Origin of the sequence: Haloferula sp. BvORR071 (assembly GCF_000739615.1) — a bacterium.
In the GTDB taxonomy this organism is placed as follows: Bacteria; Verrucomicrobiota; Verrucomicrobiia; order Verrucomicrobiales; family Akkermansiaceae; genus Haloferula.
Map to the genome: position 1 here is coordinate 1 of NZ_BATP01000022.1, position 57,671 is coordinate 57,671.

At 62.6% G+C, this 57,671-nt stretch carries 51 protein-coding genes (1 of these 51 running past the window's edge); 31 read left to right on the forward strand and 20 right to left on the reverse strand.

The window, feature by feature from the left end:
- From BV071_RS10180 to BV071_RS10210, 8 genes are all read left to right on the forward strand, one after another.
- A partial coding sequence (locus tag BV071_RS10180) for an adenylosuccinate synthetase (protein ID WP_035606012.1) occupies nt 1-552 on the forward strand: 552 nt, incomplete at its 5' end.
- A gap of 150 nt (nt 553-702) precedes the next feature.
- A complete protein-coding gene (locus tag BV071_RS10185; protein ID WP_265594297.1) occupies nt 703-1,449 on the forward strand; it encodes an isoprenyl transferase in 747 nt (248 codons plus the stop codon).
- 85 nt (nt 1,450-1,534) lie between these two features.
- Nucleotides 1,535-2,230 (forward strand): hypothetical protein, encoded by a 696-nt coding sequence (locus BV071_RS10190; RefSeq protein WP_265594298.1) that lies wholly within the window; start codon nt 1,535-1,537, stop codon nt 2,228-2,230.
- Between the two features lie 63 nt (nt 2,231-2,293).
- A complete protein-coding gene (locus tag BV071_RS10195) occupies nt 2,294-4,300 on the forward strand; it encodes a sigma-70 family RNA polymerase sigma factor (RefSeq protein ID WP_035606019.1) in 2,007 nt (668 codons plus the stop codon).
- Nucleotides 4,297-5,559, forward strand: coding sequence for a hypothetical protein (locus BV071_RS10200; RefSeq protein WP_035606022.1), 1,263 nt, complete (start codon nt 4,297-4,299; stop codon nt 5,557-5,559). Before BV071_RS10195 ends, BV071_RS10200 begins: the two co-directional genes overlap by 4 nt.
- Before the next feature lie 150 nt (nt 5,560-5,709).
- On the forward strand, nt 5,710-6,957 hold the full coding sequence (locus BV071_RS36065) for a sigma-54 dependent transcriptional regulator (protein WP_305038371.1): 1,248 nt from the start codon (nt 5,710-5,712) through the stop codon (nt 6,955-6,957).
- Nucleotides 6,944-7,123, forward strand: coding sequence for a helix-turn-helix domain-containing protein (locus tag BV071_RS35275; protein ID WP_265594353.1), 180 nt, complete (start codon nt 6,944-6,946; stop codon nt 7,121-7,123). The genes BV071_RS36065 and BV071_RS35275 overlap by 14 nt, the downstream gene beginning before the upstream one ends.
- Before the next feature lie 63 nt (nt 7,124-7,186).
- Nucleotides 7,187-9,799, forward strand: a complete 2,613-nt coding sequence (locus BV071_RS10210; protein ID WP_035606025.1) for a tetratricopeptide repeat protein — start codon at nt 7,187-7,189, stop codon at nt 9,797-9,799.
- 234 nt (nt 9,800-10,033) lie between these two features.
- Here BV071_RS10210 and BV071_RS10215 read toward each other — a convergent pair whose 3' ends face one another.
- Nucleotides 10,034-11,935, reverse strand: coding sequence for a hypothetical protein (locus BV071_RS10215; RefSeq protein ID WP_035606027.1), 1,902 nt, complete (start codon nt 11,933-11,935; stop codon nt 10,034-10,036).
- 256 nt (nt 11,936-12,191) lie between these two features.
- Between BV071_RS10215 and BV071_RS10220 the strand changes: the two genes are divergently transcribed.
- The gene (locus tag BV071_RS10220) at nt 12,192-13,898 is read left to right on the forward strand and encodes a right-handed parallel beta-helix repeat-containing protein (RefSeq protein ID WP_035606030.1); all 1,707 of its coding nucleotides are present in this window, start codon (nt 12,192-12,194) and stop codon (nt 13,896-13,898) included.
- Between the two features lie 51 nt (nt 13,899-13,949).
- On the opposite strand, the gene BV071_RS10225 is transcribed toward BV071_RS10220, so the two are convergent.
- Nucleotides 13,950-14,840, reverse strand: coding sequence for a LysR substrate-binding domain-containing protein (locus BV071_RS10225; protein ID WP_052573129.1), 891 nt, complete (start codon nt 14,838-14,840; stop codon nt 13,950-13,952).
- Nucleotides 14,841-14,972: 132 nt separating this feature from the next.
- On the opposite strand from BV071_RS10225, the gene BV071_RS10230 reads away from it, so the two are divergent.
- From BV071_RS10230 to cimA, 6 genes are all read left to right on the forward strand, one after another.
- Nucleotides 14,973-15,650 (forward strand): isochorismatase family protein, encoded by a 678-nt coding sequence (locus BV071_RS10230; RefSeq protein ID WP_035606033.1) that lies wholly within the window; start codon nt 14,973-14,975, stop codon nt 15,648-15,650.
- A gap of 152 nt (nt 15,651-15,802) precedes the next feature.
- Nucleotides 15,803-16,663 (forward strand): pirin family protein, encoded by an 861-nt coding sequence (locus BV071_RS10235; RefSeq protein WP_035606037.1) that lies wholly within the window; start codon nt 15,803-15,805, stop codon nt 16,661-16,663.
- A 134-nt stretch (nt 16,664-16,797) separates the two neighbouring features.
- Nucleotides 16,798-17,331, forward strand: a complete 534-nt coding sequence (locus BV071_RS10240) for a sigma-70 family RNA polymerase sigma factor (protein WP_035606040.1) — start codon at nt 16,798-16,800, stop codon at nt 17,329-17,331.
- Between the two features lie 59 nt (nt 17,332-17,390).
- The gene (locus tag BV071_RS10245; RefSeq protein WP_265594299.1) at nt 17,391-18,725 is read left to right on the forward strand and encodes a hypothetical protein; all 1,335 of its coding nucleotides are present in this window, start codon (nt 17,391-17,393) and stop codon (nt 18,723-18,725) included.
- A gap of 268 nt (nt 18,726-18,993) precedes the next feature.
- Nucleotides 18,994-19,506, forward strand: a complete 513-nt coding sequence (locus tag BV071_RS10250; RefSeq protein ID WP_265594300.1) for a hypothetical protein — start codon at nt 18,994-18,996, stop codon at nt 19,504-19,506.
- Nucleotides 19,507-19,927: 421 nt separating this feature from the next.
- Nucleotides 19,928-21,505: a citramalate synthase gene (cimA, locus tag BV071_RS10255; RefSeq protein ID WP_035606049.1), complete on the forward strand. Its 1,578-nt coding sequence runs from the start codon at nt 19,928-19,930 to the stop codon at nt 21,503-21,505.
- A gap of 116 nt (nt 21,506-21,621) precedes the next feature.
- On the opposite strand, the gene BV071_RS10260 is transcribed toward cimA, so the two are convergent.
- Nucleotides 21,622-22,947, reverse strand: a complete 1,326-nt coding sequence (locus BV071_RS10260) for a rhamnogalacturonan acetylesterase (protein ID WP_265594301.1) — start codon at nt 22,945-22,947, stop codon at nt 21,622-21,624.
- On the opposite strand from BV071_RS10260, the gene BV071_RS10265 reads away from it, so the two are divergent.
- Nucleotides 22,946-23,764: a rhamnogalacturonan acetylesterase gene (locus BV071_RS10265; RefSeq protein ID WP_265594302.1), complete on the forward strand. Its 819-nt coding sequence runs from the start codon at nt 22,946-22,948 to the stop codon at nt 23,762-23,764. The genes BV071_RS10260 and BV071_RS10265 overlap by 2 nt on opposite strands.
- A 156-nt stretch (nt 23,765-23,920) precedes the next feature.
- Nucleotides 23,921-24,244, forward strand: coding sequence for a hypothetical protein (locus tag BV071_RS10270; protein ID WP_265594303.1), 324 nt, complete (start codon nt 23,921-23,923; stop codon nt 24,242-24,244).
- Nucleotides 24,245-24,266: 22 nt separating this feature from the next.
- Here the strand turns inward: BV071_RS10270 and BV071_RS32780 are convergent, their stop codons facing one another.
- Complete coding sequence (locus BV071_RS32780) at nt 24,267-25,169, reverse strand: DUF6528 family protein (RefSeq protein ID WP_052573131.1); 903 nt, start codon at nt 25,167-25,169, stop codon at nt 24,267-24,269.
- A 121-nt stretch (nt 25,170-25,290) separates the two neighbouring features.
- On the opposite strand from BV071_RS32780, the gene BV071_RS10280 reads away from it, so the two are divergent.
- From BV071_RS10280 to BV071_RS34225, 3 genes are all read left to right on the forward strand, one after another.
- Nucleotides 25,291-25,878, forward strand: a complete 588-nt coding sequence (locus BV071_RS10280; RefSeq protein WP_081885914.1) for a DUF1287 domain-containing protein — start codon at nt 25,291-25,293, stop codon at nt 25,876-25,878.
- Between the two features lie 186 nt (nt 25,879-26,064).
- On the forward strand, nt 26,065-28,842 hold the full coding sequence (locus tag BV071_RS10285) for a hypothetical protein (RefSeq protein WP_035606057.1): 2,778 nt from the start codon (nt 26,065-26,067) through the stop codon (nt 28,840-28,842).
- Between the two features lie 119 nt (nt 28,843-28,961).
- Nucleotides 28,962-29,447, forward strand: coding sequence for a metal-dependent hydrolase (locus BV071_RS34225; protein ID WP_075090880.1), 486 nt, complete (start codon nt 28,962-28,964; stop codon nt 29,445-29,447).
- Here the strand turns inward: BV071_RS34225 and BV071_RS35280 are convergent.
- The 4 genes from BV071_RS35280 to BV071_RS10300 form a co-directional block, all read right to left on the reverse strand.
- On the reverse strand, nt 29,336-29,935 hold the full coding sequence (locus BV071_RS35280) for a hypothetical protein (RefSeq protein ID WP_035606059.1): 600 nt from the start codon (nt 29,933-29,935) through the stop codon (nt 29,336-29,338). The genes BV071_RS34225 and BV071_RS35280 overlap by 112 nt on opposite strands.
- Nucleotides 29,936-30,090: 155 nt before the next feature.
- Entirely contained in the window at nt 30,091-30,411 is a 321-nt protein-coding gene (gene trxA / locus BV071_RS10295) for a thioredoxin (protein WP_035606061.1), read from the reverse strand.
- A gap of 93 nt (nt 30,412-30,504) precedes the next feature.
- On the reverse strand, nt 30,505-30,648 hold the full coding sequence (locus tag BV071_RS35285) for a hypothetical protein (RefSeq protein ID WP_265594304.1): 144 nt from the start codon (nt 30,646-30,648) through the stop codon (nt 30,505-30,507).
- Nucleotides 30,617-31,249: a hypothetical protein gene (locus BV071_RS10300; RefSeq protein ID WP_035606064.1), complete on the reverse strand. Its 633-nt coding sequence runs from the start codon at nt 31,247-31,249 to the stop codon at nt 30,617-30,619. Before BV071_RS10300 ends, BV071_RS35285 begins: the two co-directional genes overlap by 32 nt.
- Nucleotides 31,250-31,542: 293 nt before the next feature.
- On the opposite strand from BV071_RS10300, the gene BV071_RS10305 reads away from it, so the two are divergent.
- From BV071_RS10305 to BV071_RS10325, 5 genes are all read left to right on the forward strand, one after another.
- On the forward strand, nt 31,543-32,901 hold the full coding sequence (locus BV071_RS10305; RefSeq protein ID WP_035606066.1) for an alkaline phosphatase PhoX: 1,359 nt from the start codon (nt 31,543-31,545) through the stop codon (nt 32,899-32,901).
- Between the two features lie 94 nt (nt 32,902-32,995).
- On the forward strand, nt 32,996-33,721 hold the full coding sequence (locus BV071_RS10310; RefSeq protein WP_035606069.1) for a toll/interleukin-1 receptor domain-containing protein: 726 nt from the start codon (nt 32,996-32,998) through the stop codon (nt 33,719-33,721).
- 10 nt (nt 33,722-33,731) lie between these two features.
- The gene (locus BV071_RS32785) at nt 33,732-34,655 is read left to right on the forward strand and encodes a DUF1444 family protein (protein WP_081885915.1); all 924 of its coding nucleotides are present in this window, start codon (nt 33,732-33,734) and stop codon (nt 34,653-34,655) included.
- A 59-nt stretch (nt 34,656-34,714) separates the two neighbouring features.
- Nucleotides 34,715-35,209: a hypothetical protein gene (locus BV071_RS10320; protein WP_035606072.1), complete on the forward strand. Its 495-nt coding sequence runs from the start codon at nt 34,715-34,717 to the stop codon at nt 35,207-35,209.
- Between the two features lie 87 nt (nt 35,210-35,296).
- Complete coding sequence (locus tag BV071_RS10325; RefSeq protein ID WP_035606075.1) at nt 35,297-36,130, forward strand: DUF1444 family protein; 834 nt, start codon at nt 35,297-35,299, stop codon at nt 36,128-36,130.
- Here the strand turns inward: BV071_RS10325 and BV071_RS10330 are convergent.
- Together BV071_RS10330 and ilvD are read right to left on the reverse strand one after the other, a co-directional pair.
- Entirely contained in the window at nt 36,127-37,926 is a 1,800-nt protein-coding gene (locus tag BV071_RS10330) for a chloride channel protein (RefSeq protein ID WP_035606078.1), read from the reverse strand. The two genes, BV071_RS10325 and BV071_RS10330, sit on opposite strands and share 4 nt — an antisense overlap.
- A 154-nt stretch (nt 37,927-38,080) precedes the next feature.
- Nucleotides 38,081-39,760, reverse strand: a complete 1,680-nt coding sequence (gene ilvD, locus BV071_RS10335; RefSeq protein WP_035606790.1) for a dihydroxy-acid dehydratase — start codon at nt 39,758-39,760, stop codon at nt 38,081-38,083.
- 71 nt (nt 39,761-39,831) lie between these two features.
- On the opposite strand from ilvD, the gene BV071_RS10340 reads away from it, so the two are divergent.
- Nucleotides 39,832-40,731 carry a LysR substrate-binding domain-containing protein gene (locus tag BV071_RS10340; protein WP_052573133.1) on the forward strand — a complete coding sequence of 300 codons (900 nt, stop codon included), beginning with the start codon at nt 39,832-39,834 and terminating at the stop codon, nt 40,729-40,731.
- Nucleotides 40,732-40,770: 39 nt separating this feature from the next.
- Nucleotides 40,771-41,814 carry a 3-deoxy-7-phosphoheptulonate synthase gene (locus BV071_RS10345; protein WP_035606081.1) on the forward strand — a complete coding sequence of 348 codons (1,044 nt, stop codon included), beginning with the start codon at nt 40,771-40,773 and terminating at the stop codon, nt 41,812-41,814.
- Nucleotides 41,815-41,875: 61 nt separating this feature from the next.
- On the opposite strand, the gene BV071_RS10350 is transcribed toward BV071_RS10345, so the two are convergent.
- The 5 genes from BV071_RS10350 to BV071_RS10370 all read right to left on the reverse strand — a co-directional run bounded on the left by BV071_RS10350 (nt 41,876) and on the right by BV071_RS10370 (nt 45,179).
- Entirely contained in the window at nt 41,876-42,268 is a 393-nt protein-coding gene (locus tag BV071_RS10350; protein WP_265594305.1) for a hypothetical protein, read from the reverse strand.
- 297 nt (nt 42,269-42,565) lie between these two features.
- Nucleotides 42,566-43,285 carry a hypothetical protein gene (locus BV071_RS10355; protein WP_035606088.1) on the reverse strand — a complete coding sequence of 240 codons (720 nt, stop codon included), beginning with the start codon at nt 43,283-43,285 and terminating at the stop codon, nt 42,566-42,568.
- Nucleotides 43,286-43,379: 94 nt separating this feature from the next.
- Entirely contained in the window at nt 43,380-44,540 is a 1,161-nt protein-coding gene (locus tag BV071_RS10360; protein ID WP_035606091.1) for a hypothetical protein, read from the reverse strand.
- Between the two features lie 115 nt (nt 44,541-44,655).
- Nucleotides 44,656-44,964: a type II toxin-antitoxin system RelE/ParE family toxin gene (locus BV071_RS36125; RefSeq protein ID WP_343123401.1), complete on the reverse strand. Its 309-nt coding sequence runs from the start codon at nt 44,962-44,964 to the stop codon at nt 44,656-44,658.
- Nucleotides 44,961-45,179: an addiction module protein gene (locus BV071_RS10370; RefSeq protein WP_035606094.1), complete on the reverse strand. Its 219-nt coding sequence runs from the start codon at nt 45,177-45,179 to the stop codon at nt 44,961-44,963. The genes BV071_RS36125 and BV071_RS10370 overlap by 4 nt, the downstream gene beginning before the upstream one ends.
- A gap of 144 nt (nt 45,180-45,323) precedes the next feature.
- On the opposite strand from BV071_RS10370, the gene proS reads away from it, so the two are divergent.
- The 3 genes from proS (at nt 45,324) to BV071_RS10385 (ending at nt 49,380) form a co-directional block, all read left to right on the forward strand.
- Entirely contained in the window at nt 45,324-46,841 is a 1,518-nt protein-coding gene (gene proS, locus BV071_RS10375; protein WP_035606097.1) for a proline--tRNA ligase, read from the forward strand.
- Between the two features lie 74 nt (nt 46,842-46,915).
- Entirely contained in the window at nt 46,916-48,043 is a 1,128-nt protein-coding gene (locus BV071_RS10380) for a sulfotransferase (RefSeq protein ID WP_052573134.1), read from the forward strand.
- On the forward strand, nt 48,040-49,380 hold the full coding sequence (locus BV071_RS10385; RefSeq protein ID WP_052573135.1) for a cytochrome P450: 1,341 nt from the start codon (nt 48,040-48,042) through the stop codon (nt 49,378-49,380). The genes BV071_RS10380 and BV071_RS10385 overlap by 4 nt, the downstream gene beginning before the upstream one ends.
- A gap of 10 nt (nt 49,381-49,390) precedes the next feature.
- On the opposite strand, the gene BV071_RS10390 is transcribed toward BV071_RS10385, so the two are convergent.
- The 3 genes from BV071_RS10390 to BV071_RS10400 form a co-directional block, all read right to left on the reverse strand.
- On the reverse strand, nt 49,391-49,609 hold the full coding sequence (locus BV071_RS10390; protein ID WP_035606100.1) for a hypothetical protein: 219 nt from the start codon (nt 49,607-49,609) through the stop codon (nt 49,391-49,393).
- A 163-nt stretch (nt 49,610-49,772) separates the two neighbouring features.
- Nucleotides 49,773-51,119, reverse strand: a complete 1,347-nt coding sequence (locus BV071_RS10395; RefSeq protein WP_035606103.1) for a tetratricopeptide repeat protein — start codon at nt 51,117-51,119, stop codon at nt 49,773-49,775.
- 186 nt (nt 51,120-51,305) lie between these two features.
- Nucleotides 51,306-52,808, reverse strand: a complete 1,503-nt coding sequence (locus tag BV071_RS10400; protein WP_081885917.1) for a DUF4331 domain-containing protein — start codon at nt 52,806-52,808, stop codon at nt 51,306-51,308.
- Between the two features lie 349 nt (nt 52,809-53,157).
- Between BV071_RS10400 and BV071_RS10405 the strand changes: the two genes are divergently transcribed.
- Nucleotides 53,158-54,975 (forward strand): NPCBM/NEW2 domain-containing protein, encoded by a 1,818-nt coding sequence (locus BV071_RS10405; RefSeq protein WP_052573136.1) that lies wholly within the window; start codon nt 53,158-53,160, stop codon nt 54,973-54,975.
- A 280-nt stretch (nt 54,976-55,255) separates the two neighbouring features.
- On the opposite strand, the gene BV071_RS10410 is transcribed toward BV071_RS10405, so the two are convergent.
- Entirely contained in the window at nt 55,256-56,197 is a 942-nt protein-coding gene (locus BV071_RS10410) for a hypothetical protein (protein ID WP_265594306.1), read from the reverse strand.
- Between the two features lie 299 nt (nt 56,198-56,496).
- Nucleotides 56,497-57,671: the 3' portion of a right-handed parallel beta-helix repeat-containing protein gene (locus tag BV071_RS10415; protein ID WP_035606111.1), read on the reverse strand. It continues 748 nt past the right edge of the window; only the last 1,175 of its 1,923 coding nucleotides appear in the window; its start codon lies off the right edge, out of view — the gene reads right to left on this strand; its stop codon occupies nt 56,497-56,499.

Sequence of the window (57,671 nt, forward strand, 5' to 3'; positions counted from 1 at the left end):
TCGAATACCACCTCCGGCGGCTCCTGCACCGGCACCGGCCTGCCGCCGACAGCCATCCAGGAAGTCATCGGCGTCTGCAAGGCCTACACTACCCGTGTTGGCTCAGGCCCCTTCCCCAGCGCGGATGAAGGATTGTCGCAGTATCTGCACGATCTTGGCCGCGAGTTCGGTGCCACCACCGGCCGCCCGCGCGGCTGCGGCTGGCTGGATGCCGTGCTGCTCCGCCACGGCTGCATGGTCAATGGCGCCACCGGCCTGGCCGTGACCAACGTCGACGGGCTCGACAACTACGAGAGTCTTCGTATTTGCACCGGTTACGACATCGACGGCACGATCCACGAGTTGCCGCCCGCCGACCGCCACGCTTGGGACCGCGCCACGGCGGTCTACGAAGAGCTCCCCGGCTGGCAGCAGGACACCACTGCCTGCACCGAATACGCCCAGCTCCCCGCGAATGCGAAGGCCTACCTCCAGCGCCTGAGCGAACTCTGCGGCACGCCGGTGAAATTCGTCGGAGTCGGCCCGGATCGCGCTCAAACTCTCGTCGTTTGATCTCATGGCCATGACAGCGGAGAACGAGACCGCGCATTTTCCCGGAACGGAGGCACCCGCCTCCGTCACGGAAATTTCGCGGAATCCTTCTCCGTTTTCAACGGGCCCTCATTGGAGTTTCATCCCCCCCAAGTTCCATCGGGCCTCAACATGATTCCCTTTCTCTCACCGAAGTCCACGCCGGTCATGTCCCCGTCCTCCGATGTCCCTCGTCACATTGCCATCATCATGGATGGCAATGGCCGCTGGGCCAAGGAGCGCGGCCTGCCCCGCCGTGAGGGCCACCGCGCCGGTGCCGAATCCGTGCGCGAATGCGTCGAAGCCTGCAAGGAACTCGGCGTGAAATACCTCACGCTCTACGCCTTCTCTTCCGAGAACTGGAACCGCCCGGCTGCCGAGGTCACCGCCCTCATGGTCTTGCTCGAGCGCTTTCTGGACGAGAAGGCCGAGGAGATGATGAAGCAGAATGTTCGTCTCACCGCCATCGGTCACCTCGACCGCCTTCCGGAGAAGACCCGCCGTAAATTGGACAAGGCAATCGAGCGCACCTCCGGCAACACCTCGCTCACCCTGGTCCTGGCCCTCTCCTACGGCTCGCGCGAGGAGATCGTCGAAGCAGCGCGCTCGCTGGCTGCCGACGCCGCCGCCGGCAAGCTTGATCCCGCCAAGATCGACTGCGCGACCTTTGCCTCCCGCCTCTACACTGCGGACATTCCGGATCCCGACCTGCTGGTCCGCACCTCCGGCGAACTCCGCATCTCGAACTTCCTCCTCTGGCAGATCAGCTACGCGGAGATCGTGATCTTCAAGAAATTCTGGCCCGACTTCCGCCAGGCCGACCTCTTCGAGGCCGCGCAGGAGTATGCGCGGCGGCACCGCCGCTTCGGTGGGCTGTAGCTAGCCGCTTCCCGCGCAAGGCAGGGCAAGTCGGCGCTTGAAGCCACCTTCTGCATCCACGCAGGATGCTGCGATGAGTTCTCCCTTGTACCGCCAGTGGAGTCTTGGCTTCATCCTGTTCCGGTGGCGGTATCTGTTCTGGGGTCTCCCGCTCGCCGGATTCCTGATCGGGGCGGCGATCGAGTGGCGGAAGCATGAAAGGGCTTTGCGCGCGCGGGCGATTCTCGTACCCAGCCGGGTTTTTCCTCCGGGATACCCCAGCCCGCCCTCCCCTCACTATTTCTTTCCAAACAGAATCGAGGATGAAATCCGTGAGCATGTGAAATCGGATGAAGTTCTGGAGGCCGTCAGCCGCGACACCGGACTAGCGGATATCCGGAAACTGCGGTCCATGCTGGAGTTCAACTCCGTAAGGGGCACCATCACCTCGGAGCTAACCGTAACAGGAAGAAGATCTGCGCAAACCGAAGCGATCCTAAATGCGGCACTGACGCGAACCCAGGAGCGGATGTGGAGAATCTGTGAGCAAGCGGCTCGGGACGCCCAGCTGGGGCATTCAACGACCCCCATGCCGAGGGTCCCCGGATTGACGCGGGTTTTCCTTGGCGCGCCGCCCCCACCTCCGACGGCTTGGGAGCGGATCAAGCAATCGGCGCCGATGATCGCCGGTATGACTGGCACCGGGATGCTCGGGGCGCTGGCAATGGCATATGGTTTGGAGTGCCTCCTCCATGGCTGGCGGGAAAGGTATGATGGGGATGAAGAGGCGATGCCCGGATGAACTCTCCGCAAATAATTGTCCCCTCCTCCCGCTAGCCCGGTGTTCAACTCTGAACACAGCCCCATGCAGGATCAGGACAGTGACGGCCAGCTTCTCCAATCGTTCGCAACGACCCGCGACGAGGAGGCCTTCCGTCGGCTCACACAACGTCACCTCGGCCTCGTCTTCCACACCGCCCTGCGCCGCACCGGCAATCGCGCGCTCTCCGAAGACATCAGCCAGAACGTCTTGCTCGCCCTCGCTCGCAAAGCCGGAGGCTTGGCCAAGGAACCCGAGCGCCTCCCCGGCTGGCTGCACCGCGCCACCCTCTACGAAGCCTCCAAAGCCATGCGTGCGGAATCCTCCTACCAGCGTCGCAAGCAGCAGAGCCAGGAAGAGGCCACCGCTGCCACTGCCGCCAGCGAGATCGATCCAACATGGCACGAGGTCCTGCCGCACCTCGATCTAGCCCTCGACAAGCTCCCCGAGTCCGACCGCCGCGTCCTCCTCCTCCACTACTTCGAAGACCACCCCTTCGCGCAAATCGCGGAGCATCTCGGCAAGAACTCCGCCGCGGTGCGGAAGCAATCGCAGCGCGCCCTCGAAAAGCTCTCCCGCATCCTGCGCACCAAGGGCATCGCCCTCTCCGTCACCGCACTTGGCGCCGGCCTCGCCACCCAGACCGCGAAGGCGGTTCCGGAAGCCCTCATTCACTCGGCCAGCAGCTTTGCCCTCGCCGGCTCCAGCAGCCCTCTTGCTTTCTCCATCAGCGCCATGATCGCCTCGAAACCCAAAGTGGTCATCCCTCTTGCCTTGTTGCTCCTCGTCACGCCACTGGTCCTCCAACAGCTGGCCATTGCCAAGGAGCGGGACCGGATCCAATCGCTGCACGACTCGCTGGCAAGCTCCGCCAAAGCAGACACTATCACCGCCCGTCGCGCCCCCGCGAACGCATCGAACCACACCACCTCAAACAGCATCGACATCATGGTGCTGGCGAAGGAGAAGGCCGATGCCTCGCGGGCCGGCGGCGAAACCCGGCGCCGTTTCGAGGCAAAGCTCGCGGGCCTGGACACCGACACGCTGGCCGACTTGATCCGCAAGGCAGGTGCCGCACCGCTGGGCTTTGACAAGAAAATCGATTTGCTCCGTTCCCTGGTCGACACAATTTCCAAGACCGACCCCGAGCGTGGCCTTACCGCGGCAGTCGAGGGCTTTCCGGAAGGTGCTTCGGTGGGAAGCTTTATCTCCGGCGCAGGTGTGGACACCACCCTGTCCGCATGGGTGGAAAAGGATCCCAAGGCCGCCATGGCCTGGTTCCGCAAAAACAAGGATCTGCCTAAACTCAATGTGAGTTCCCCGCCGACAGGCGACGGGGAATCCCCGCTCACCCAGAGCAAGGGCCTGGAAAGCAATCTCATCTACGGCTTGATCAAATCTTCAAGGCCCGACGCGGCATCCTACCTGACAGGACTTCCCGAAACCGAGCGATTGGAACTCCTCAGCCTGACCATGAATGCGGTGTGGGACGCTGAAATGAGAGGTGATCTTCGGCACGATTGGTTGCCTCCCTTCCTGCAGATCATGCGTGAGACCGTTCCTCCATCCAAACAGGAGGAGATGGTCGCCAAGCTTGCCAGGGGCGCCGATTCCAGGAACCTGCGGCAGGTGCTGGCGGGTGCCGGTGCGACACAGGAGGAAACCGCGGCTCTCGCCCGCGCAGTCGCCCAACAGCATTTCGATGCGGCACACATGAATCGCTGGCAATATGGCGAGGACCTCACCCCCCTCGATCCCGACCTCCTCGAATGCGTGGAGGGACTCTTACCCGGACGCGGGCAGGAAATCCTGCGCGAAGCCGAAGCGGCCACAGAACAAGCCGCCCTTCAAAAGGCCACGAGGATTCTGGCCCAAGTGCGTGCGGGCTCCCTCCTGTCGGACAATCTGACCTTCTCAGCACTCACCAGGAACGATCTATCCAAGCATATCCCCGAGGCTCTCGAACTCACGAGCCGGATCAAGGATCCCGGGCTCCGGCAAAGGGCGGTCGATTTCCTCAACTCCAAAGCCAACACCCCTTCGGCTCCGTGAGAAGCAAGCAGCTCATCCTTCCGCTTGCGGCCATCGCCCTGGTCACCGGCATCGCCATCTATCAGCAGCGGACACTCACCGGGCTGAAAGAGCAAACCCGCTCCTTGGAAAAGTCGCTCGCCAACCCGCCGGCGGCGGCCGCCCCCACGACAGGAACCTCGGCGCTCCTGAGTCCCGAGCAAAGCGAGAGCTTGTTTCCAGAAGCTGAAGCCGCCTTCTTCGCCATCCTTCGCTCCGAGGGTGTTAGCCCCGAGCAGCGGGAGCGGCTTTCCATGGCCCTTCTCCCGATGGACGTCCCCACTCTGATCCGCTTGATGGCAGCACTGAAGGCGCACCCCGAGCTTCCACCGGAGCAGCAGCAAGACTTCGAGCTCCACTTCGCCTACGCGATTGCAGAGGAGCAGCCTGAAAAGGCCTTCGCGATCCTCGCTGACCTGCCTGGGGTGGAGGGATCGAAGCTATACTATTCCCTCCGGCAATGGTCGGCCATCGATCCAGCGGCAGCCGCCGCATGGTTCGAGCAGCAACTGCGAGCAGGCAACCCGGCCACCAATGATCCGGATCTCCGGCGACAGGCACTTGAAGCCCTGTTCCGGGCCGACCCCGATCGAGGACTCCACCTCGCGCTCAACCTGCTGCCCGAAGTTCCAGATGCGATGGAGATCAACAAGCTGGCCGCCGAGACCCTTGAATCCCTGGCCGATGAACGCGAGCACGCCAGCTACCTCGCCGCGCTGCGCCGGGTCGCGGAAAAGTCTCCCGGCAATCTGGTGCTGGAGCAGATCCGCGCGGCCTACCTCAATGAGCTGCCCAGACGGCTCAAGCTCTGGACCTTCGATGAGGTCACCCCCCTGTTAGACGATGAATTGACCGCCGAAGAAAAGCTCGTGACCGCGCGCAACCTCTCGACCTTCTCGGACCTCGATTCTCCGGAACGATGGGCCGGCTGGTTTGCCAAGATCGGCGGCGAGATGGACAAGCAACATCCGCTCCGCAAATACCTCCGTTCTTGGTCGATCGCGGACTACCACGCCGTCGGTCAATGGCTTGACCAGTATCCGGACGGCCCGGTCCACAACGAACTCGTCCTCGAGCACGCCGACCGCATCCGCGATCCACTCTCCCCGAGGAGGCCGCCCGCCGTGCCTTGGCCCTGCCTGCCAGCCCCCAGCGGGAGGAAGTCCTCAAAGCCATCCATAGCTCATGGCAGGCGAAGGACCCCGAAGCCGCCGCGCGCTTCGCCCGGGAAAACGGCTTAGAGCCCTAAGACGGTTTTTCCCCGCATTTTTCTGCTTTTACAGGCGTGAATCCATGAAGCCCCTTCATGGCATGCGCAAATACCCTGACATACCCGCTGCTTGCGCTTGCCGCCCGCGGCACCCATGATTGGCCTTGCCGCAAGCAAACCCATGGCCGACGCCCCGCCGGAGCAAACGATCCTTATCGTCGATCAAGACCACGACTTCCTGGAGTGGGCGACGAAACATTTGACGGCGAATGGTCTCCGGATCCTTCGCTGCGATAATGCCGATAACGCCGTCAAGGTGGTCGAGAAGACCGCCGTCGACGTGGTGGTCGCTGACATCCAGCTCCAGCCCTTTGATGGCTTGGAGCTGCTCTCCCGCATCCGTCAGACTTCGCCCGGCACTCTGGTGATCCTGACCGCAGGTTTCCCCAGTACCGGCCAAGTGATCGAGGCCACCCAACGCGGGGCCCACGACGTGCTGGGCAAGGAGGCCCTGCCCTTCGAGCTGCGCCCGGTGGTGGAAAGCGCGCTCCAGACCGCGGACGACCGCAAGACCGCCCACCAGCCGGCGGCCGAAATGCCCACGCTGGATGGCCGAGTGAAGATCATCGGCATTTCGCGCGCCTTGCAGGATGTTTTCAAGATCGTCGGTCGTGTCGCGCGTTCGGACGCACCTGTTCTCGTCACCGGCGAGAGCGGCACCGGCAAGGAACTCGTCGCCAAGGCAATCCACGAGTATTCGCCACGCCGCCAACAGGAACTGATCGCCATCAACTGCGGCGCAATCCCGGAGAATCTTCTGGAAAGCGAACTCTTCGGCCACGAGAAGGGCTCCTTCACCGGGGCTATCGCTCGCCGCGCCGGCCGCTTCGAGCAGGCAGATGGCGGCACGCTCTTCCTCGATGAGATCGGTGACATGCCCCTCTCCGTGCAGGTCAAGCTGCTGCGCGTGCTGCAGGATGGCACCTTCTCCCGCGTCGGCTCAAATGAGACCCTCAGCGGGGACGTGCGGATCGTCACCGCCACCAACAAGGTCCTTTCCAACGAAGTCGCCGCCGGCCGCTTCCGCGAGGACCTCTACTACCGCTTGAATGTGGTGGAGATCCGTCTGCCCCCTGCGCGAGCGCGCGGAGGACATCCCGCTGCTCGCGGAGTTTTTCCTGCAGCGCATCACCCGCAAGAACGGCATGGCCCGCATCCGCCTCTCTGCAGAGGCCATCGCCGCCCTGCAAGTGCACCGCTGGCCGGGCAATGTCCGCGAGCTGGAAAATACCATCGCCCGCGCCTGCGCGTTGGCCTCCTCCACCGTACTGCTGCCCAGCGATATACCGCTGGCCGCCGCCCCGGGCTCGGAGAAAGGTGCCCTCCGCCAATCGCTTTCGCGGATTCTAGATTCCGTGCCCGCCGGTGAGAATGCCATCCTTTGGCTCACCCGCGAGCTGGCAAATTCCGCCCTCGAACGCCACGACGGCGACGTTAAGGAAGCCGCCTCCGAGCTCGGCGTCGGCCCCGCCGAGCTGAAGCGCATCCTCGCCTCCGGCAGCTCGCCGTCCTTGGCTTCTGCAGGAGAGCTCTGAGGCTTGATCTGCCGGATCGGATTGGAAGATTGATGATTGGCGATTCGGCCTCTACCCTCCCGCATGCCCGCCCGTCGCCCGGTGAACGCGAAACTCCTGCCGCTCCTAGTCGCGCTGGCAGCAAGCGCCACCGCCGCGCCAGACCCTGACAGCATCCCCGCCTACAAGGACGGCCTCGATGCGATGGCCTCCAATCTCTGGGACTTCGCTGCCACTCGCTTCGAAACGGCGCTGCGCACCCCGGATCTCGATGCTGCTGGCCGCCGTACCCTGCTCCTGCGTCTCGCGGAGACTCGCATCCGTGCCGACCAGAGCGAGGCCGCGCTCGCCATTCTCAGCAGCCCTGCCTTGGATGGCGATCCCGAGCTGCCCTTCTGGAGGGCCCAGGCACACGCCGCGGCCGGCCAGTTCGGCCCCGCGCTCGAGTTCCTGGATGAAAAGGCCACCGCTCCCGGCGCACCGCATCGCAGTGAGGCGCTCTTCACCCGTGCCGCCCTCCAGCAGGCACTGGGCGACCCCTCCGGCGCGGGACAAGCGCTGGAGATCCTCGAAAAATCGGAAGATCCCGCCACCGTCCTGCGGGCGAAGATGGAGCAGGCCGAGATCCAGCTCTCCCAAGGCAAGCCCGATGTGGCGCTCAGCAAGCTGCCGCTGTTCAACGACCCGAACATGTCGTCCCAGGACAAGGCCCGCTCCGAAGTCCTGCGTGCCCGGGCCGAGCTCGGCCGCGGGGAAAACGCCGCTGCGATCTCCCTGTTCACCGCGGTCTTGGAAAAGACCGATGATCCGGCCTTCCGCTTCTACCGCCCGGATGCCGCCGCTGGCCTCGCCCGGGCCCAGCTCGCCGCGGGCAATCCCGGCGCCGCCACGGATGGCCTCCTGGCCTTCATCCAGGGGGAGCGCGATGCCCCGAGGTTCGGCGAGATCTTCACCATCCTGCTCGAGTGCCTGCCCAAGTCGCCGCAGGTGGATGACATCATCCTGATCCGCTTGCGCGAATGGTGCCCCATCGCGCCACGTGCCGTGGCACCCAACTACATCGGGGGCGGCTCCGGCACGCCCCTTGCCGATTCCACCAATTCGGCCGCAGAGATCTGGACGCTCGGGCCCTCGAAGGCGAACGAGCTCGGCACCCAGGCACTCTTCCATCTCGCGCTCGGCCTGCGGCGGCTGGAAGATACCCCTGATGCCAAGGCCAGCGCCCGCCGGCTGATGCTGCGCGTGCGCACCGAATATCCCGAGCATCCGCTGGCCAACCGTGCCTTGCTGGAGACGATTCGCTGGGACATCGAGGACAATCGTCGTGATCAGGCGATGGCCGCCTTGACCGCGTTGGAAAGCAGTGGCGCCCTTCCGCCGATGCGCGCCGGTGCAGCATTGGCGGTCGCATCCTCGGCCTTCGCCAGCAAGGACTACGCCCTCGCGAATGAAGAATTGGACAAGGCTGCCAAGCTGCTGGAGGGCGATGCCCTGCGCGCCAATACCGTAAACTCCGCGGTCACCCTGCTCGCCGCAGGGAATCTCCGCAACTTCGACAAGCTGGTAGCCGACCGTGGCAAGGACCCGCGCATCTCCGATGACCTCGCGCTCGAGCGCGCGCTCTTCCTCACTGCCCAGAAAGATCCCGGCGCCCTGGAAGCGCTCGATGCCTTCATCATCGCTCACCCGGAACACCCGCGCCTGCCGGAAGCCCGTCTCGCCGCTGCCCATGCCGCGCTGAATGCCAATCCGCCGGACCTTCGCTTCGCCAAGGCCCTGTTGGAGGACATTCCTGCGGACAAGCTCGCCGGGCTGCCACCCGCAGACCTCGCCCTTGCCAAGATCGGCATCGCCTGCCGCGAGAAGCGCCTGAATGATGCCGTCGCCATCGCCGAGACCTTTCTCAAGGATCACCCCGATGCACCCGGGGCGACTGCGGTAAGCTTCGAACTCGGCAATGCCTGCTGGGATAACAAGGACTACAATCAGGCGCTCCTCACCTACGCCGAACTGGCCAAGAAACACCCGACCGATCCGCAGGCACCCTGGGCGCAGTTCCGGGCCGCCCGCGCTGCGGCGCTCGGTGGCACTAGCAAGTCCCAGGAAGAAAGCCTCACGCTGTTCGACGAGGTGATCGCGGCCAAGAATGATTTCTCCGTAGCCGCCCGACTCGAAAAGGCCCGTGTATTAACCACCCTCAAGCGACTCGATGAGGTGGAGGCCGGGTTGCTGCCATGGTTCCAAAGCATGAAAAAGGATGAGCCGGTGCGCGTCACCGCCGGCCTCCTGTTAGGTGACGCTCTTACCGCCAAGGCTGGCAGCGATGTCGCCAAGCTGCAGCGCACCATCGACCTCTACGAGGAACTCCTCGCCAGCCTCCCGAAGACCAGCGAAAGACGCTTCGAGATCGAATATCGCCGCGGCCTCACCATCGAGCATCTCCCCGCCAGCCCGGAGAACAGCCGCAAGGCCCTGGAGGTTTATTACTCAGTGCTGCAGGCTGCCGCCAAATCGCCGCCCTCCGATTGGCAGTGGGTGGACAAGTGCGGCGTGCGTGCCCGCAACTTGTTAGAGACTCAGCAGGACTGGAAAGGTGCCATCGGCGTTGCCAAGAAACACGCCATGCTCGGCAGCCCCGGTTCCAAGGAAGCGGCCACCCGCGCCGCGAAGCTCCAGCAGGAGCACTGGGAGTGGTGAGGCTAATCGGAAGGCGCGAGGTGCCGGCAGAAAGCATATCGCCGCGCTCTGGAGCCCAATAAGGACGGCTCGGTGTAGCCCTAATGGCGCTCGTTCAACGCCAGGGCAAGCCACGGCAGGGCTGTTTCCGGCAGAGCGCGCTGGCCTCAGCGCGCCGCGAGCGATGCGGATATCATCCGAGAGTTTAGAAAACCGTTGAAGTCCCCGCGGTTAATCACCCCAAACATCCGCCGGTCACTCCGCACTATCTCCCTTCCTCCCGAACAAGCGGAACGGCAACTTGATCCCCTCGACCAGCACCCCGCCGGCGATCTTCCCCGCTTCCTCAATGGTCTCCACCGGGGTCCCAACCGTCCCGGAGACTGTGTTCGAGACCAGCTTCGCCGGCCCCAAGGGCTTGACGCGGATATCATCGTAAGGCCCGCCTACTTCCATCTCCAGCAAGCGCCCAAGCGGCTTCGTCACTAAACCGGGCAGTCCCGTGAGCTTTCCACGCGCCACGCCGTCCACCCGCTCCTTCTTCAAGTCCACCTTGCCCTTTGCGCTCACGTTCAGGCTTCCGCCCGTCGCTTCGAACCGCGGCACTTCCACCACTCCTGGTTCCGCCACGAACACCGCCTCGAACTTTCCGGTCCTCGGCCGCTCCACACCGGGTATTATTGAAAGGAACAGCTGATAGGTCTCATCCAGCAGGGGCACCGAGAACAGAGGCGCGTTCTCCACACGCATCGTCCCCTTGCCCCGCGCAGTCCGCTCCGCGAAATCTAACATGCCATTGAAGCGGAAGGACAGGACTCCCTTGCTGCCGCCGCTATCCTTGCCTGCCGCTTCCTTCACCTCGGCGAGCTTGAGGTCGTCCCCGCTTACCACCGCCTCGCTCAGCCGTTGATCCTGCAGCTTGCCCCGCACCAAGACCTGCCCCCCCAGCAGTCCCCCGCTCGCCTCGCGGATCCGCCACATCTTGCCATCAGACGAAACCTGCCCCTTCACTTCATTCACCACCAGCTCACCGCTCTCCTTCGTCTGCACTCGGACCTTACCCTTCTCAAAGGCCAAACTATTGGCCTTCCACGCTCCTTCCGGCTTCCACACGGCCTCGCGCACGGTGATCTTCGGGAAGGTCTCCCAAGCGAGAGTCTTTTCCTCTGGCATCCGCTTGGCCAGCTCCGGAATATCCCGCGCCAGAGCCCAAAGGTCTGCATCGCCCTCCACCCGCTCGATCGTCCACTGGCGCTCTCCCGGCTGATAGTTGCCCGCGAAGCGATCACTGCGCCTCGGGGCATCGGCCAGCGTGCCGGAGAAATGGAACGGAGCGGCGGCCCAGCCCTCGCGCTCCACCGTGAAGTCCGCAGTCCCACGTGGCAGCACAAGATTTGCCGCAATCTTCGATGATCCCTGGCTCAACTTTGCGCGAGCGCTCGCCCGCTCAAGCGGAACTCCGTGCCAGACCACCGCATCGCTCGCGCCTTCCAGATCTGCAGTCCACCTGGGTTCCCTCTGCCGGGTATCCGCCTGGAACGTGCCAGCCACCCGGAAGGGCTTGCCTTCGCTCTCCATCTTCAAGGCAGCCAAGGTCCCGCGAACGGCCTTGAAGTTCGGCTGCCACTGCCATGGCGCGGGCGGCGCCTCCGTTTTCTTGCCATCTCCCGGCTGGATCAGCACTTCGCCGCTCACCTCGACCAGCAGCCCTTCATGCCGTGCCTTGACGTGCGAGAAGCTCCACCGGTCGCGATGGCTTTCCGCCTCCAGCGACACATCCTCCAGGTGGATCTCGCCGCGCTCATCCCGAAGCACCAAGGCCGAATGACGGGTTTTGAACTGGTTGCCTTCCTCGCCTCTGCCGGTGAGCCTCGCCCACAAGGAAAACTGCACCTCCGCCGCATCCACTTCTACCATGGGCGCTTGTCCACTGTAGCCGAGCTTCACGCCCGTCATCCGCAGGCCCCGCACGAGATCCCACGAAGTGGAAGTTCGCTGCAGTAACAAGCCCCGGGCCGATAGCGCCTCATCAATCTTTTTCTGCGCGAAACCGCTCACCCAAACATTGCCAAAGACCGAGACCAGCGCTGCACCCGTAAGGATCACCAGCAGGACCAAGCAAAGTCCCTTCACCCGGCGCCCCCGCAGCCGCTCCATCAATCCATGCATGGCCTAACAAGCCCGCAGCACCTGTGCCATGCGGGAACCCCGGAATCGCAGCGGTCCCGGCGCTTGGAACATGCAAAAGTCGTCTTCTGGCTAGCCACCCCGTTGCACAACGCGCCCCGTTCCATCTCATCCAGCTTGTCCAGTTTTCGCTGGGGTTCCCGTAACACTTGCGCCCGCTTGCGAGATTCTTCCGGCGGCGGCACGATCGCCGTGCTAGTCCACCCGCATCCCGACATCACTTTCCGTGAAGCCATTCCTTCTCAGCCTTGCGCTCGCTCTCTCCTCCCTCGCACTTGGCGACGAAGCCGCAGACTTCCGGCCGCAGGTCGCAGCTGCCTTGAAGCGGGGTGAGACCAGGATCGTGATTCCTCCCGGCACCTATCGCCTCGCCCCTGTCGGCGGGGACAAGACAGTATGGTCATTGGTGGATCTTCACGATGTGGAGATCGAAGCCGAGGGTGTCACCCTGCTCGCCACCAAGCTCACCCGCGCCCTAGGTCTCCACGCTTGCCGCAATCTGAAGATCCACGGCCTGACTATCGATTACGATCCCCTCCCCTTTACCCAAGGCACCGTCGCCGCCGTGGCTGAAGACAAAAGCTGGATCGAGGTGAAGCTGCACGCCGGCTATCCCCGCCAAGCTTACTCGCGGATCGATGTGGTCGATCCAGCCACGCGTTATCGGAAGAAAGGCATGCCCTTTCTCTGGGGCACGCGCGCGGAGATGAAGGGCGAGGACACCGTGCGGGTCACGCTCAAGGACATCGGCAAGGCAGCATCTGTCGGTGACCTTGCCTCCCTCAACACCGGCCCCGGTGATGGCGGCATTCCCCATGCGGTCGGCATGGACCGTTGCTCAGACATCGAGCTCAATGCCGTGACCGTCCACAGCGCCCCCGGCATGGGCATTCTGGAAGCGGATGGCGAGGGCAAGACCCGCTACATCGGCTGCCGTGTCGTACCAGGGCCTCGTCCCGCCGGGGCGACCGAAGAACGGCTGCTCAGTACTTCATGGGATGCCATGCAAACCAAGACCGTGCGCTACGGACCATGGCTCGAAGGCTGCGAGATCACCGAAGCCGGCGACGACTCGTGGAGCGTGCAGTCCTGCGACTTCATGGTGCTCAAGAAGAGTCCCCTCATCGTTGCCTGCCGTGATGAATACACCATCGGCGTGGAAAAGGGCGATCACCTGACATCGCGACTCGGTGGCCCGCTCGCCACCATCACCGCGCACCGCGAACTTACGCGTGACGCCGCCCAGCTTGCTCCCGAGATTCTCGCCAAGCTCAAAGACGCGCCCGGCTGGTCCGAATGGAAGGTCGGCAACAAGTGCCTCGAACTCGGCATCGAAGGTGAGGTCCCTTTCGAAGTCGGCGATTCCGTCTTCTCGCCCGACCGCATGGGCAATGGCTTCGTGTTCATCAAGAACCGCCTGCACAGCTCCGGCCGACTCCTCATCAAGGCTTCCGGGCGCATTGAGGACAATATCCTCGATACCCCGCACGCCCTCACCGTCTGCCCCGAGCTTCCGGCCAAAGGTGCCGCGGGCATTGATGGCTTGATCATCCGCCGCAACAAGATCCTGCGCGCCGGCTGGTTCTGCCCCGCGCCATGGTCCGCCTCCGCCGGAGCCCTCTCCATCACCGCCAGCGGCGATGCCCAAAAGCTCCGCGGCCCCGGCATCTTCCAGAACCTTGTGATCGAGGACAATACCTTCGAAGACTGCTCCGGCCCGAACCTCGTCATGTCCTCCGTCCGCGGTGCCAACGTGAAGGGCAACCGCTTCGTCCGTGCCCAGCACGACAGCCCGCCTGCCACCGGCGCGAGCTACGGCATCGCCAGTAATTCCGTCATCTGGACCGCCCAATGCGAAGACGTGACCTTGGAAAGCAACGAGATGATCGAGGTTGGCGAATTTGCCAAAGAGACTCAGGTCCAAAAACCCTGACAGATCAAAGCCAGCGAAGCTGAATCCTTATTCGTGTTGATTCGGGTTCATTCATGGTTCCCGACGACCTCCCGTCACCGCTGCCACAAACTCCCGCGTTGTCGCTGCGCCATCATCCTTCCGCCACGCGACCCCGAAGGAAAACGCAGCCGCATCGTCATCCACCGGCCGCAGCACCAAGCGCGCTCCCGCCAGCGTCTCGAAGCCGTCCTGCACCATCGCCACACCACATCCGGATTCGATCGCGGCGATCAAGCTGGTGGAGCCGTCATACTCCGCCGCGATCCGTGGCTGTCGGGTGCCCTTGAAAACCAGCTCCAACCACGTGTGATACTCGGGGTAGTCCGCACGCGAATAGGCCAAGAGCGATTCCTCTGCCAACTCTGCCAAAGGTACTTCCTCCAATGCTGCAAGCCGGTGCCCCATCGGCAGGGCCACGCGCGGACGGAAGCGGAAGATTTCCTCATACGCCATCCCCTCCAGCGCCGCGGCTGAAGGCTTCACCAGCAGCGCCGCGCCCAGCACTCCATCGCGCAAGCCTGCCAGCATGCCCTCCGTGGAAAGATCATGCAGGCGCGCATGCACAGCCGGGCAACGCTCCTGGAAAGTCCGCAAAGCTGCAGGGAGGATCCGCGTCGTCAGCGAAGGAGCAAAGCCCACATGGATCTCGCCGCGGTTGCCATGCGCGAACTCGCGGACTGAACGGATTGCATCCTCGACCTTCGCCATCGCTTCGCGCGCTTCCTTCAAGAAGTGCCGCCCCGCATCGGTGAGCCGCACGGTGCGAGCCGCATGCTCGAACAGCGGCACACCCAGCTCATCCTCCAGGTCGCGGATCTGGCGGCTCAGCGATGGCTGCGCCACATGCAGCCGGGCCGCCGCGCGGGTCACGTTCTCCTCCTCCGCAACGGCGACGAAATACCTCAGGTGACGCAACTCCATGGGGAAGCATCCATACCCGCCAGGCATGGTGAGGGGAACCACGAAGTATTTCCGGCGAGGTCTCCGGCTCGCTATGGTGCAAAACCTCCATCCGAGGATGGAAGCACCAATCCAACCACTAGAACCACGACCATGAAAACGATCCCTTCCACCATGATTGATCCGGACGACGCCGTGATGCTGCTGATCGACCACCAGAGCGGCCTCTTCCAGCTCGTCCGCGATATCGACCAGCCGGTGCTGCGCGCCCACGCCACTGCCCTCGCGAAAGTCGCGCGCCTCGCCAAGGTTCCCACCTTCACCACCGCCTCGGTGCCGGACGGCCCGAATGGCCCACTGATCCCGGATATCCATGAAGCGAATCCGGATGCGGTCTATATCCCCCGCACCGGCCAGATCAACGCTTGGGACAATCCGGCATGGGTCGAGGCCATCGAGAAGACCGGCCGCAAGACCCTGCTCATCGCCGGCACCCTGACCAGCGTCTGCATGGCCTTTCCCACGCTCAGCGCACTGGCAGTGGGCTACAAGGTCTTCTGCATCGTGGATGCTTCCGGCAATTGGTCACAGATGGCCACCGACCTGACCATCGCGCGCATCACCCAAGCGGGCGCCCATCCGATCGATACCTACGCGGTGCTCGCGGAACTGATGGCCACTTGGAACCGCCCCGACGCCTTCGACTTCGCCGATGTCATGGTCGAGCACGTGGTGCCTCCTTACCGCGCGCTGATGGAAAGCTACAACAAAGCCCAAAAGGTCGGGAAGGACGGCCCCGAGACCATTATGGACCAGCAGAAAAAGGCATGAGCCTAACAGACGAATGATCCGCCCAGGGGAGCAGCCGCCATCATGCGTCTGCTCCCTTCTGTCTTTTGCCACCTGGGCCATGCTCCATAGGCATGCTGAGCGGATCAAAGGGGTATTTTTCACCCGCGGCTTTCTCTGCGACGATCACCGTCATGAAGAAATTGAAGTTCATTCACCAGAGCTCCGGAATGCATTGGGTGGGCGATGGTTTCCCCGTCCGCTCGGTCTTCTCCTACGACAATCTCGGCCGCGAGCTCGATCCCTTCCTTTTGCTCGACTATGCCGCGCCGCATGAATTCGCGCCGACCACCCGGCGTCGCGGCGTGGGAGCGCACCCGCACCGCGGCTTCGAGACCGTCACCTTCAGCTTCCAGGGTGAGGTCGAGCACCGCGACTCCAGTGGCGGCGGTGGCAAGATTGGCCCCGGTGACGTGCAGTGGATGACCGCCGCCAGCGGCCTGCTTCATGAGGAGTTCCACTCCGAGGACTTCGCCCGCCGCGGTGGCGTCTTCGAGATGGCCCAGCTCTGGGTGAATCTCCCGGCCCGCGACAAGAGCGCGGCCCCGCGCTACCAGACCCTGCTCAAGCAGGACATCCCGGTGGTCGATCTGCCCGATGGTGCAGGCACCCTGCGCGTGGTCGCCGGTGAGTTCGGTGGCCACAAGGGTCCGGCACAGACCTTCACGCCCATCAACGCCTGGGACCTGCAACTCAAGGTCGGCAAGTTCGCGCAGCTGCTGGTGCCTGAGGGACACACCACCGCGCTGCTGGTGTTGCGCGGCTCGCTGCTGATCGACGGTGACACTGCTGCCAAGGAAGGTGCGCTGGCGGTCTTCGAACGCGAGGGCAAGGACCTTGTCTTCCAAGCTACGGAAGACTCCCACGTCCTGCTCTTGGGCGGCCAGCCCCTGAACGAACCGATCGTCGGCCAAGGCCCCTTCGTAATGAACAGCCAGCAGGAGATCCTTGAGGCCTTCCACGATTTCCAGAAAGGAAAGATGGGAGCGCTTTGAGTGACCGAGAAGGATACTGGCGGTGTTGCCTGCGGGGGCAACGCCGCTTCCTTGTACTGCGACCGTGGATTTTTCCCGGGATTTTCCGTAACGTTCCTGCCGGACCGCGAAATCCCTACGGGAACCCACCAGCCATGCCCGAGATCAACGAATTCGCCGCTGTGGTGCGCGAGCACCATGCGAGCCTGCGCTACTTCATCCGCTCGCTCGGAGTGCAGCAGGCGTGGGTCGATGACATTGCCCAAGAGGCCTTCCTGCTCGCCTACCGGAAGTGGGACGAACTCGACGAGACCGGCAACGCCGGTCTCTGGCTCTGTGCGATCGCGCGCAATCTCGTGATGAATGAACTCAGCAAGAACAGCCGCCGCCAGCGCCTGCTCGATGAGAACATGACGACTCTCCTACTCGCTGCAGAAAGTGGCGAGGACACTCCACCCGGCGGCGCCGCGGATCGCGGGATCCACCACCAAGCTCTACGCGATTGTCTCGCCAAGCTACCCGAGCGCTCCCGCCAAGTAGTGCATGCGCGCTACTTCCAGGATCAGAATTCCAGCGAGATCGGCAGCGAACTGAAACTCAGCACCACTGCGGTCCGGCAAATCCTCTTCCGCTCCCGCAATCTGCTGGCGGAATGCTTGCAGCGCAAAGCCATCCACGAAGCCCCCTGATGCAAGAATCAGGTCCAGAGCCGTTTGAGCAGCTATTCGAGCAGATGCTTGAAGGTGGGATGGACGATGCTGCGCGGGCGGAATTGATCGCGATGCTCAAGGCGGATCCAGTTCTGAGGAAGGAAGCGATCCAGCAGCTCCGGCTGAGTGCGGCACTGGAGCACCTACCCGGCGCTGCTGACGACGAACGATTCGTGCGGGTAGTGACCGAACATGTCTTCCAGTTGGGCAACGAGAAGGAGGACGCATTTGTGGCGAAAGTCATCGCCCAAGTACCAGCACGCCGGAAGAACCACCGCCGGCCTCTGGCGGTAGCGGCGCTGGTGCTTGTATCGGCCGTAGCGGGCCTTTTGATCGCAAAACCGGGCCAAAAAAGCCCGGTTCTGGCCCGGCTCGTGGCCATCGACAACCAAGGCCGCATCATCTCGACCCAAGAGGTCCACCAAGGCTTCAAGCAGGACGCCAAGGAGGGACTCTACCGGCTCGACTTCAATAATGGCGCCGTCGTCGCGATCGAAGGTCCCGCCAAGTTCGAGGTGGTCTCCGCTGCGGTCATGCGGCTGGCGAGTGGCAAGCTGAACGCATGGTGCCCCGAGACCGCCCACGGCTTCCAAGTGCTCACGGCGAATGCCAAGGTCACGGATCTGGGAACTTCCTTCGGCGTCTCGACCAGCGCGGATGGACATACGGACTTTGTCGTACTTGATGGCTTGATCGACGTCAGCCAGGGCAGCGTCACGCGCCGCGTAGCCAAGGGCGAGGCGCTGCGCACTGCTGGCAGCGGACTCCATCCCGTGGCCTTCCAGACGAATACATTCTCGCGGACTTGGCCGCTGGCGTCCGGCATCCTGTCGTCCAGCGGCTCCGTAAAGCCGGCACCGCCGGGCACAGCGGAGCAACTCGCGCTGCTGGAGGACGACAGCTCGGTGCTGGTGATTCCAGAAAGGCGCAGTGTGCCTTTCAAAAAGCCGCTGGAGGTGGAACTGGCAGCCCCGGGGGATATCTCGCTGGAGCACATGCCCCGGCGCCAGACCTTGCCCGCCCAGCCGGGGCTCAGGCTGAGAAGTTTCCTGATCCGCTACAATCCTGTGGGCCGCCCCACCGACGGCTTCCGCCGCTTCGAGGGCGAAGTCACCTTCGATCGCCCGGTCCTGGCGATTTGCGCCAGCGGGGCGGTGCTCGAGGCCAGTGATCCTACCTTTGCCACCGGCCCGTGGAGCCCCGCCGATGGTGAGATCGAATACCGGGGCATCGATCTCGACCAACCCGAAAGCCGCGCCGACCGGGTGACTCTTTCGGAAGACCGCAAAACGGTCAGCATCATCTTCAACGCCGGGGCATCCACGGACGACCTGCGGGTGATCGTGACGGAAGGCGACGGAGCGGCCCTCTGATTGCTGTTTTTTTGAATGCGGGGGTTGCCATTGTCCCCGGGGAGATTTCACAAGGTCGCCACAAGAATAAGACAATGAAGGTCTCTGACTTGTCTTGAGCAGATGAACAGCAAAAGGACAATTGCACAATGCACATTATCTTTCCGGGAAAATTTAACAATCCCGCCAAAAATAATTAATGGAAATTGGAAAATATAATTCTTGCGGCGAGTGAAAACCACAGCACCTTGAGCCCGCCAAAAATATGGACAAGATCCCATCCGAAACCATGGCCGAAGTTCTTGAACTCCGGAAAAAGAACGGCCTCGAAGCGACTGAAGCCGCTGTTTATTCCGACCTCGAGAAGTCGAAGTGCAAATGGACATTGAGCGACACGCCGCGCTATCGCCGTGCAGGGGCCTCTCCGATCTGGGTGTCCGGCAAGTATCTTTCCTCCTATGGAACCTGTCCCGCGAGCGGCGAGTCCGACGAAAAGGGCAGTAAGTCGCCGAAGGTCGCCAAGAGCTCTGCCCCCAAGGCAAGCGCCCCGGCAGCCGGCAAGCTGGACGAGAGTGTCTTCTACAAGGTGCTGCACGGCAAAGGATTCTCGGTGAAGATCACCCAAGACATGCTAACCGGCGAAATCCAGACCCAGATCCCCGAAGCGATTAAAAAGCTGGACTTGCAGTTTGGGACGATCCCGGGAAATGCCTCTGGAATTCATGTGACGCAGACTTCTCCCCAGATCCAAGTGGCGATGCCCTTGGACAAGTTCTTGGAAGTCACCGGGATTCGCGCCTGAGAATAGATTTGTCATACACGGGTGTGGGGCACAGCCCCACACCCGTATTTTTTTATCGTAGAGCGATGTTCCTGAGGTGCATTTGAACATATTGATAACTTCACCCCACCCATGACATGTCTTCAGAGAAATCCGTTATTGTCCGAATTTGGGAAAGTTGAGATGATCCAGTCCCAAAGGGAAGTGATTTAGATTCAGTGGAAGTTTGACAGGAGGCCGATATCCGGCCGGGGGGAGTGATTTTCCATAGAGGCGAAAGCGGTCTGGAAAACCAAGCCAAACCCGAGTGCTTCAGCTCCGGCAGTTTCTTTAGAATTGCCCGGTCTGCACCAAGGTCCGTGCGGACGACCTTGCTGTCCCGATTGTGGATTGCCCGCGGGGGCGGCCCGCCCTAGCTTCCGCGCCCCGCCACCCATTCAAGATGAGCGTTCTTTCCGACAAGCCGGTCCACCTTTACGACACCACCCTGCGCGATGGCACGCAGGGCGAGGGTTTCCAACTCTCCGTCTTCGACAAGCTTCGGATCGCCGAGCGGCTGGATGGCTTCGGGATCGATTACATCGAGGGCGGCTGGCCGGGCTCGAATCCGAAGGACGTGGAGTTCTTCCAGGAAGCTAAGAAGCTGAAGCTGGGCCACGCCAAGCTCGCGGCCTTCGGTTCGACGCGGCGGATGAACACGCCGGTGGAAGAGGATGCCCAGGTGCGCCTGCTGCTGGAAGCGGAGACACCGGTGGTGACGATCTTCGGCAAAAGCTGGGAGCTGCACGTGACCGAGGTGCTGCGGACCACGGTGGAGGAGAATATCGCGATGATCTACGACACCGTGGCTCATCTGAAGAAGAATGGCCGTGAGGTGATCTACGACGCCGAGCACTTCTTCGATGGCTACAAGGACGCCCCACAACACGCACTGAACACGCTGAAGGCAGCGGCGGAAGGCGGTGCCTCCTGCCTCGTGCTATGTGACACCAATGGCGGCACGCTGCCAGCGGAGGTGATGGAGATCTGCGCCGAGGTGCAGAAGGCGATCCCCGGGGTGCCGGTGGGCATCCACACCCACAATGACTGCGAGCTGGGCGTGGCAAACGCGGTGGCCGCAGTGCAGGCCGGCGCGGTGCAAGTCCAAGGAACGATCAACGGCTACGGCGAGCGCACGGGCAACTGCAACCTGACCTCGGTGATCCCGATCCTACAGCTCAAGATGGGCCTGAAGGTGATCGGCGAGCTGGAGAAGCTACAGGATCTGTCGTATTTCGTGGATGACGTCTCGAACAACCCGCACTTTGCACGCGCCGCTTTCGTCGGCCGCACGGCCTTCGCCCACAAGGGCGGGATGCACGTGAATGCGGTGCAGAAGCTGGCGCGCAGCTATGAGCACATCGAGCCGGGTGCGGTGGGCAACGAGCAGAACATCCTCGTGTCCGAGCTCAGCGGGCAATCGAACATTTTGATGAAGGCCGAGCAGGTGGGGCTGGCGCTGGAAAAGGGCTCCGCCGAAGCGAAAGCGGTGCTGCAGACGGTCAAGGACCGTGAGAACGAAGGCTATTCCTATGAGGCAGCTGGCGGCTCGCTGGAACTGCTGATCCGGCGCGAGTTGGGGAACTACGAGAAGCCTTTCGAGCTGAAGGAGTATCACACGTCCTTCCGCCAGTATCGCGACGGCCACAACCCGGTGTGCGAGGCGACCGTGAAGCTGTACGTCGGCGAGGTGCCAGAATACACCGTGGCCGAAGGCCATGGGGTGGTGAACGCCTTGGACAAGGCCCTGCGAGCGGCGCTGCGGCCCTTCTACCCGGAGATCTCGGATGTGACGCTGGTGGACTACAAGGTGCGGATCATCGATGGCCATGATGCCACCGCGGCGAAGACGCGGGTGCTGATCGTTTCCAGCGATGGCAAGGAGAACTGGGGCACCGTCGGCGTTTCGGAGAACATCATCGAGGCGTCGTGGATTGCCTTGGTGGATGGAATCGACTTGTTCCTGCAGCGGAGGAAGTAAGGGACCTTCCCTCTGGTGCTTCACCGCAGCGAGCCCGCTCGCACAAGCGGCAGATGCCTGTGCGGCGTCGGCCATGCGGGCTGTTAGAGAAGCCGGCGCGATCCGAGCGGCCCCAGTCAGTTGCCGTCGGGCTTGGCGGCGTCTTTGTTCGGGCTGGCAGGGACTTTGAAGTCCTCGGGCTTGTCCGGCTTGGCAGGATTGAAAGGCTTGGCGTCCGGACGGATGTGGGAAGCCAGTTCGGGACACTCCTTGCGCAGGCCTTCGACGACGCAGCGGGCAAGTTCGTAGCTGCCGTAGTTGTTGTGATGGGTGCCGTCCTGGAAGGCGAGGTCGAGCTTCGGGCCAAGGGCCTGATAGAGGACGCGGCTCATGGCGTGGAGGTCGATAAGGGGCACCTTGAGTTCCTTGGCAACGGAGCGCACAGCATCGGGGTAGCCACCGAGGGTGTCCTTCTCGACGCCGCCCTTCCGCTCCATGGAAGTGACGAGCACCGGGGTCGCACCGGCCTTGCGGACATCGGCGGCGATGGTGAGGAGGTTCTTGCGGTAGGTCTCCAGGGCATCGGGCGCCTTGTCCTTCATGTCGTTGTGGCCGAACTGGACCAGGACGTAGTCGCCCTTCTTGAGATTGCGTTCGACCTTGGCGATGCGCTTGGCAGAGAGGGAGCTCTTGATCGACTCGCCGGACTCGGCGTAGTTCGCGACGCTGACCCCGGCATCAAGGAAGCGGGTCAGCATCTGGCCCCAGGAGTTCCAGGGCTCATTCGGTTGATCGGTGACAGTGGAGTCGCCGATCACATAGATCACTGGCACGGTGACCGCGCGAATCTGCATGGAGTCGATGCCAGGCTGCGGGCCATTGAACTCAAGGGTTAGCTTGTTGTCCCAATGGAGGTAGGGCTTCTCGCGGTCCTTGAGGCGCACGCTATCGCTGCCGGAGATAAGAGGACGGCGGACGTTCACCGTGAACTTCTCGGTGCGGGTCTTGCCCGCGGGCACCTGGATGCCTTCAAGCATCAGGCGGCGGCACTCGGCTTTCACGGTGGTATCGGTGGCGCGGTCCTTCGCGCCGAGCGTGAGGGTGATCTCGTAGTCGCCTTCCGGGACTTCGAGGGAGAAGTGGCAGCCACCACTGCTGGTGATGGCGTCGACCAAGTCATCGGGCTTGCCTGCCAGCTCGAAGCCGTAGGGCTGGGCCGCGGTGAAGCGGGTGGCGGCGGTAACCTGGGTGTGGCCGGCGGCCGGAGGATTGGTGCCGAAGTCGAATTGCCAAGGGCCGCTGCCAGTCTCCGCGAAACCGAGTGAGGGAAGGAGGCAGATCGAGAGGGGCAGCAGGCGGCGCAGGCGCATGGCGGGAGGATGCCACAGGATCGCCGCTTGTCGCTCACCCGAACGGGGCATCGGGTTGCGACCCCGCTTGCGATAGTATAGACGCATGTTCATGGCTCGTGGATCTTCGCTCCGGGTGGGTGTGGCTTTCGCCGCACTGATGTTCTCGCCGCTATGTTTCGCCCAGGATGATCGGCCGGTGGTGAAGGATAACGAGCTGCCAGCGGATGCGACGGCGAGCAAGAGCCTGCCGGTGCTTTGGATCGCGGGAGACTCGACGGTGCGCAACAACAGCGGCGAGATGCGCGGCTGGGGCGACGAGATCGGCGCCTTGATGGATCCGAAGAAAATCCAGGTGATGAACCGCGCGATCGGCGGACGCTCATCGCGGACTTTCTACAACGAAGGACGCTGGGAGAAGATGCTGGCGGAGATGAAGAAGGGCGACATCGTGCTGGTCCAGTTCGGACACAACGATGTGGGGGCACTGGATGCACCGGGAAAGTTCCGTGGCTCAATCAAGGGCCTGGGCGAGGAGACGCAGCAGGTGAAGAAGCCCGATGGCAGCACAGAGACGGTGCATAGCTACGGCTGGTATCTGCGGCAGTATGCGAAGAGCGCGAAGGCAAAAGGCACGACGGTGGTGCTGTGCTCGCCGGTCCCGCACAAGAAATTCGACCGCGAGGGCAAGTTCGTCCCGGATTGGGCAGAGTGGCGTGGCTGGGTGAAGGCCACCGCGGAGGCCGAGGGCGTGGAGTATCTGGATCTAGCGGAGGCCGTGGGTAAGAAGTATGCGGCGATGCCCGCGACGGAGGTGGAGGGATTCTTCGCCGACAAGGGGACGCACACCAATCCAGAGGGCGCGAAGTTCAATGCGAAGTGCGTGGTGGAAGGTTTGGGAGGAGTGCTGGGGAAGTATGAGGTGAAGTGAGATCGGGGCGCACTCCGATCAACTTCGGCCTTGAGCGCGAAGCGGAAGTTTCGATTGTTTGAAGCCGTGGCTTCCTGGCGTCTGTTCCTTGGACTGATACTACCGCTCTCTCTTGCGGGGTGCGCCGCCGGAACAGGTGGCGATAAACGCCCGATCTTGCGTTTCTACGAGCAGGCATTGAAGCGTTCCCGCATCGGGGACAGGCGTACGCCGGTGGACTTCTCGGGCTTGCAGGTCGAGTCGGGCTCCCTGCCGGGGTGCCCGCGGTACCCTGATTTTGAGGAGAGCAGCCTGGTGATCAGCGATTCGGATCCAGCCGAGCGCGAGGCCGTGGTAGTGATTGTGAACCCGCGGGTGAGTGGCTCGTTCTTGGATCCGTCGGTCAAGGACGAGGAGTATCTGAGGGAGATGAAGGAAGAAGAGGAGAAGGCGCTACGCAACAGCCGCTATACCGGGGTGTATCTGCTACCGAGGAAGTGACTGGACGGGGTGGCAAGGCGAGCTACGGCACCTCCCGTACTTCGATGCGGCGGGCCTTGTAGATCATCTCGCCCTTGAGCTGGAGCTTGGATTCCGGCTCGAGGAAGTGGAGTTCATCAGTCCACCATTGCTTCTCGCTGGCCTGAATGAACATCAGCCGCCCGGGGGTGACGGGTTCGGTGCATTTGACCAGCTTGTGGTCGCCGAGGTCGGGATCGGGGCGGAATTCCTTTTTGTCGCGGTCGAAGCGCCAGACGTGGGAGTCGGTGCCGAGGATGAGATCAGCGCCGCCGGGGACGGGACGGAGGTCGTGGCCGTCCTTGTCCGGCAATGGATAGCGGGCCTTCACCTCGAGGCTAGCGGGCACGCTGGGCTCGATGCCACAGGCGAGCAGCTCCTCGTAGCCCATCGCCCAGAGGGTCTTGCGGGAGTCATCCCAGACTAAGCCGTGGGCGGATGGGAGTTCGATCGCGGCGAGCGGAGTCTCCGGCGTCTTCGAATCGAAGATCAGGAGCTTGTTGCCGTCCTTGCCAGTCGAGGAGGCGACCGCGATCAGGCCTCCGGGCAGGCTTTCGATAGTGTGGGCATTCGGGACCCGCGCCCACCAGAGAGCCTTGCCAGAAGGTATCTCGAGCAGCGCACAGCCTCCGGAGGAGGCGGAGACCAGCAGGCGGGTGCCGCCATCGATGGGCTTGCAGTCGTCGGTAGTTGCGAAGGCCGTCTTGAGTTTTTCGGGCAGGCCCTCGCAGTCTTTGGCGCGCCAAGACCAAACCTTTTTGGTTGCCCCCTCCCCTGCTCCGGCGGCGGCGGTGGGATCGATGCGATACACTTCAGCCCCACCACAGACGATGAGATGCTGTTGTTCGGCAGCGAGGACCGAACCGAAGGAGAAGAGCAGGCAGGCAAGAGTGGAGAAGGCGCGCATGGCTTGCCGGGGGATACGTGGCGGAGCGGCAGGATGTTCAAGAGCGAAGCCGATGATTGAGATTTCAAATCTGAAATTTGAGGCTAGGAGCTTGAGGCACTATCGCACTCGATTCATCGCCATGATGTCGCGACTCCTTCTCTTGTTGCCCTTGGTACTTTCGCTTTCACCGCTGCGCGCACAAGAGGCGACCAGCGGTGAGAAGATCGTAAGTGCCGCACGGAAGCAGGTGGGCGTGACCCTTATCTACGACGGCACTTACGTGACGCTTGACTATCCCGGCGGGGATGTTCCGCGCGAGCGCGGGGTCTGCACGGACGTGGTGATCCGTGCCCTGCGCGACGGACTGAGGCTGGATCTACAGAAGCTGGTGCATGAGGACATGCGGTCAAACTTCAGCGTGTATCCACGGAACTGGGGACTCTCCAAACCGGACAAGAACATCGACCACCGGCGGGTGCCGAACTTGCAGGCTTTCTTCAAGCGACGCGGCTATGCCCTGCCCGTGACCAAAGAGGCGACCGACTTCAAGGCCGGCGACCTGGTGACCTGCACGGTGGCTGAGACTCAGCCGCACGTGATGATCGTGAGCGACAAGAAGACCGATGGCGGGGTGCCGCTGGTGATCCACAACATCGGCTCCGGGGCGAAGGAAGAGGATGTCCTTTTCACCTTTCCTCTGACCGGACACTACCGCTGGAAAGATTAGGTAATGGAGGAAAGAAGACCTTGAAGACAGGCGTGCGCGGCGGAGCTTATCCGATCCGATATTGTCACCTGTAGATATTACTCATCTCTTGACCTTCAGGGGATAACAGCGCACAAAACGAGCGCTTCACTCACCTACCCGGCCTCGCCTTCACCCTTTATCTGCGCGGCCCTACTTCTCCCAGCCATGAAAAAGAAGACCCTCGCGGCGTTTTTCTTGTATTCGCTTTTGGTCCCGGGCTCCGCCTGGGCCGCGCTTGATCCGAATGCCCCGGAACTCCTCTCGATCGCCATCAGCCCGAATCCGGTGGATGTCAGCAGCGGCCAAGAGACCATCACCGTCACGGTGCGGATCACCGACAACGAGGACGGCTTTTCCAATGGGAATCTGGATATCTACAATCCAGATGGAAATTTTGTGCGAACCGGATTCTTCGCCGCCAGCTCGCGGATCAGCGGCACTGCGGCGGACGGGATTTATCAGGTGGGGGTGGAGATCCCGGGGCATGTGATCCCGGGGACATGGCGGGTGGATGCCACCTTGCGCGACGGCACTTCCCACGTGCAGAACTACGGACCGGATAACCAAGAGTTTCCGGTGCCCGCCGCCCGTTACTTCCAGGTGGTAAACAACGGCACGGTGGATGCCGATGAGCCGGCACTGCTCGACTGCGCACTCAGCCCGAGTGCACCACCGGGAGGCACAGTGAAAATGGACCTTCACGTGAGCGACCCGGTCTCCGGGTTCAGCTACGGCTTCCCCTATTTCTACGGTCCTGGTGGAGTGTATATCCCGGAGATGACGCTCCAATTCGACGAGTTCGAGCGGACCTCGGGCGACGAGAATGATGGCAACTACCACCTGGAAGTGGCAGTTCCGGAGGATGCGCCGACCGGGCCTTATAGCCTGCTCTTTTACTTCGTGGACCAAGCCGGTAATTCAGGCTTCGCCAACGCGGGCAATCTCACCGTGAGTGCTGGCGGCACCCAGCCCTACTCGCTGGGCAACGCTACGGATGCGGTGCACCTGCCCTGGACCAGCAGCGCCCCGGCCTGGATCTATCAGACGGATGTGAGCCATGACGGAGCGGACGCGGCGCGGAGCGGCCCGACGACGCACAATGGCGAGAGCGTGATGGAAACCTTCCTCCCGAATGCCGGCACACTGAGCTTCTGGTGGCGTACGGATTCGGAAGCGGGCCTCGACTGGCTGAGCCTGGATGTGCTGGGCACCGGCCAGCATCTGGCGATCAGCGGAGACAGCGGCTGGACTCAACAGACGGTCACCATCCCGGCAGGCGGCCGCACGGTGCGCTGGACTTACAAGAAGAGCACTTCCGGTTCAGCCGGACAGGACTGCGGCTGGGTGGATGAGATTCGCTTCATCGCGGATGAAGACGCGGAACTCCCCTCACTGCAGAACCTGATCATCTCGCCAAGGCTGGCGGACATCTCGGCGGGTTCCCAGCAGATGACCTTCAAGATCGTGGCCACGGACGACAACAAGGGCGTGGCCGGTGGCAACCTGCGGGTCTACGATCCCTTCTCGAACGAGTTCCTCTCCTTCTCCTTCGACGAAGGCAGCCGCACGAGCGGCGATGCCCAGCAAGGGACCTACACTCTGAATGCGATGATTCCCTTCGGCGTCTCGCCTGGCATCTGGCGGGTGGAAGTCGATCTGATCGAGGCGGATACCGCGGCCTTCAACAACTACGGGCCACGGGCCAATAGTTTCCCGAATCCGGGCGAGGAGAGCTTCCAAGTCTCCGACGGCTCGGTAGGCGATACCAACGCTCCTGCGATCATTTCATCCGCACTGAATCCAAGTGTCGTGGACATCACCGCGGGCGCGGGCAATATCACGCTCACCCTTGAGATCACGGACGAGGGCTCGGGCTTCAGGCAAGGCAACATCGGGGTGTATACCTCCGGGCCGGACAACTGGACGGGTGCGACTTTCTTCGACTCGGGAAGCCGCATCTCCGGTGATGAGCTTGATGGCATCTATCAGATCACTCTGCCGGTGGCGGCCTTCGGCCCGGCTGGCACTTGGCGGATCGGAGCCTCGCTGGTGGACTGGGATGGCAACCAACGCGACTATGCCCCGACGGTGGACCTGCCCGGCGACGAAAGCTTCACGGTGATCAACGATGGCCAGCAGGACACGACCAAGCCGATCGTCGAATCGATCGATATCACGCCGGTAGGTGTGGACATCACGAATGGTCCCGCGCAGATCACGATCACAGCGACGATCAAAGATGAGCTCAGCGGGATCCGCGATGCTATCCTCTTCTTCTACAACCCCAACGGACTGCTGGTGGACAGCTTCACCAAGAGCCTGGACGCAAGCAATCGTGTCAGCGGCGATGACCATACCGGCACCTACCAGCTTACGGTGATAATCCCACAGGGTGCGGTCACCGGCCAATGGGAGGTAACCACTTTCCTCCGGGATCATGTCGGCGAAACGCGCTCCCACGGTAGCGGAGCAGATGCCTACCCGCAGGTCGGCGACGGGAAGTTCTCAGTCGGCACCGGCGGTGGGGGCGGAGGTTCGACCTATGCGAATTTCATCAACCTCTATCACCTCAGCGGCGACCAAGCCCTGCCCGCCGCCGACCCGGATGGGGACGGCCTGAACAATGCGACGGAACTGATGCTGGGCACCGATCCCACCAGCAGCGCCGGCAACGCCCGGAACCTGATCACGGTGACCAGGGATGCGACCCACCTGCACCTGTTTTTCACCATCGATCCATCCCTGGACGTGGACGAGGATGGCAACTACCTGAAGATCGGGGGCGGCAGCCTGCCTCTCCGCATGACGGGGCAGACCGCGAGCTCGCCGAATGGGCCGTGGACCGAAGTCCTGCCAGTCCAGATCAATGGCAGCACCTACCGGATCAGCCGGGCCATCAACAGCTCGTCCAAGGGTTGCCTGCGGCTGTATTTCCCGGATTGAGACCAACATAAGTTCCCCGCAGGCAGCAAGGTGTGCGGGTGCGGTGAATTCGCCGTGAAGCTACTGGCCCTGGTTGCCATCGAGGCACAGGGACGGCTATAAGGCGGGGAAACCCACCCATGCTGCTCGGCACCCACATCCTGTTGCCCGTCTGCGGCGGCCTCGCCTTGGACAATGCGTCCCTGCGCCAAGGTCGTGGCTACTTCCTCCCGCTGTGGTCACTGGCGGTGATCGGGCTTTTCGGCGCGCTGCCGGACCTGTGTTGTCCTCACTTGGAACTGGATGCCCGCTATACCAGCTGGTCGCACACGGTGTGGTTCATGGCGGGGCTGATCCCGGTGTGTGCGATGGTCGCCAGCTTTTTCCCGAAGCAGGGTCGCTGGTGGGTTGCCCTTTTCTGTTGGCTTGCCGCAGCCCTGCACCTCGCCGGGGATGCCGTCGCGGGTGGCATCGCCTGGCTCTATCCGTGGCGGTCGGACGTGATTGGGAAATACTATATTCCCGCCGGCCTGTGGTGGTTCGTCTCGGACATCATCTTCGTCTTGCTGACTTGGTTCTTGATCCGCTTGCGCCCGCACTCCGAGGCGCGGGGCATCAAGGCCTGATCGATGCCGAGGATCCGCTGGACCCAGGCATCGAGCGCGCGCTTCACGGCGACAGGCATCCGTCTGGAGGTCCAGGCGGCCTTCAGGAGCTTGCCGACGCGCTGCTCCTCGCTGCCTGAAAGACCGGTGAAGGACATGCCCTGTTCTCCGCGCAGCCAGCGGGCAAAGGGAGTATTTTTCGCGGCGGCAGCTGCCCCGAAATGGGCCGTCAGGTAGTCGCGGGGAATGATCAGGATTTCCGCCTCATGGTGGCCGGGCAGGCGGGTCCACTTCCAGGGCTCGCCCTCCTGCCCGCCGAAGCAGCCGAAGAGGCCCTCCTTCAGGAAGATGCGGTGGTCTTTGCCCCAAATCACGCCCTCGCCCGAGGCATTCACCCAGAGCCAAAGCTCGTCGTGGAGGCGGTGCTGCCAACGCCGCGAGGCCCCACGGAGGTCCCCCCGCAGACTCCACGCCTCAAAGCCATCTCCTTGCCACCAGCAGTCGAACATGGCCACACCTTATTGAGAATCGATCGCAACAGCAAGAGGAATGACTGGGCCCTGTTTCTCATTGCCTGCGCGTCTCCTGCCCATTCCAAACACGCAAAAGGCCGGAGCAAACGCCCCGGCCTCTTGAAAATTCTCACTGACAGTCAGCAAGTCGCTCAGGCCAGTGCCAGCAGCTTCTGCTTGAGCATGTCCTTGGTGACATTTGCGCCGACGATCTGGTCCTTGACCTCGCCGCCCTTGAAGAAGAGCAGCAGCGGGATCGAGCGGACGCCGTACTTCACTGCCAGGTCACGGGCTTCGTCGACATTCACTTTGCCGACCTTGGCCTGGCCTTCGACTTCACCGGAAAGCTGGTCGATGACCGGGCCGATCATCTTGCAAGGTCCGCACCACTCCGCCCAGAAGTCCACCAGGACAGGTTGGTCAGAATCGATGACTTCGGACTGGAAATTGCTTTCGTTGAATTGCTGAGCCATGCGCGGAAGGTGGAGGCCAAGCCGTAAAAGTCAAGGGCCGCCCTGCCGCGGATTGCGACGGGACGGCCCTGAAAGGAATCGTAAAACTAATCTTCAGACCGGCAGGTTGCCAGCCATGATCGCGAGAGCGAGAACGGCGGCACCCAGCAGGAAGGTGATGATTGGATAGATCATGATCGTGTCGTGAAAGGCGTTGATGCCGGAATTATTCGCCGAAGATTTTGGAGATTTCCCCACCCGTCCAGATGTTGGACGTCATGATTTGGAAGATCACCACAGCGGCGGCACCGAGGAAGCCGACGATGGAAAGGACCATCGGGACGGTCTCGTTGCCCTCTTCCTCGTCATCATCCATGGTGCGGATGGTGGCGGCCTGACTCAGCGAAGCGCCGGCGGTGCCGAGCGGCTGGGTCGGCGGCTGAAGTTGCACGGTGGCCTTCGGCAGGGAAACGGTGCCAGCAGGGCCGCCAAGCGGCACGGTGCGGGCCGGAGCTGCGGCAGGAGCGCCGGGAGTATTGATGCGGATCGTCGGGGCCGGGGCACCGGGAGCGGTCGGAGCACCCGCGGGGCGCAGCGCGATCGTCGGGGCCGGGGCAGGAGCCTTCGGAGCACCACCCACGGTCGGCGGGCCGACGCTAGGAGCCGGGGGAGCACCGAGGCCGGAAGGCATCGGCGGCTTGGTCGCGGCGACCACCGGAGCGTTCGGCGTGGCCGGCGGGGCATCGGAAGCCTTGAGAGTCACGCGGACGGTTTCCTTCTTCAGAGGAATCGAGGAAGTCTGCTTGGGTGCCGGGATCGAGGACGTCTGCCTCGGTGGCGGGATTTCGTTTTCGCTCATTGCTAGGCTTTTTGGGATTGCAGGTTGGGAAAACCAACCAATCCGGCGAGGGGCTGTCAAATAGACTTCGCGCGAGTGGGACGATTTCGACAGCGCCGCGGGACAAATTGCGGATCTTGTATTTACGGGGTCTTCGGAACCGGGGGCTACGTGAAGGAAGCGCGGCGACAAGACCGGAAAGTTAGGTGCCAAGGCGGGCTCCGGAAATTCAGGATTCGTGAAGCACGGCAACGCTTCCGTCACCTGTCCTTCGTGAGCTTGACCGGCCACGGGAGGGGTTTTCACTTGGCTCAATGCCCTCGCGACGCGCTTTCCTCGGGACCACCGGTCTCGCCTTCCTTGGCCTCCAACGCTACACGCTCGCCCATGATGGCGGGGCGGGTCGACTGATCGAACCCTTCGGGCCGCTGATCCCGGATCCGGATGGTATCCTCGATCTGCCGCAGGGCTTTTCCTACAAGGTTCTCGCCCGTCGCGGCGAGCCGATGAGCGATGGCTTCAAGGTGCCGGGCCAGCCGGACGGGATGGCGGCCTTCGCCGGGCCGGATGGCAAGGTGGTGCTGGTCTGCAATCACGAGCTGGGTCTGACGCAAGCGGACTGGGGTCCCTTCGCGGACAACACGCGTCTGCCCGCCGGCTTCGATCCGGCGCTGGCCTACAATCCGGGGGATGCCGGGGTGAACCCTGCCATGGGCGGCACCTCGAACCTGGTCTTCGATCCGGCCAAGGGTGAGAAGATTTCGCACTTCCTCTCGCTCTTCGGCACGGACCGCAACTGCGCCGGCGGGAAGGTGGGCGACCACTGGATCACCTGCGAGGAGCCGGACGATATGCTGACCACCCGCGGCAAACTCCACGGCTGGTGCTACGCCGTGAAGGCGACCGCCACTCCCGGCCTGCAGAAGCCAGTGCCGCTCAAGGCCCTCGGCCGCTTCCGCCATGAGGCGGTGGCACTCGATCCGAAGACCGGGATCCTCTACCTGACCGAAGACCGCGACGATGGTTTGCTCTACCGCTTCGTCCCGAAGACCGCGGGCAGTCTCACCGAGGGCAAGCTCCAGGCGCTGGCAGTGGTGAACCGCCCGTCCGTGCACCTGCGGAATTACCGTGCTGACTCCGCATGGCCGGTGCCGGGCGAGGAGATCGTGGCCACGTGGATCGATCTGGATGACATCGAATCGGCGAAGGATGACCTGCGGGTGCGCGGCAACGATGCCGGAGCCGCGCGCTTCCCGCGCTCCGAGGGGATCCATCTTGCCGACGGAGCCTTCTACATCTGCTGCACCAACGGCGGCCCTAACAAGCGCGGGCAGATCTTCCGCCTGACGCCTTCCGGGCACCCGGACCAACCGGACCACCTGACGCTCTTCCTGCAACCGGAGGCAAACGACCTTCTCACCAACGGCGACAATCTCTGCCCCGCGCCCTGGGGTGGCATCGTGATCTGCGAGGACCTGGTCGATGAGCCGAAGCCGGCCGCCCATGTCCGCTGCGTGACCCCGGAAGGGAAGATCATGACCTTGGCCCGGAATCCGGCTGATGGAGAATTTGCCGGCTGCTGCTTCGCGCCGGATGGGAAGTGGTTCTTCGTGAATCTCCAGACGCGGGGGATGACAGTGGCTGTGACGGGGCCTTGGGAGAAGGCGGTGTGACCCCCTGCGAATCGCCGGGCTTGAAAGCGACTTTGAATGGAATGTCGGGGGTGGGGCCTTGCCCTACCCCCCGGGGTCTGCTAAACAAGCTCCGATGTTCGCAGGGCGGAAGCTGATCTTTGTTTCCTACAGCCGGAAGGATCGCAGGGTGGTGAACAAGCTGCAAAAGGTCTTGGGAATCGGGAGCGCCAAGCCACGGCAGGGCCTCAACTCCAGCATGCCCGGCAACGACTGGGGCAACGAAATCACCCCCTACCTCGGAGAGGCGGATGTCGTGTTGCTATGCTGGTCGCGCCATGCCGCCGGAGACGATTCGGTGAGGAAGGATTATCTGGGGGCGATCGGCATGGGTAAACAGGTCGTCCCCCTGTGCTTGGACGATCTCGCGCTGCCGGAAGAGCTTGCAGGCTTCGAGTCCATTTCCCGCGAAACTTCCCCCTACGAGGAGCTCGTGCGCGTTTCCCGCGGAGCCTTCTCCCCTGAGAAACTCTTGCGCGCGGTTTGTGGCTACATCACGGTCGCGCTCGGAGCGGTGTTATTGCTAGCGCTGGGTTTCCAAGCGCTAATGCTGGGTCTTCAGGCCTTATACCTGCTGCTGGGCCTCACGGAATACCACCTTAAAGCGGCTGGCTGTGGAGATGAGTTCATCACCCTGATCTTTGCGGCGGAACTGGCAGCCATTGTGATTGCAGCCAGTTGGGTCCCCCGGGCTTGGAAGAGGCTGAAAATGAAAGCAAGCCCGGCGGGTGTTCTGCGCCTGAGCCAGACTGAACTGGACCTCCGCAGTGAGTTCCGAAGGCTGGTAGTGGCGGAACCGTGAGTGGAGAGCGATGATACCGTCCGCCCGCCTAGCACTTCTCCTCACCTCGCTACTGATGTTGGCGGGCTGCGACAAGCAGCAGGCACCGGGAGCGGCGGAGCTGCAGCCGCGGCCGGTGCAAACGTCCTCGCATCAAGCGGCGATCTTGGATCCCACCGAGTTCACCCAAGAGGTGGTCAAGGCATACCGCAAAAAAGACTCCTCGCTGACGGTGGAGGTCACGGGCGAATTTGAACTCAAGGTCTCCATGCCGGGCAGCAAGGAACTCCGGACCTACCTCGACAATACCTATGCCCTCTACAAGCAGGATCCGGCCGCCAAGGACGAGTTCGTGGGTAAGCTGATTGATGGCGGCTTGCAGGCACTCCGCGAGCAAGACAAGCCGCTGGAAAAGAGCCGCATCGTCCCGGTGATCAAGGACAAGGCTTGGCTGGGAGAGATGCGGAAGCTTTCGGGTGAACGCGGAGACAAGAAACCCTTGGATCTGTACCATGAGGACCTCAACGACGAACTGGTGATCGCTTTCGCGGAAGACAGCGATACCGGCGTCCGCTATCTGGAGAAAGAGGCCTTTGTGGAAGCCGGGCTCGACCTCAAGGAACTGCGGAAGCTGGCAGTGGAAAACTTGAATCAACTGCTACCAGAGATCGAACGCACGGGAGCGGACGGCTACTACATGCTCACCGCAGGTGGCACCTATGAAGCCAGCCTGCTGCTCTTCGAGAACATCTGGAAACCCGATCAGCTGCCGGTGAAGGGAGAGATCGTAGTGGCAATTCCGGCCCGCGATACTCTGCTTGTCACAGGCAGCGACGACGCGGAGGGCCTCGTCAAGATGAAGGCGGCCGTGGCCAAGATCACCGATGCAGAAACCTACCGCCTCACGACGACCTTGTTCGTCTATCGCGAGGGCAAGTTCGTGAAGTTCGAGTGAAGGAGGAAGGGACCTTTCGCGCCTGGAGAGATGGCGCATGCCGCCCACGTAGCTCGAGCATGAAGCTGCTCCAACTAGTCGCCTTACTCACGCTCAACGCTCTGCCGGTCTTCGCCGCCGAGCAGGCCACCGAAACCGCCAGCACCGAACTCGATGGTGCGCGACTGGAATTCCAAGCCCGCAAGATCGAGACCCCGGATCGGAAGCTCGCGTATGGCTATGCGGTCTTCGAAGGCCAGCTCTACTGGGCCATCGGCAATCCGCCCTCGCGGGTGATGACGGCGGGGAAGATCCGGATCGGGGAGCAGGAGATCGCCCTTGATGTCTCCGGCCTCGGCGATCCCTGGGTGGAGGCGAAGCTGGACAAGCGCTTCGTCCAGTTCAAGCGGAAGGACTTTCCCTCCGGACCGATCTACGAGCTGCTCGTCTGCTTCGAGAAGGGCGGAGCGGAGGACTACATGGTGGAGTGGGTGATCAAGGATGGCAAGTCGCTGCGACTGGCCATCACAAGCTTGGGGGACACGCTGCCGGAGTGGGTGATGCCGCCGAAGTAGGCTGTTAGCCACTTGATCGGCGAGGAACCGCGGCAGCAATCAGGATTGCTTCCGCCCTCACAAAAGGCATAACCATCCCACTAACAGATGAATCAACTCTTCGGGAAACTGCTTTCGCTCTTCGGGGGAGGTCCGGGGCCAATTCTGACTCCGGATCAATTCACACAGGAGGTGGCCACGGCTTTCCGGAAGAAACGCCCGCAGGTGGCGCTGGAGATCGTGAAGGAACTGGAGATCAAGTTCGGTGATCATTTCACATCCTTCCTCAACAACGCCTACGATCTTTACCGGCACAACCCAACCGCGAAGAAGCAGATCGTGGGTGACGTGCTGGCGACCGGCCTGGAGGTAATCGATCGCTCGGGCCAACAGGTGAACCGCAAGCGGATCGTGCCGGTGATCAAGGATAACGGCTGGCTGGAGGAAGGACGCAAGGCGATGGCCGAACGCGGGCGGGGGGAGTTCCCCGTGCCGGTGCATGAGGCCTACAATCCGGAGCTGATCCTCTGCTATGCCGAGGACTCCGCGCGAGGCATCCGCTATCTCCAGGACAAGGATCTGGAGGAGATTGGCCTCGCACGGGAGGAACTGCGCGAACTCGCCATCGCGAATTTGAAAGAACTCCTGACCGACGTGAGATGCCAGGGTGGCGAAGGGCTCTACATGATGACGGCGGACGGCACCTACGAATCTAGCCTGATCCTCTTCGAGGACCTGTGGACCGACGGGAGGCTGGATCTGCGGGGCGAGATCGTGGTGGCGATTCCCGCCCGGAATCTGCTGTTCGTCACCGGGACGGGAAATACCGAGGCGCTGGCGAGGCTGCAGGAAGTGCTGGCAGAGTCGGAGCAGGAGGAAATGCCCTACCGCCTGACCTCGACCTTGTTCGTCTATCGCGGCGGGAAGTTCGAGATTCTCTAGCCCTCCACCGCATTCTGCTGACGGGCGATGTCGTTCAAGGTGAGCCAACCCAGAAGTTTTCGGGGATCAACAGGACTGACGACCGGAGCCTGGCGGACCCCGGCGGAAAGCATGCGCTGCGCAGCATCGCGGATGGGCGTCTCAGGTGTCACGGATATCACCTCGCGGTGGTCCAGTATCGCCTCGATCCCGGTCGCCTCGCGGTGCGTTTCCAGATCGTGGCGGGAGATCACAGCGACCAGCTCACCTTCCGCATTTACGACCGGATAGGCGCGGAAGCTGAGGTCTTCCACGTCCGTACGCTTGAGCGCCGCGGCGGGCGCTTCGCAGCCCTGCAAGGCGATGACCTCATGGGTCATGATCACTTGCACGGGCAGCTTGCGGTAATCCTGCGCGCCACGATAGCTGGGGAGCTTGCGCAGGGAGACGCCGTCCTGGAGGAGCAGGGCATTGTAGATCGGGACCGGCTGCAGGCGGCGGGCGATTTGCCAGGACAGCATATTGCCGGCCATGAGCGGTAGGATCAGCGAGTAGTTGCCCGTCATCTCAAAGATGATGATGAGGGAGGTGAAGGGACAGCGGACTACCGCGGCGAACATCGAACCCATGCCGAGCAGCACGCAAGCACCGATCACATTGGCATCTCCGGGAAACTCCGGGATCCATGGATGCACATGCTGGAGCGCCGAGAAGGCCGCACCCACCAGACCGCCGAGCATCCCCCCAAGGAATAGCGTGGGAGAGAACAGCCCGCCCGAGCCGCCCGAGGCGTAGTTGACCACCACGGCGGCAAACTTTGCGATGAGCAGGGTGCCGAGAATGCCGGTCGTGAGTTGGTTCGCGAAAGCAGCTTCCAGGCTATCGTAGCCGATGCTGAACACGGAGTTCCGGTCATTTCCCAGGAAGCCGGTCAGGTAGTAGGCGCCGAGAGCAAGGATGCCGCAGGCCAGGCCGCCGCCGGCAGGGGCCAGCCAGGTGGCAGTCGCGGCGCGGCGCTTGAACCAGCTTCTCAAACCCAGGGTACTCCACACGAAGAGATGGCCGATCAAACCGGAGGCGACACCCAGGGGGATGGCCACCAGCATCCACGCGGAGGTTTTGTATTCTGCCGCGATCCGCGCGGAGAGCACCGGCTCCTCACCCAGGATGGTGCGCGAAACCGCCGCGGCAATCACCACTGCGACCACCATGCCGCCGAGCGCGCGCATCGAGAAATTATCCAACAGTTCCTCGAAGACGAAGGTCAGTGCCGACAAGGGAGCATTGAATGCCGCCGCGATTCCCGCGGCCACGCCTACCGGCAGCATCGACTGCACGCGGCTGGGATCACGGAAGGCCCAGCGCCCGATCCGGGACGAGATCGCAGCACTGAGATGAACTGTGGGACCTTCGCGGCCGAGGCTATTGCCGAGTCCCACGTAGAGCGAGCCGAGGATGAATCGCCAGGCGCCGGCCCTGATGGAGACCTTGCCCCCGTGATTATAATACGCGGCCTTCGTCTGAGGAATTCCGCTGCCCGCAGCCTCCGGGGAGAGGTGGCGAACCACCAGGCCGACCAACAAGCCGGCAAGCGTCGGTGCAAGGAGCAGAATAGCCGCAAACCCGGCCGGTGGACGCGAGGAAGCCGTCTTCCACAGCCACTCGAACAGATGCCGGATCGACCAATGGAAGGCGACCGCTGCCAAGCCGCAGACGAGGCCGGCGAGAAGACAGAGTAAGAAGAAACGCTGGCCATCGCTGAAGCGGCGGCGCAGCCAGTCCGGTAGTGTCGTGCGATCGGTGCTTGTCTCGGGCATCGTGGAGGGGCCCCGTAACACGGATGGCGGAAGCGGGCCAGAGGTGAGCGAAACGGGTTTTATAAAGGCTCCTCACCGGCCAGCGAGCGGTAATCGACTGATCTTGGGCACCCAGCAGAAGGTTTCGCCCCGCACTTTTCCCGATTCGAAGTCCTCATATGGAAAGCACGGCTCCTGACTCAGCACCTGTGACCAGTGCCGCATAGCGGGCCAGGTAGCCGCTGCGATCTTTCGGGCTCGGGCGCTGCCACGCGCTGCGGCGCGCCGCCAAGACATCATCCGACACGACAATCCGGATGCTGCGCTGCGGGATATCGATCTCGATCAAATCACCGGCTTCCACTAGCGCGATCGGCCCACCGGCTGCCGCTTCCGGAGAGACGTGGCCAATCGCACCGCCGCGGGTGGCACCGGAGAAACGGCCATCCGTGATCAGGGCCACGGTTTCGGAGAGACCCCGCCCGACAATCGCGGAAGTCGGGGCCAGCATCTCCGGCATGCCGGGGCCGCCCTTCGGGCCCTCATAGCGGATCACCACCACGTCACCCGCCTTCACCCGGCCGGTGAGGATGCCGGTGGTGGCTTCCTCGCCGGACTCGAAGACCACCGCGGGACCGGTGAACTTCATCATCGCCGGGCTCACCCCGGCGGACTTCACCACACAGCCGGCAGGGGCGATATTGCCGTGCAGCACCGCCAGCCCGCCCTGCGCGGCGTAGGCACGATCCAGCGGACGGATCACCTCCTCGTCTTTCACGATCGCAGTCGAGATGGTCTCGCCAATGGTGAGACCGCTGACAGTCATCGCATCAAGGTAAAGGACTCCCGGCTTCTCTGCGAGGGTCTTTAAGATCGCAAAGATCCCGCCCGCGCGGTCGATGTCTTCCATGTAGTGTTTACCGGAGGGCGCGACCTTGCAGAGGTGGGGCACGCGGAGCGCCATCGCGTTGAAGTCCTCCATGCCCAGGGGCACGCCGGCTTCCCTTGCGACGGCGAGGGTGTGGAGCACGGTGTTCGACGAGCCGCCCATCGCCATGTCGAGGGCGACGGCATTGCCGAAAGCTTCCCGCGTGAGAAGGTCGGAGGGCTTCACGCCATCCCTTACCAAGCGGACGATCGCCTTGCCTGCGCGTGCAAAGAGCGCATCGCGGGCGGGATCGGTCGCTAGGATGGAACCATTCCCCGGCAGCGCGAGGCCGAGGGCTTCGCAGAGGCAGTTCATGGAATTCGCAGTGAACATGCCTGAGCAGGATCCGCAGGTCGGGCAGGCATTGCGCTCGATCACACCGAGCTGCTCCTCCGTGATCGCTTGGGTGGAAAGCTGACCCACCGCCTCGAAGACCGTAGCGAGGTCGAGCGAAGCACCGGTGACGGGATTCTTGCCGGAACGCATGGGTCCACCGGAGACGAAGATCGCCGGGATATTCACCCGCGCCGCCCCCATCATCATGCCTGGCACGATCTTGTCGCAGTTCGGGATGCAAACCACGCCATCGAAGCAATGGGCGCGCAGCATGACCTCCACGCTATCCGCGATGATCTCGCGCGAGGCCAGCGAGTAACGCATGCCGCCGTGGCCCATCGCGATGCCATCGTCCACGCCGATGCAGTTGAACTCGAAGGGCACGCCACCCGCCGCCCGGATGGCCTCGCGAACCTTGCGGCCCACCACATCCAGATGGACGTGCCCGGGGATGATCTGCACGAAGGAATTTGCCACCGCGATGAAGGGCTTGCCCCAATCGTCCTCCGACTGGATGGCTCCGGTGGCGCGCAGGAGGCTGCGGTGGGGTGCCCGGATCGCGCCCTTCTTGATCGTGTCGCTGATGGCCATGCCCGGCATCATCAGGGCCGAACTGCCATATTGGAATGACTCGCTCGGTCGTTCCGTGATACCGTTTCGGTATGGATTGTTCGTTTCGAGAACTGGAATGCTTCCTCGCCGTGGCGGAGGAGCTGTCCTTCACCCGGGCCGCGCGGCGGCTGAATCTGGCCCAGCCGCCGCTATCCCGGCATATCCGCACGCTTGAGGAAAAGCTGGGGGCGCGGCTCTTCGATCGCGGCACGCGGGGTGTTTCGCTGACCGCCGCGGGGGATTTGTTCTATGAGGAAACCCGGACCATCCCGGCGCGGATGTCGCGGGCGGGTGAGGTGGCGAAACGAATGGCCGCGGGAGAGATCGCACGACTCCGCATCGGCTTCGTCAGCGCGGTGATGAGCGATGAATTGCTCGGCGTGCTGCGGCGCTTCCGGGCGGGTAGCCCGCAGGTGCAGATCCTGCTGCAGGACGCCCCGCCGAACCAGCAGATGCGCGAGATCGCAGAAGGCAAGCTGGACGGCGGATTCGTGGGAATCGAGGAGCCGCGCGAGTCCGGAGGAATCGAGATGATCCCATGGTATCGCGAACCCCTGCAATGCTTCGTCGCGGCGGATCATCCCTTGGCCGGGCGCAGCCGGATCGGGCTGAGGGAACTGGCGGCGGAGTCCTTTGTGGCGGTGGGCCACGAGGCCGCGCCGGCCTTCGCCAATCTGGTGCGACGGCTCTGCGGGGACGCGGGATTCCGGCCGCGGGTGATCCTGGAATCCCCACGGGCCCAGGCGGTGGTCGCCATGGTGGCAGCGGGCTCGGGAGTGGCCATCCTGCCCTCCGCCTTGGCGCGGGTCGCGGGCGGAGGGGTGACGGCGATCCCCCTCAAGGAGCGGCCGACGATCACCCACCTCTTCGCGCGGCGGGCGGGAAAAGCCCAAGGGTCGATGCGGGATTTCGCCGCGGCGCTGAAACCGGGGCGGCAGGCGGCGGATTGACACTTGGCACCCTTCCCCGGACGCTTTTACCTTAGCGGCATGTCCGCGCGAGTCACCGATCTCCACATTGCCCGCAATATCCCCCTGCCCTCCCCTGCCCGCTTGCAGGCGGAGATCCCGCGTGGCGAGGAGCGGGCGGAGTTTGTGTCGCGGTCGCGGGCGAATTTGCGCTCGCTGCTGGGCGGCACAGACCCGCGCTTCCTCGTGATCGTCGGGCCCTGCTCGATTCATGATACCGAGGCGGGCATTGAGTATGCCCACCGCTTGGCGGCGTTGGCGGAGCGGCTGCGCGACAAGCTCTACATCGTGATGCGCGTGTATTTTGAGAAGCCACGCACGACGGTTGGCTGGAAGGGCCTGATCATGGACCCGCACCTCGATGGCACGGATGACATCCCGGAAGGGCTGCGCCGCGCGCGGCATTTCCTTCGCAGCGTGATCGACCTCGGCCTGCCGACAGCGACGGAGCTGTTGGACCCGATCACCCCACAGTACATCGCGGACCTGATCTCCTGGTCGGCGATCGGCGCGCGCACCGCGGAGAGCCAGACGCACCGCCAGATGGCCTCGGGTCTCTCGATGCCGGTGGGGTTCAAGAACACGACTTCCGGTGATCTGGTGGCGGCGATCAATGCCGTGCGGGCAGCTTCCATGTCGCAGACCTTCCTGGGCGTGTCGGAAGAAGGCATCGCCTCCTCCGTGACCACTACCGGGAATCCGGATTGCCACGTGATCCTGCGCGGCGGCGACCATGGCCCGAACTACGACGAAGCTAGTATTGCCTCCGCCCGCGCCGCCTTGGAAGCAGCCAAGCTGCTGCCCTCACTGATCGTGGATGCCTCGCATGCGAATTGCGGCAAGGATCACGCGAAGATGCCCGGCGTCTTCCGCGAAATCGTCCGCCAGCGCGCCGCCGGCGAACGCACGATCACCGGCGCGATGCTCGAGAGCAATCTGGTGGCGGGCAACCAGTCTTTCCCCAAGCCGGTGGACCAGCTCGTGCGCGGGCAATCGATCACGGATTCCTGCATCGATTGGGAGACCACCGAGGAACTGCTGCACGAGGCGGCGGAAATGCTGTGAGCCGCCAACGAACCATGGAGCTTCTAAGGTAGCGGAGAAATCCGTCCCCTTCGGGGACACTTCAATGGTCCTCGACGGCAAACTTGAAGCTCAACTTCTCGTTCAATTGCAGGCGATGGAGAGTGGTCCCGGGAGAAGTCCCGTTCACTCTCGAGCTAACCTCAATTTCCAGATTCTCATCCGTGGAATTCGTCACTCGTTCGCTGACCTTCCACATTCCCTCTGCGGTCTGCCGAATGAAAATCGGGAGGTATCGCCCCTCCTGAAGCTCAGCGAGGATAAGATAGTACCAATTGTAGTAGGATCCATCTACTTTCAGGGTCACCTGCAGGATCGACCTGCCGTGAAAGTCCGCCACATGACGAACCACTGCGGATGAAGGCTTGTGGCCGGCCTTCCGATCGATGTCGGCCTCTTCCTGACCGGCAGGGATCTGAAGAAGCCAATGCTCCAAGGGTGCAGGGGCCTCGACAATAGAGACGCCGCCACCATTTTTGTCCGATTCCCATGGAATCTTAAACGGCTCCTGCCTCGGGCCCATTCCTTGCGCTGCCGAGGACAGGACCGCAGCCACCAGCCCGACGCGGAGAAAAGCCCAAACCCGAGACTTCATCATATACATGCCTGTTTGTGTGCCATGCCCAGGGAGAACTTTAATCTCAATGGCCCAGATGGGAAGAACCTACAATCCAAGATCTTCTCCACTGTTTCTCAGCGACCTCTGCGCCTCCGCGGCTCGTTCCTTCCCAACTCAATCCCCGGCGTAATAGATCCCCTCGATCTCAGCGTTGTTGGCCATCACGCTGGTGTTCATCTTCCACCAGCCGAGCAGGCCGAAGCGGGTCTTGATCAGCAAGTGCTCGCCATCGCGGAGGACGACTTCGAGGGAATCACCCTTGGGAATGGTCGCGATGGTCTCGCCGCCGTCCTTCTTCGCGAGGAGCTTGAGCTCGACCTTCGCCTTCGATTGCAGGCCGACGTAGGAGAAGGGTTGCTCGATCTCCACCAGCTTGCCATCGCGGATCGCGTATTTGAGGTGCTCCAAGTGCATCCGGTTGGCGCGGCCGGTGGCGTAGATGAAGCCGTTGCCCGGGATCGCCAGGCTCTCGGCGCCGATGCTTCCGATCAGCTTGCCGGTCTTCTGATCCGTGATGTCGAAGCCAGGGTCGGCGCTCGGGCCGGGATCGAAGTCGATGAAGTAGCGCGTTTCCGCATCGCGGCTCACGCGGGTCGAGATCATCCGGCGGATCTCGGGCGCGCCTTCCTCGAGGGGAAGCGGCTTGTCGATCAACTCGGAGAGCTTGGCATCGTAGGCCACTTGGCCCGGAAAGGGGGTGTCCTTCTCGGGGATCGCCACGGTCGCCAGCCCGGGGAAAGCAGCGGCAGCGGGGTCCTTGGGCTTGTCCTCCGCGCGGACGGAGAGAGCAAGAGCGGCTGAGAGGGCGAAGATCGTGAGGAAGCGCGATTGCATGGAACGATGCCGGATATGGCTTTCCCTTTCTAACGCGATTCCGCTTCCGGGCTAATGAAAATCCGGGGAAGATTCCGCCAACGAAGATCACCCATCATTGCCCTCCCGCCAGCCCTCGCATTGCGGGATCCTTGACCCGCTCCAGCAAGGCAGCCGCTTCATCCGGCTTGCCATGCTTCAGGTACACCTGGGCGGTGCCAGCAAGGATGGCATCCGTGGCGTGATCATTCGGATTCGCATCTGCCCAGGCGATTGCCGACTGCGGGTCGAGATTGGCCACCCACGCGGTGAAGGCGAGCGGTTCCTCCGGCCGCGGATACTTCTCCATGACCTTGCTCACATATTCCCAAGGCGAGCCGCCGTTGCGCGCGATCATCGAGGCCGCGAAGTTCTGCTCGGCAGGCCGGGCGGACCATTCCTGGTCGAGACGGGCGAAGGCGAACTTCTCCACCGAGCCCGGGTCCGAACGGCTCAGGGCTTCCATCAGCACCCGCGCGGATTCCTTGTTGAATGCCGGGGAGTCCGCCGGGAGCTTGTCGAACCACGCCTGCGCCCCTTCGTTGCCCATCGTGTAGATGATCGACCCGGAGATATGCACCGCCGCCTCGGTCTGCTGCCCGTTCGGCAACCCGGATGCGAAGGCGACGGCGGCCGCGGGATCTGACTCCGCCAAACCGTGACCCAAGCCACTCAGCGCCGCCGCCCTCAAGGGCGAATCACCGAGCTCCTCAAAGGCGGCCCTCGCCCCCGCCGGATCCTTGAATGCCCAGGATTTCAGCAGGGAATTAACGCCCTCTTTCCCGGCCTCCTCCGGATGCTCCTGCACGTAAGCCCAAGCCCCCTTGGGATCAACCCGCCCCCAGGTCTGCCAAAACATCATCGTCTCGATCCCGAACAAGTGGCCGACCGCCTTCTCATCCCGCAGCATCGCGGCGACTGCGGGAGCGTCCGCCGGCTCCATCCCTGCCAACAGCGCCATCCAGCGTTCCAGCCGCTCGCTCTCCAGAGAGTGACCCAGCGACCCCTTCATCGCGGAAGCAAATCCACCCGCGGACCGGTTGGGGGAATTCCCACGCGCGGAGCCTCCGGACTTGCCTCCAGCCGCACGGTGATCGGCGGAAGCACCAGCAGCGGGTCGATCGGCCATCCCGGCGGCGCCGTCCGCCTGCTGGCCCGAGCTGGAGTCCAAACGTCCCAAAAAGAAGCCGCCGATACCGGCCAAAACACAAGGAACCACGATGGGCAGCACTCTCATATCCGCAGGATCAGGCGGGCTTTCTGGACCCATCAAGAAGTTATGCCTTCTGCTCGGAAAATTCACACAAGACACCTGATCGGGCGGTAGTCGACCCCTCCTTTCCCGGTCAGAATCATCCCGGGCCTTCCTCACGTTCCCGTGCCCGGATCGCCGCCGGATCCTTCCGGGAATCCAGGATCGCAACGACAAACGCTTTTCCGCTGTCCATCCGATAGTAGATCCAATACGGAAATCGTTTGCTGGTGAAGCGATGAAGGTCCCCGCGACACCGGTGGATCCCTGCGAACAGGCGAATCGAACTGATATCCGCGGAGATCGAATCCAGGAAATAGTCTCCAACCCCGGCTTCTTGCCGCTCGTAGAATCGAAAGCCGTCCCGAAGGTCGCGCCTCGCGGAAGGGAGAACGACAATCGCAATCACATCTGCGACCTCAGAACTTTCTTCAGCTCCTCCCAGTCTTCACCGACCTCGTTCCGCCGCTCCCATTCGTGAGCCCGGGATTCGATAACCCCGGCGTGCCAGTCGGGGGGCTGGGACAAGTCCTCATCCGCCGACAGTTCGCCCCAGAGCCGCTCCATCAGCGCAATCTTGTCCGATCGCGACAAATCGCGGGTGGAAAGTTCGGCAATGCTCACACCTTGGAAGTATCAGCAATTCCACCCCCAGTCAACTCTCCGACCCTCAACGAGAAGCTGCCGATTTGGCGTGCAAATCCCTTGATCCCGGCTCCAAATCCGCCCGCCGCGCCCTTCGCGGTTTTTGTTTCTCGATCCCAAGCCATGTCCGACAAAACAGCCATCACCCCCACCCGGGCCCAGGATTTCCCCGAGTGGTACCAGCAGGTCATCAAAGCCGCCGACATGGCGGAAAATTCGGAGACCCGCGGCTGCATGGTGATCAAGCCGTGGGGCTACGGGATCTGGGAACTCATCCAGCAGCAGCTCGACCGCAAGTTCAAGGCGACCGGCCACCAGAACGCTTACTTCCCGCTGCTGATTCCGATTTCCTACCTGGAGAAGGAAGCCGAGCACGCCGAAGGTTTCGCGACCGAGTGCGCGGTGGTGACGCACCACCGCCTGGAGCCGCAGAAGGATCCGGTGACGGGCAAGACCAAGATGATCCCGACCGGTGAGCTGGCCGAGCCTTATATCATCCGCCCGACTTCCGAGACGATCATCGGCGCGGCCTTCTCGCGCTGGGTGCAGAGCTACCGCGACCTGCCGCTGCTGATCAACCAGTGGGCGAACGTGATGCGCTGGGAGATGCGCCCGCGTCTCTTCCTGCGTACCGCGGAGTTCCTGTGGCAGGAAGGCCACACCGCACACGAGACGCAGGAGGAAGCGATCGCCGAGACGCGCCAGATGCACCGGATCTACGAGGAGTTCCTGAAGAACCACCTCGCGATCCCGGTGATCCCCGGCGAGAAGACCGAGAACGAGCGCTTCCCCGGTGCCGACATGACCCTAACGGTCGAAACCATGGTGCAGGACCGCAAGGCGATCCAGGCTGGCACCTCGCATTACCTCGGCCAGAACTTCTCGAAGGCGCAGGAAATCGCTTTCACCGGCCGCGATGGCGCGAAGCAATACGTGCACACCACCTCGTGGGGCGTTTCCACACGCATGATTGGCACGCTGATCATGGCACACTCGGACGACGATGGCTTGGTGCTGCCGCCGCGCGTGGCCACCCAGCAGATCGTGATCGTGCCGGTGACGCCGAAGGAAGACACCAAGCAAGGCGTGATCGATGCCTGCCAGGCGCTGGCGGAGACCCTGCGCCGGGAAAAGAACTTCCATGGCGACGCCCTGCGCGTGCATGTGGACGTCCGCGACATCCAGGGCGGCGTGAAGAAGTGGGAGTGGATCAAGAAGGGCGTGCCGATCCGCATCGAGATCGGGCCACGTGACATCGAGACCCGCAAGGTCTGCGTGCAGCGCCGTGACAAGGGCCCAGCCGACAAGGAGTTCATGGAAAAGGAGGACTTCCTCCGCGTGGCCACGGACATCCTGCAGGAGATCCACAACACCCTGCTCGAGCGCGCCACCACCTTCCGCGACGCGAACATCCTGCCCTGCAACTCGCTGGACTCCTTCCACGCTCACTGGGGCCAGGACAATCCCGGCTGGCTGATCACTCCCTGGGCCGGCACGCCGGAGGAAGAGGACGAGCTTTCCAAGCAGCACAAGATCACCATCCGCTGCATGCCGCTGGACCAGCAGGACGGCGCGGAAGGAGCCTGTATCCTGACCGGCAAGCCGACCAAGGCGCGCGCGATCTGGGGCCGCAGCTACTAAGGCTGCCTCTATCAGCGATTCAGGGCGCGGGATTGGCTTGCCGATCCCGCGTCCCGCTTGTGTGATGGTGTTGCTTGAAGCCGCCCCTGAAGCACCGCTGGAGCATCTCCCACAACTACCTCACCGGCATCACCGCAGGGGACTGGTGGCGGCTGCTTGAAGAGAACAACTTCGCGGTGGACCCGGTCTACTGGCACCGGGCCGCGGTGGTCAGCGTGCTGAGCGTTGCGAACTCATTCTATCGCCTCCGCGAGGACCGCGAGTATGGCGATCAGGTCGCGGCCACGGTAATCGGGAAGGCCCCGCTCTTCATCCTCGGCCACTGGCGTAGCGGCACCACGCACCTGCACAACCTGCTTGCGCAGGATGACACCAGCTTCGCCTACGCGAACACCTATCAGGTGGTAAACCCGCACATCTTCCTGACCACGGAGGAAGTGCGCACCCGCCGCTTTGCCAAGCTGCTGCCGGACAAGCGCCCCATGGACAACATGGCGCTGAACTTCCAGTCGCCGCAGGAGGATGAGTTCGCGCCCTTGTTGATCACCCTGAAGTCGTCCTATCTCGGCGTGTCCTTCCCGCGCCGTGAGGATCACTACAACCGCTACCTGAGCTTCGATGGCGTGCCAGGGACGGAGATCGAGGAATGGAAACGCGGCCTCGAGTGGTTCCTCAAGAAACTGACCTTCAAATACGGCCCCGAGCGCCGGCTCTTGCTCAAGTCACCAACGCACACCGCGCGGGTGAAGCTGCTGCTGGAGATGTTCCCGGATGCCAAGTTCGTCCACATCCACCGGCGCCCGGAGGAAGTGCTGCAATCCTTCCGCCACTACTACGATACCGCGATGTGGCATACCTATCTCCAGCGCCCCGACCGCAGCCGGATCGATGACGAAATCTTCCAGCGCTACCGCTCACTGATGGAGACACTTGTTAGAGACCGCCCCTCGATCCCGGAAGGCAACTTCCACGAGGTCTCCTTCGCGGATCTCGAACGTGATCCGATCGGCACCGTGGCCGGGATCTACCAAGCCCTGTCGCTCGATGGCGCGGAGCAGGCGCTGCCGAAAATCCGTAACTATACCGACACCCTGACGGATTACGAAAAGAACCGCTTCAAGCCCTTGGAAGAAGCCAGCAAGCAGCGGATCCGCGAAGAGTGGGCCCACATCTACGAACCCCTCGGCTATCGCGTGGAATGAGTGACAAGCGCCGCATCGCTCCCAGCCCACGGGGTGCCCCCCTCACCGGTCATCTCAATCGCCTGCGCAATGATGTGCTCGGCCTGATGATGGACGGCACAAGCGCCTGCGGTGATGTGGTGCGCTTCCGTGTCGGCCCTCTGGTGATGCACTTGGTCAATCACCCGGATCACGCAGCCCATGTGCTGATCCGGAATCGCAAGAACTACGACAAGGCCTCGCGCAGTTCGGACTGCCTCGCACTGATCTGCGGGGAGAGCCTGCTCACCGCCAATGGTGCGGTCTGGAAGCAACGCCGCCGCACGATCCAGCCGATGTTCCATCGTGCCGCGGTCGTAGGTTTCATCGATACCATTGCGGCCTGTACCAGCATCATGCTCGATGATTGGGCGTTGAAGGCCCGCGCCGGCGAGCCGGTGGAGATCGCATCCGAAATGATGAAGCTCACCTTCCGCATCGTCGGGCGCTGCCTCTTCGGTGCTGATTTGGAGCAAGAGGCACACGCGGTGGAGGACGCCATGCACGTGATGGTACTACACACCTACCATCGCTGGCGCAGCATCCTGAATTCCCCATCCTCCTGGCCCACGCCCGCAAACCTGCGCTTCCGCAAGGCACTCGCGGATGTCGATGCCATCGTCGCACGACTGATCGAACGCCAGCGCAGCAATCCACCCGCGCAGCCGAATCTACTCACGATGCTGATGGGCAGCACCGATGCCGAGACCGGTGCCAGCTTGAGCGACGAGGAGATCCGCAACGAGTCGATCGCCTTCCTCCTCGCCGGGCATGAGACCACGGCCAATGCGCTGTCATGGACGCTCTACCTGCTCGACCAGCATCCGCACTGGGCGGATGTGATCCGGTCGGAGTACGAGAGCGCCTGTGGCAATGCACCACCCCGCATGGAGGACTTGTCCGGTCTCGCGCAGACCTTGCATGTCTTCGAGGAGAGCACACGCCTCTACCCGCCGATCTGGGCGATGGAGCGCCACGTGATCGCCGACGACGAAATCGCCGGCTTCCACATTCCCGCGCACTCCAGCGTCATCGTCAGCCCCTACACACTGCACCGCCATCCAGACTTCTGGGAAGCACCCGGAGAGTTTCGTCCCGAGCGCTTCCTGAAGCGGGATCACGAGGCATTCATGCCCTTCGGCTCCGGGCCACGCTTTTGCATCGGCAGCGAGTTCGCCTTGGCCGAGGCTCGGATCATCCTACCGATGATCCTGCAACGTTTCGAACTGAGGGGGGAAGCAGGCCAGAACGTGGAGCCGGAACCGGCAATCACACTGCGCCTGAAGGGAGGGTTCAAAGTGCGGTTGCGCGAGCGCTAGCCACACTCACTCACACCGCAGCCTTCGCCGGCGGCGGTGCCAAACCACCACCATTGCGTGCTGCCAACTCCGTGACGGGCTGCCGCAGGGCATGCAAATAATACACGATGTGCGGCTTGGATCCCTCGAAATGGATTTCCTTCGGCTCGGTGTCCGTAATCCGGATGTCTTCCGCGAGGATCTCCTTCCACTTCTCCTCGCCAATCAGATGCACTTCAAATCTTTTCATGGCTCCTTTATCATCAGCAGGTTTCCCGTGGCAAAGCAAGGGAATCCACCGGTTCCAAAACCGGCGTTCCGGGAGGCGACGCACACGGCATGATATATAGAACCCCGCCGAAGGGGAAACTTAGTCAATTTTCTGTAAAAGACGAAGCAGGCTGCTGAGAGCCTCACGGCGACACACCCGCCTTTGGAGCAGTTGCCTCAGCACTCGCCACCGGCATCGCAATCATCTCCGCACACTTCGCGGCATGCGCAGGGTTGAAGTCTGGATTCAGGTTCAACGCCTTTGCAAAAAGCTGCCGAGCCGTGCTCTCTTCCTTCAGCGCCTGATGAATCATCGCGGCGTGGAAGATCATCTCCGCGTCTTGGGTGCGGTACCTCATCGCCTGCTTGATGATCGGCTTCGCCTCCGCCGCTTGGCCGTTCAAGCATAGGCACCACGCCAAGGTATCGGTAGTGCCGACATTCTTGAAGCGCTCATACGCCGCCCTGGCTTCCTTAAGCGCATCTTCCAAATCCTTCCCCTGATCCGCGTAGAAGCGCGCAAGCTGGGCATTCGCTCCCAAGCTCGGGTTCGGATACATCTTTCCGTCCGCATGCGGGTGCGGCGCGGTGTGAAAGCTGACCACGGCTTCGAATTGCTTCTCGGCCTTCTCCGCATCACCGGTGGCGCGGTAGAGATCCACCAGCGGGGCCAGGGCGTCGTGCGTCGGTGTGATCGCGATCGACCTCTCATACAGCGCGATTGCCTTCGGATAGTCCTTCTTCGCCGCAGCGATGCGGGCGACCACGGCTAGCACCCGCGGATTTCCCGGCGCCGCTTCCATTGCCTTCTCCGCCTGCTGCTCAGCGGGAATCAGCGCCCCGCGATTGAAATGCATCAGCGCCAGCTCGGCACGGCACCAAGCCACATTCTCTGGGTAGGGTCCGCCCGCGCTGATCGCCTGCTGCATCAGCGCATCCGCGCGTGTTGCATCACCCGTGATCCATAGCAGATGCGCCCCGCGGCTCAGTGAGGAAAGATCCGGCCGCTGCTTGATGGCGATCTGATAGTGCTTCGCGGCTTCCTCGTAGTTGCCCAGCTCCACCGCACCGTCACCGATCAGCGCGTGGGCATCCACCTGCTCCGGATCGGTCGCCAGCGCCTTATCCGCCCACATCTTGCCCGCGGCAAAGTCATGCTCGGAGTTCTTCACCCATGCCATGCCGCACATGGCATCGGCGTGGTCCGGCTTCAGGGTGAGTGCGCTCCGGTAGGCGAGATAGGCCTCGCTGAAATCATGGCTCACGGAGTCGCGCGACTTCTGCATCAGCGCATTCCCCAGCTGAACCCAGGTCTCGGGACTGCAAACGGGATTGCGGCTCATGATCCGCAGCTTGGCTATCTCACGATCGGCAGGTGTCGCGGGAACCGCCGTCGGTGCAGCGGGAGTCGTCGCTTCGGTCTGCGCGAAAAGGGAAGTAGAAGCGGACGCCAGCACGAAGCAGGCGAGGAGGAAAGAAGAAGACTTCATCGGAACAAGGAAGAAAAGAGGGTGCCGGCGGACTGGGGGATCCGCCGGCCGGGTTTTGTTGGGTTGGGAGGGGAATCCTGCTTGGGGGGCGGGAGTAAAACCGCGGATGGACACCTTCAAATCAGAACCAGCCATGATGCTCCGGCATCCATCCGCGGCAATCTCTCTAGTCCCCCATTGGATCGTTCAGTTGTCCGGGCCCTGGCGCTGACTTACAGTCGGACCGGCGTGCGGCGTACCCAGGTAAGGGAAGATCTGATTGTAGATCTGGTCATTCGCCGGGACATTGTCGCCTACTACGGTAATCGTAGAATAGGCCGGACCACTCGCCACCGCGGAGAGCGCGATATCTACCACGTCGTCACCGATTCGGCGGCCATTCGGCCAGCCCTTGGTATCGCCACCGATCAAACTCAGACGATTGAAGCCCACCTGACCCGGCAGAGTCACCGGCCCGGTGGTGGTATCCACGCGCAACACATCCGGCAGGAAGATCGCGGCCAAGTCAGCGCGCCCGGTGGTGGCCAGCGGCCCGCTGCCATCCGTGCCGAAAAGCACAGCATTCACCAAGAAGGCCACTTCGGGATTCTCGGCATAAGTCTTGAACTGGTCATCCTTCACCGGGGAAGTGCGGTTGTAGAGGTCCTTGCCGCGCAGGGCCACCAGCACCTCATTGAAGAGCGGGTTGCCCATGCGGTTCACCTGCACCCACTTGCCGGAATTCTTCGGCTCGCCCTTGCCGCTGATCCGCGTGATCGCCTGGCGGCTCACCGAGGCGTAAACGCCTACACCGGTCCGCGCTCCGACCAGCGGCTCGGTGTAGGCGAAGGTCCGCAGCGAGGTCACGGGAATCTGCATGCCGAAAGTCAGCACGTTGAAACCTTGGAAGCCGTCGATACCGTTGCCATCCTGGCCGAGACCATTGGCGGAGTTGCCATCGTTGTTGATGATCCGCGGGTCCAAGAAATCGAAGATTCCCGGCGTATCCGCGTAGAAACCATCCTCACGCGGCCCGGCCCAGACCACGATGCCGTTGTCCAAGGTCACAATCGCCTGCTTGGTCAGGGAGTCGAGCGCCGCCAAGCTTGCCGCCCCGGAAATCGCCTTGCCACTCACGTCATTGTACGCGGGCGTCGTGCGCTTGCCCACATTCGGCGGCGATACCGGTAGACCCGCCTCGCGGAAGTTACGCTTGAAGGTTCCGCCCTTCACCGCCCTCCAGGAGCTGAACTCATAGGTCTGCGTGTAGTTCTGCTTGCCGTCGCCGATGGTGGTGATCGGCCCCACCTCCGTGCCGCGGCCATAAGAGAGGATCGTGTCAGGGTTCTTCACGTCGGTGATCGACGAGAAGTTGAAGTCGAAACGATCCGTCACCTCACCTGTGGTCGGATCGGTGAGGTTGATGGTATAACGCGCATCGTCCGCGAAACGGTCGTAGATCACGCCATCCCCGGGCTCCGAAAAGGGCCGCACGGAGACGAGGATATTGAGGACGTTCACCGAGGGGTTGTCGTACTTCGTGCCGATGAAGGCATAGACGTCGGTGATGTTGGCCTGCGGGTCCTGCTTGATCAGCGGGGCATCGCTATGACTCGCGCCAAAGCTCATCACCGGACAAACCAAGGCCGCAAGAAGTAGATTCCGCGATAGATGACCGAGCGTCACGGCGCGGCGAAATGAGGATTTCATGGGAGTAGCGTTTGTGGATTCGATTCCGTTGTGACCTGGGCTGAGCCACACCTTGCACCCAAGCACTCCCCTCCCCGCTGGTCGACGAGGGCTCAGGACCGGAATCGAATGGGGGCATGCGGCGAGAATGCCGGATGTCGAATTCCCGATGACGGAGGAGGTTTGATTCGGAAGCAGGCGCGCTGGTGACAGCGCGGAACAGTCCAGAGATGCTCACGTCTCACGTGCCCCCCCTTTCCTCACGACTGCGCCTTTCGCTCCTTCTCTCCCACACTTCATTCGTCATTCAGGAATTCGGAATTCGTCATTCAGCTTGAACAATTCCGTCAATTTCTGTCGTTAAACAGGCGTGAAACTGACCATTTCAGCCTCAATCCTCTTCTCCTTTCCCCTCCTTGCCGCCACGCCGCAGGAGGAAATCGCGACCCAAGTCCCCCAAGCCAAGGCCATCCTCGAAGCCTGGCAGGCCAAGGATCCCGCGAAGGCGGAGAAGAAGGTTCACATCGTCTATTGGACTCCCGCCGACCGTGAACCGGCACCGCGCTACCGCGAGCGCCTGGACAAGATCATGGCTGACATCCGCGACTTCTACGCGCGCGAAATGAAGGGCCTCGGCTTCGGACCCATGACCATCCACCTCGACCACGCGGAGGATGGCCTCCTGAAAGTCCATGTGGTCAAAGGGCGCAAACCTTACGCGGAATACAAAGTCGATTCCGGCGGACCGATCCGCAACGAGTGCCTAGCCACCCTGCGCGCGGCCGGACTCGATCCGGAGAAGGAAACCATCGTGATCTTCTGCAACATGTCGAACTGGGACGCGGAGAAGGCCATCGTCTCCCAAAACAGCCCCTACTATGCCGGTGGCACCAATCGCTCCGGCACCGCGTGGCAAGTGGACTCGCCGATCCTCGATCTCGATTCGCTCGCAAAGAAGGAACCGCGCGTGAAGGATGGTCAGTATGGTAACATCTCGATCGGCCGCTACAACTCGATCTTCATCGGCGGCATCTGCCACGAGCTCGGCCACGCCCTGGGCCTGCCCCACAACCGCGCGCGCAAGGACGAGGCCGAAGCCTTCGGCACCGCACTGATGGGCGATGGCAACCGCACCTACGGCGAGAACCTGCGCGGCGAGGGCAAGGGATCCTTCCTCTCACTGGCACACGGGCTCAAGCTCGCCTCGCACCCGATCTTCTGCGGCTCGGTGAAAGGCATCGACCGCCCTGACAACGCGCAGCTCAAGGACCTCAAGATCGAGAATCAAGGCAAGAGCTTCACCTACTCCGCCACGGTCACCGCCGATCCCCCGCCTTACGCGGTGCTCGGTTACATGGATACGGAAGGCGGCGGCGATTACGATGCCACCACTTGCACCGCCATCCCGGATGCCAATGGTAAGTTCACCCTCGAGGCCAACGCCCTCGTGCCCGGCAAGGCCGGCGTCTTCCGCGTGGTGGTCTTGCAGGCAAATGGCGCGGCGAGTTCCTTCGCTGGCGCGAACACGCCCTTCACCTACCCCTATCTTGTCGCCAAGGACGGCAACGTCGACCTCGCCGCGACCGAAGCAAAGCTGACCCTCGCTCCCTTGTTAGAAGCAGTCGCGAAGAACAACGCTTCCGCTGCCGACGCTGAATTTGCGAAGGTCGAAGCAACCAAGCCCGCGGCCTCCGTGCTCGAAGTCGCTCGTGTGCAAGTCGCCAGCATCGGCGCCAAACCCGGCCCGACTCCCGCCACCGCCAGCGGCAATACCTGCGCGCTCTCCGAAGCCGCGACCAAATCCATGAAGGTCGGCTGGGGCCACGCCGCCATCAACCGCCTGCCGGAAGACGGCGGCCTCTTCTCCTGCGGCTCGCAGCTCTTCGCCCGCGGCATCTATGCCCATGCCAATGCCCGCCATGTCTGGGACCTCGGCGGGAAATGGCAGAGCCTCTCCGGCCACGCCGGCCTGCCCGACGGTCACGACGGCGGCTCCGTCGTCTTCGCAATCAAGGCCGATGGCAAGGAACTCTGGCGCAGCAAGAAGACCGAGGAAGGCACCCTGCGCAGCTTCAAGGTGGATGTGAGTGGCGCGAAGGAACTTGAGCTGATCGTCGAGGACGCCGGCGATGGCACTGGCTCGGACTGGGGCTGCTGGTTTGATCCCGAGCTCTCGGTGAGCCGTTAAACAAGCATCGCTAAAGGAGCATACTTGTCGCTGAGGAAAAGCCCGGCTCCATGCCCGCTCTTCGTCCCAGGGGGACGGCTCATAACAGCCCGGCACGAAGTGCCGGGAAATGCATCCACCCATCGTCGCGTCCTACAAGAACGCCTCATGTGGGGTGAGGCTTGAGACACAACCCGCGAGAATCCGTATCCGGATTCAGACAGTCTCGGGCATCAAACGGGGACAGAATAGCCCGGCCGGCTTTCACCGACCGGGCCACGGATCCGGCGCCAAGTTTCTGTTAGACCACCAGCACCTGGAATTTCACCTCCCGCTTCTGCCGTCGCGGGCGATTCTGCCAAGACGGGCACTCGGCGAACATCCGCGGGATCTCCTCCGTCTCCGCGAAGCAGAAACGCTTCGGCAGCGAGGTGTAGATCGAGCGCGGCGGCTTCTTCTTGCTGATGTGCTTGAGGACGCTGCCGCTCTCGAAGGTGTGGTAGAACACCTTCTTGATGCCCAGCTCATGTTGCAGGAAATGCAGCGCCGCAGTGAGGATGGCCTCGTCCCAGATCGCGGCGTGGCGCTTCATCTCCTGCTCCCAGTAATTGAACACCACCTCCGGCTTCAGCTCCGCTCCATAGTAATAGAAGGTGTCCTTCGGCTGGGTACGCAGGGCGCGCTTCACCACCCAGTCCACATAGCGGATGCGGTCGCTTTGCAGCTCCTCGATCAGCGCTTCCCCTCTGTCGAGGTCGACGTCGAGCCGTGCCCAAGCGAGGGTCGGGTGATTTCCGCCTACCTCTGGATGTCCGCATGACGTGAAGGGATCTCCTCCGGTCTTTTGGCTGATCTCTTGCAGCCGCTCATGCTGCCGCTTGTTGTGATTCAGGTGCAGCACCAGACTCGCGCCGCGGCGCGACACCTGGTTGCGTTTCCATTCATCAATGTCCTCGCCCCAGGTACCCAGGGACAGCCGGTAGATCTCACCATCGGCGAGCCACTCCGGCTCCGGCACATCGCCGGCACGGATGATCCCGCTGCCGAGGCCAGCCAGCCAGGCACGTACCAGCGGCTTCTCCAACAAACACCCGAGCCCCGAGTGCCGCAAGCGCGCCACGGTCGTTCCTCCTGCCGCGGCACGGCGCAGCAAATAAAAGGCATAGTGATCCTTCCCGTAGCGGAAAATCGTCCGGCCTTGGGGAAGGCAAGCCATGATCTCATGGCATAACTCCAGTTTCATAAACAATACTCTTCCTGGCCGGAGACAGCACATGCCGCCGGCAATTGATCAAAGCACGCGGGCAGCGGACCAAGCATGCGGGCACAATGCGCCCGGGACTCAAGAAGCCGCCTGCGATCCGGGCACCATTACGAGGCATCCGGCCAACGGGAGGTCCGCCATCTCCAGTGAAAAATCACCGGGAGCGGACCCGCCTCGTTAGGTATGTGGTGTCACCAGCATGTATGCCGGATATAAGAAGTGATCCACGGTGGGAAGCAAAATTTCCCGGGACCCGCTTCACGAATTCCAGGGTCCTCTTACTCCCTCACCAGCACGTAGTAGTAAGCTGGCCCCGGCTCCATTGGAACATCCACATACTCCATTACCGAGCCATCTCCTGACACCGTGGGTGCCACCAAGGGCCACTCGGTTTCCGGATTGCCCTCCAGCACTCCCGATCTCCGCACGGAGAATGCGACCCCGATCTCCGATTGATAGCGGATCACGATTCCAATACCATCCGGCGCCGGACTGGTGCTCACAATCTTCGGGGCAGCCAGCGCCCACTCGTGGGCCCCGACCTCACTGCCACTTCCCTGCAACGTGGGCCCGCCGAAGAAGTCCCGCGGACCGATATCGATGCCAAAGCTGGTCTTCAAGTTCAGGCCCTTGCCGATCAGCGGCGAATCCGCGCGCAGCCGGAAAGCCGCCATCCGGCCCAGCGAACTTGAAACATCGCGGGCGACAATATCCGGCGTGTCGAAATGCGGATCGAGATTCGAGCCGGTCGACTTCCCGCCAAGCTTCTCTTGCCCCTTCGAGCTCCGCCACGAGCTGAGCGAGGAATAGGTCGAGCCGTTGTCGCGGATCACGAAGCTGCCACTGCCTGACCAATAGTTGTTGCCCGCGAAGGTGACGTCCGCATCCGAGTCCTGATAGACGAGCCGGGTTCCTCCCGAGGTGACGAATATGTTGTTGGTGATCGTGACGTCATCCGGGTCATTGCCGAGCTCCCGCACCCTGATGGCGGGAACGGTGGTGTCTCCCGGCGGCGCGCTCATGAAAACGGTGTTCCCATAGACCACGAGGTCATCGACGTTATCGCAGATACAAATTCCAGACGCTGCCGCGGATCCCGGGTCGCGGCCATCGCTATCGGAGACGTTGTAGCGGACCACGTTGTACGAGTTCCCTTTGCTCCCACTCCTCCCGTAGACGAGGAAGCCAGCCCCGGAGTTGTCGTGGCTGTAGTTGTACTGCATGACCGAGTGGCTCGTGCCAACGTCGAGATCGAAGCCGCCGCCATCGCCGAACGAAGTGGTGTTGCTGTGCGATTCGTTCTGCTGGATGACGATGCCGCTGGAGCTGTAGGCCCAGATGCCGACCGGCCCTTCGGAGAGCGGGTTGTTCGCACCATTGTGATGGGCGAGGCAATGCTCGATCAAACCACCCGTGACCCCGGCGAGCACGATGCCGCTGCCGGTATTCACCA

Excerpts from the sequence above, each read along its gene's own strand:
- BV071_RS10240 (WP_035606040.1), top strand. The coding sequence starts at position 16,798 with ATGCCCGAGATCAACGAATTCGCCGCTGTGGTGCGCGAGCACCATGCG.
- BV071_RS10320 (WP_035606072.1), top strand. The coding sequence starts at position 34,715 with ATGAAGCTGCTCCAACTAGTCGCCTTACTCACGCTCAACGCTCTGCCG.
- BV071_RS32785 (WP_081885915.1), top strand. The coding sequence starts at position 33,732 with ATGATACCGTCCGCCCGCCTAGCACTTCTCCTCACCTCGCTACTGATG.
- BV071_RS10360 (WP_035606091.1), bottom strand. The coding sequence starts at position 44,540 with ATGAGAGTGCTGCCCATCGTGGTTCCTTGTGTTTTGGCCGGTATCGGC.
- BV071_RS10300 (WP_035606064.1), bottom strand. The coding sequence starts at position 31,249 with ATGAGCGAAAACGAAATCCCGCCACCGAGGCAGACGTCCTCGATCCCG.
- BV071_RS10340 (WP_052573133.1), top strand. The coding sequence starts at position 39,832 with ATGGATTGTTCGTTTCGAGAACTGGAATGCTTCCTCGCCGTGGCGGAG.
- BV071_RS10400 (WP_081885917.1), bottom strand. The coding sequence starts at position 52,808 with ATGAAATCCTCATTTCGCCGCGCCGTGACGCTCGGTCATCTATCGCGG.
- BV071_RS10310 (WP_035606069.1), top strand. The coding sequence starts at position 32,996 with ATGTTCGCAGGGCGGAAGCTGATCTTTGTTTCCTACAGCCGGAAGGAT.
- trxA (WP_035606061.1), bottom strand. The coding sequence starts at position 30,411 with ATGGCTCAGCAATTCAACGAAAGCAATTTCCAGTCCGAAGTCATCGAT.
- cimA (WP_035606049.1), top strand. The coding sequence starts at position 19,928 with ATGAGCGTTCTTTCCGACAAGCCGGTCCACCTTTACGACACCACCCTG.
- BV071_RS10395 (WP_035606103.1), bottom strand. The coding sequence starts at position 51,119 with ATGAAGTCTTCTTCTTTCCTCCTCGCCTGCTTCGTGCTGGCGTCCGCT.
- BV071_RS10245 (WP_265594299.1), top strand. The coding sequence starts at position 17,391 with ATGGACGATGCTGCGCGGGCGGAATTGATCGCGATGCTCAAGGCGGAT.
- BV071_RS10265 (WP_265594302.1), top strand. The coding sequence starts at position 22,946 with ATGGCTCGTGGATCTTCGCTCCGGGTGGGTGTGGCTTTCGCCGCACTG.
- BV071_RS10235 (WP_035606037.1), top strand. The coding sequence starts at position 15,803 with ATGAAGAAATTGAAGTTCATTCACCAGAGCTCCGGAATGCATTGGGTG.
- BV071_RS10250 (WP_265594300.1), top strand. The coding sequence starts at position 18,994 with ATGGCCGAAGTTCTTGAACTCCGGAAAAAGAACGGCCTCGAAGCGACT.
- BV071_RS10345 (WP_035606081.1), top strand. The coding sequence starts at position 40,771 with ATGTCCGCGCGAGTCACCGATCTCCACATTGCCCGCAATATCCCCCTG.
- BV071_RS10195 (WP_035606019.1), top strand. The coding sequence starts at position 2,294 with ATGCAGGATCAGGACAGTGACGGCCAGCTTCTCCAATCGTTCGCAACG.
- BV071_RS34225 (WP_075090880.1), top strand. The coding sequence starts at position 28,962 with ATGCTGCTCGGCACCCACATCCTGTTGCCCGTCTGCGGCGGCCTCGCC.
- BV071_RS10390 (WP_035606100.1), bottom strand. The coding sequence starts at position 49,609 with ATGAAAAGATTTGAAGTGCATCTGATTGGCGAGGAGAAGTGGAAGGAG.
- ilvD (WP_035606790.1), bottom strand. The coding sequence starts at position 39,760 with ATGGCCATCAGCGACACGATCAAGAAGGGCGCGATCCGGGCACCCCAC.
- BV071_RS10280 (WP_081885914.1), top strand. The coding sequence starts at position 25,291 with ATGATGTCGCGACTCCTTCTCTTGTTGCCCTTGGTACTTTCGCTTTCA.
- BV071_RS10410 (WP_265594306.1), bottom strand. The coding sequence starts at position 56,197 with ATGAAACTGGAGTTATGCCATGAGATCATGGCTTGCCTTCCCCAAGGC.
- BV071_RS10210 (WP_035606025.1), top strand. The coding sequence starts at position 7,187 with ATGCCCGCCCGTCGCCCGGTGAACGCGAAACTCCTGCCGCTCCTAGTC.
- BV071_RS10385 (WP_052573135.1), top strand. The coding sequence starts at position 48,040 with ATGAGTGACAAGCGCCGCATCGCTCCCAGCCCACGGGGTGCCCCCCTC.
- BV071_RS36065 (WP_305038371.1), top strand. The coding sequence starts at position 5,710 with ATGGCCGACGCCCCGCCGGAGCAAACGATCCTTATCGTCGATCAAGAC.
- BV071_RS10325 (WP_035606075.1), top strand. The coding sequence starts at position 35,297 with ATGAATCAACTCTTCGGGAAACTGCTTTCGCTCTTCGGGGGAGGTCCG.
- BV071_RS10225 (WP_052573129.1), bottom strand. The coding sequence starts at position 14,840 with ATGGAGTTGCGTCACCTGAGGTATTTCGTCGCCGTTGCGGAGGAGGAG.
- BV071_RS32780 (WP_052573131.1), bottom strand. The coding sequence starts at position 25,169 with ATGCGCGCCTTCTCCACTCTTGCCTGCCTGCTCTTCTCCTTCGGTTCG.
- proS (WP_035606097.1), top strand. The coding sequence starts at position 45,324 with ATGTCCGACAAAACAGCCATCACCCCCACCCGGGCCCAGGATTTCCCC.
- BV071_RS10305 (WP_035606066.1), top strand. The coding sequence starts at position 31,543 with ATGCCCTCGCGACGCGCTTTCCTCGGGACCACCGGTCTCGCCTTCCTT.
- BV071_RS10285 (WP_035606057.1), top strand. The coding sequence starts at position 26,065 with ATGAAAAAGAAGACCCTCGCGGCGTTTTTCTTGTATTCGCTTTTGGTC.
- BV071_RS10355 (WP_035606088.1), bottom strand. The coding sequence starts at position 43,285 with ATGCAATCGCGCTTCCTCACGATCTTCGCCCTCTCAGCCGCTCTTGCT.
- BV071_RS10330 (WP_035606078.1), bottom strand. The coding sequence starts at position 37,926 with ATGCCCGAGACAAGCACCGATCGCACGACACTACCGGACTGGCTGCGC.
- BV071_RS10215 (WP_035606027.1), bottom strand. The coding sequence starts at position 11,935 with ATGGAGCGGCTGCGGGGGCGCCGGGTGAAGGGACTTTGCTTGGTCCTG.
- BV071_RS10230 (WP_035606033.1), top strand. The coding sequence starts at position 14,973 with ATGAAAACGATCCCTTCCACCATGATTGATCCGGACGACGCCGTGATG.
- BV071_RS10260 (WP_265594301.1), bottom strand. The coding sequence starts at position 22,947 with ATGAACATGCGTCTATACTATCGCAAGCGGGGTCGCAACCCGATGCCC.
- BV071_RS35280 (WP_035606059.1), bottom strand. The coding sequence starts at position 29,935 with ATGTTCGACTGCTGGTGGCAAGGAGATGGCTTTGAGGCGTGGAGTCTG.
- BV071_RS10185 (WP_265594297.1), top strand. The coding sequence starts at position 703 with ATGATTCCCTTTCTCTCACCGAAGTCCACGCCGGTCATGTCCCCGTCC.